The sequence below is a fragment of the Burkholderia sp. E168m15 genome (assembly GCF_016586105.1).
GTDB lineage: Bacteria > Pseudomonadota > Gammaproteobacteria > Burkholderiales > Burkholderiaceae > Burkholderia > Burkholderia orbicola.
In genome coordinates this window covers 112,173-163,207 of record NZ_BCPO01000079.1, presented here as the reverse complement: position 1 = coordinate 163,207, position 51,035 = coordinate 112,173, and the positions used below count along the sequence as shown (strand labels likewise).

Annotated in this window: 45 protein-coding genes and 1 pseudogene; 36 read left to right on the top strand and 10 right to left on the bottom strand. The window is 67.4% G+C overall.

Features of this window, described 5'->3' with window-relative positions; translation table 11 throughout:
- The first annotated feature begins 486 nt into the window (after nt 1–486).
- From JMF86_RS13725 to JMF86_RS13685, 8 genes and pseudogenes are all read left to right on the top strand, one after another.
- Nucleotides 487–771: a phosphopantetheine-binding protein gene (locus JMF86_RS13725; protein WP_011546210.1), complete on the top strand. Its 285-nt coding sequence runs from the start codon at nt 487–489 to the stop codon at nt 769–771.
- A gap of 69 nt (nt 772–840) precedes the next feature.
- Nucleotides 841–1,557 (top strand): 3-oxoacyl-ACP reductase FabG, encoded by a 717-nt coding sequence (gene fabG, locus JMF86_RS13720; protein WP_011546209.1) that lies wholly within the window; start codon nt 841–843, stop codon nt 1,555–1,557.
- Between the two features lie 88 nt (nt 1,558–1,645).
- A complete protein-coding gene (locus tag JMF86_RS13715; RefSeq protein ID WP_050768800.1) occupies nt 1,646–2,899 on the top strand; it encodes an endoribonuclease L-PSP in 1,254 nt (417 codons plus the stop codon).
- Nucleotides 2,900–3,024: 125 nt separating this feature from the next.
- On the top strand, nt 3,025–3,807 hold the full coding sequence (locus tag JMF86_RS13710) for a glycosyltransferase family 2 protein (protein WP_011694400.1): 783 nt from the start codon (nt 3,025–3,027) through the stop codon (nt 3,805–3,807).
- Between the two features lie 203 nt (nt 3,808–4,010).
- Nucleotides 4,011–4,772 carry a M48 family metalloprotease gene (locus tag JMF86_RS13705; protein WP_011694399.1) on the top strand — a complete coding sequence of 254 codons (762 nt, stop codon included), beginning with the start codon at nt 4,011–4,013 and terminating at the stop codon, nt 4,770–4,772.
- Between the two features lie 113 nt (nt 4,773–4,885).
- A pseudogene (locus JMF86_RS35380) lies at nt 4,886–5,194 on the top strand (FadR/GntR family transcriptional regulator); the annotation flags it as partial.
- Nucleotides 5,195–5,440: 246 nt separating this feature from the next.
- Complete coding sequence (locus JMF86_RS13690; RefSeq protein WP_011546204.1) at nt 5,441–7,063, top strand: phospholipase D family protein; 1,623 nt, start codon at nt 5,441–5,443, stop codon at nt 7,061–7,063.
- Between the two features lie 253 nt (nt 7,064–7,316).
- On the top strand, nt 7,317–8,090 hold the full coding sequence (locus JMF86_RS13685; protein ID WP_011546203.1) for a class II aldolase/adducin family protein: 774 nt from the start codon (nt 7,317–7,319) through the stop codon (nt 8,088–8,090).
- A gap of 31 nt (nt 8,091–8,121) precedes the next feature.
- On the opposite strand, the gene JMF86_RS13680 is transcribed toward JMF86_RS13685, so the two are convergent.
- Nucleotides 8,122–9,123, bottom strand: a complete 1,002-nt coding sequence (locus JMF86_RS13680) for a hypothetical protein (RefSeq protein ID WP_011546202.1) — start codon at nt 9,121–9,123, stop codon at nt 8,122–8,124.
- A 497-nt stretch (nt 9,124–9,620) separates the two neighbouring features.
- On the opposite strand from JMF86_RS13680, the gene JMF86_RS13675 reads away from it, so the two are divergent.
- Both JMF86_RS13675 and JMF86_RS13670 read left to right on the top strand, forming a co-directional pair.
- On the top strand, nt 9,621–10,055 hold the full coding sequence (locus JMF86_RS13675; protein WP_006477821.1) for a CHRD domain-containing protein: 435 nt from the start codon (nt 9,621–9,623) through the stop codon (nt 10,053–10,055).
- Between the two features lie 89 nt (nt 10,056–10,144).
- Nucleotides 10,145–11,107 (top strand): alpha/beta hydrolase, encoded by a 963-nt coding sequence (locus tag JMF86_RS13670; RefSeq protein WP_011546201.1) that lies wholly within the window; start codon nt 10,145–10,147, stop codon nt 11,105–11,107.
- On the opposite strand, the gene JMF86_RS13665 is transcribed toward JMF86_RS13670, so the two are convergent.
- Entirely contained in the window at nt 11,077–11,919 is an 843-nt protein-coding gene (locus tag JMF86_RS13665) for an EcsC family protein (RefSeq protein WP_011546200.1), read from the bottom strand. The genes JMF86_RS13670 and JMF86_RS13665 overlap by 31 nt on opposite strands.
- Nucleotides 11,920–12,026: 107 nt before the next feature.
- Between JMF86_RS13665 and JMF86_RS13660 the strand changes: the two genes are divergently transcribed.
- Together JMF86_RS13660 and JMF86_RS13655 are read left to right on the top strand one after the other, a co-directional pair.
- Complete coding sequence (locus tag JMF86_RS13660; RefSeq protein ID WP_011546199.1) at nt 12,027–13,622, top strand: MDR family MFS transporter; 1,596 nt, start codon at nt 12,027–12,029, stop codon at nt 13,620–13,622.
- 54 nt (nt 13,623–13,676) lie between these two features.
- Nucleotides 13,677–14,123: a MarR family winged helix-turn-helix transcriptional regulator gene (locus tag JMF86_RS13655; protein WP_011546198.1), complete on the top strand. Its 447-nt coding sequence runs from the start codon at nt 13,677–13,679 to the stop codon at nt 14,121–14,123.
- 68 nt (nt 14,124–14,191) lie between these two features.
- Here JMF86_RS13655 and JMF86_RS13650 read toward each other — a convergent pair whose 3' ends face one another.
- Both JMF86_RS13650 and JMF86_RS13645 read right to left on the bottom strand, forming a co-directional pair.
- Nucleotides 14,192–14,773, bottom strand: coding sequence for a DJ-1/PfpI family protein (locus JMF86_RS13650; protein WP_006477826.1), 582 nt, complete (start codon nt 14,771–14,773; stop codon nt 14,192–14,194).
- Nucleotides 14,774–14,930: 157 nt separating this feature from the next.
- On the bottom strand, nt 14,931–16,211 hold the full coding sequence (locus JMF86_RS13645) for an amino acid deaminase (protein WP_011546197.1): 1,281 nt from the start codon (nt 16,209–16,211) through the stop codon (nt 14,931–14,933).
- A 119-nt stretch (nt 16,212–16,330) separates the two neighbouring features.
- Here JMF86_RS13645 and JMF86_RS13640 point away from each other — a divergent pair, with 119 nt between their 5' ends.
- From JMF86_RS13640 to JMF86_RS13625, 4 genes are all read left to right on the top strand, one after another.
- Complete coding sequence (locus JMF86_RS13640; RefSeq protein ID WP_011546196.1) at nt 16,331–17,269, top strand: MurR/RpiR family transcriptional regulator; 939 nt, start codon at nt 16,331–16,333, stop codon at nt 17,267–17,269.
- A gap of 2 nt (nt 17,270–17,271) precedes the next feature.
- Nucleotides 17,272–18,753, top strand: a complete 1,482-nt coding sequence (locus JMF86_RS13635) for an amidohydrolase family protein (RefSeq protein WP_011546195.1) — start codon at nt 17,272–17,274, stop codon at nt 18,751–18,753.
- Between the two features lie 78 nt (nt 18,754–18,831).
- On the top strand, nt 18,832–19,218 hold the full coding sequence (locus JMF86_RS13630) for a RidA family protein (RefSeq protein WP_006477830.1): 387 nt from the start codon (nt 18,832–18,834) through the stop codon (nt 19,216–19,218).
- Between the two features lie 172 nt (nt 19,219–19,390).
- Nucleotides 19,391–19,810 carry a VOC family protein gene (locus tag JMF86_RS13625; RefSeq protein WP_011546194.1) on the top strand — a complete coding sequence of 140 codons (420 nt, stop codon included), beginning with the start codon at nt 19,391–19,393 and terminating at the stop codon, nt 19,808–19,810.
- Between the two features lie 51 nt (nt 19,811–19,861).
- Here JMF86_RS13625 and queF read toward each other — a convergent pair whose 3' ends face one another.
- Both queF and ilvA read right to left on the bottom strand, forming a co-directional pair.
- Complete coding sequence (gene queF, locus JMF86_RS13620; protein WP_011546193.1) at nt 19,862–20,692, bottom strand: NADPH-dependent 7-cyano-7-deazaguanine reductase QueF; 831 nt, start codon at nt 20,690–20,692, stop codon at nt 19,862–19,864.
- A 12-nt stretch (nt 20,693–20,704) separates the two neighbouring features.
- A complete protein-coding gene (gene ilvA, locus JMF86_RS13615) occupies nt 20,705–22,228 on the bottom strand; it encodes a threonine ammonia-lyase, biosynthetic (RefSeq protein WP_011694396.1) in 1,524 nt (507 codons plus the stop codon).
- A 598-nt stretch (nt 22,229–22,826) separates the two neighbouring features.
- On the opposite strand from ilvA, the gene JMF86_RS13610 reads away from it, so the two are divergent.
- The 18 genes from JMF86_RS13610 (at nt 22,827) to JMF86_RS13525 (ending at nt 44,907) form a co-directional block, all read left to right on the top strand.
- Nucleotides 22,827–26,852: a DUF3683 domain-containing protein gene (locus JMF86_RS13610; protein WP_006477834.1), complete on the top strand. Its 4,026-nt coding sequence runs from the start codon at nt 22,827–22,829 to the stop codon at nt 26,850–26,852.
- A gap of 84 nt (nt 26,853–26,936) precedes the next feature.
- Nucleotides 26,937–27,380 carry an HIT family protein gene (locus JMF86_RS13605; protein ID WP_011546191.1) on the top strand — a complete coding sequence of 148 codons (444 nt, stop codon included), beginning with the start codon at nt 26,937–26,939 and terminating at the stop codon, nt 27,378–27,380.
- Nucleotides 27,377–27,790 (top strand): gamma-butyrobetaine hydroxylase-like domain-containing protein, encoded by a 414-nt coding sequence (locus JMF86_RS13600; protein ID WP_011546190.1) that lies wholly within the window; start codon nt 27,377–27,379, stop codon nt 27,788–27,790. Before JMF86_RS13605 ends, JMF86_RS13600 begins: the two co-directional genes overlap by 4 nt.
- 52 nt (nt 27,791–27,842) lie before the next feature.
- Nucleotides 27,843–28,574, top strand: coding sequence for a bifunctional demethylmenaquinone methyltransferase/2-methoxy-6-polyprenyl-1,4-benzoquinol methylase UbiE (gene ubiE / locus JMF86_RS13595; RefSeq protein WP_011546189.1), 732 nt, complete (start codon nt 27,843–27,845; stop codon nt 28,572–28,574).
- A gap of 41 nt (nt 28,575–28,615) precedes the next feature.
- On the top strand, nt 28,616–29,647 hold the full coding sequence (locus JMF86_RS13590; RefSeq protein ID WP_011546188.1) for a Tim44 domain-containing protein: 1,032 nt from the start codon (nt 28,616–28,618) through the stop codon (nt 29,645–29,647).
- A gap of 164 nt (nt 29,648–29,811) precedes the next feature.
- Nucleotides 29,812–30,438, top strand: a complete 627-nt coding sequence (locus JMF86_RS13585) for an SCP2 domain-containing protein (protein ID WP_011546187.1) — start codon at nt 29,812–29,814, stop codon at nt 30,436–30,438.
- A gap of 12 nt (nt 30,439–30,450) precedes the next feature.
- Complete coding sequence (ubiB, locus tag JMF86_RS13580; protein WP_006487907.1) at nt 30,451–32,028, top strand: ubiquinone biosynthesis regulatory protein kinase UbiB; 1,578 nt, start codon at nt 30,451–30,453, stop codon at nt 32,026–32,028.
- 17 nt (nt 32,029–32,045) lie between these two features.
- Entirely contained in the window at nt 32,046–32,672 is a 627-nt protein-coding gene (locus JMF86_RS13575) for an SAM-dependent methyltransferase (protein WP_011546186.1), read from the top strand.
- Between the two features lie 95 nt (nt 32,673–32,767).
- Nucleotides 32,768–33,121 (top strand): FmdB family zinc ribbon protein, encoded by a 354-nt coding sequence (locus JMF86_RS13570; RefSeq protein ID WP_011546185.1) that lies wholly within the window; start codon nt 32,768–32,770, stop codon nt 33,119–33,121.
- A 61-nt stretch (nt 33,122–33,182) separates the two neighbouring features.
- The gene (locus JMF86_RS13565) at nt 33,183–33,833 is read left to right on the top strand and encodes a DUF502 domain-containing protein (RefSeq protein WP_006477842.1); all 651 of its coding nucleotides are present in this window, start codon (nt 33,183–33,185) and stop codon (nt 33,831–33,833) included.
- A gap of 67 nt (nt 33,834–33,900) precedes the next feature.
- Entirely contained in the window at nt 33,901–35,703 is a 1,803-nt protein-coding gene (gene aspS / locus JMF86_RS13560) for an aspartate--tRNA ligase (protein ID WP_011546184.1), read from the top strand.
- Between the two features lie 158 nt (nt 35,704–35,861).
- The gene (gene nudB, locus JMF86_RS13555; RefSeq protein WP_011546183.1) at nt 35,862–36,356 is read left to right on the top strand and encodes a dihydroneopterin triphosphate diphosphatase; all 495 of its coding nucleotides are present in this window, start codon (nt 35,862–35,864) and stop codon (nt 36,354–36,356) included.
- Nucleotides 36,353–37,627 (top strand): cardiolipin synthase ClsB, encoded by a 1,275-nt coding sequence (gene clsB, locus JMF86_RS13550; protein WP_011546182.1) that lies wholly within the window; start codon nt 36,353–36,355, stop codon nt 37,625–37,627. Before nudB ends, clsB begins: the two co-directional genes overlap by 4 nt.
- A 199-nt stretch (nt 37,628–37,826) precedes the next feature.
- A complete protein-coding gene (locus JMF86_RS13545) occupies nt 37,827–38,426 on the top strand; it encodes a TetR/AcrR family transcriptional regulator (protein ID WP_006477846.1) in 600 nt (199 codons plus the stop codon).
- Nucleotides 38,427–38,484: 58 nt separating this feature from the next.
- Entirely contained in the window at nt 38,485–40,272 is a 1,788-nt protein-coding gene (locus tag JMF86_RS13540) for an acyl-CoA dehydrogenase C-terminal domain-containing protein (protein WP_006485746.1), read from the top strand.
- Between the two features lie 118 nt (nt 40,273–40,390).
- On the top strand, nt 40,391–42,826 hold the full coding sequence (locus tag JMF86_RS13535; protein WP_011694395.1) for a 3-hydroxyacyl-CoA dehydrogenase/enoyl-CoA hydratase family protein: 2,436 nt from the start codon (nt 40,391–40,393) through the stop codon (nt 42,824–42,826).
- Nucleotides 42,827–42,848: 22 nt separating this feature from the next.
- Nucleotides 42,849–44,048 carry an acetyl-CoA C-acyltransferase gene (locus JMF86_RS13530; RefSeq protein WP_006477849.1) on the top strand — a complete coding sequence of 400 codons (1,200 nt, stop codon included), beginning with the start codon at nt 42,849–42,851 and terminating at the stop codon, nt 44,046–44,048.
- Nucleotides 44,049–44,139: 91 nt separating this feature from the next.
- A complete protein-coding gene (locus tag JMF86_RS13525; protein ID WP_011694394.1) occupies nt 44,140–44,907 on the top strand; it encodes an enoyl-CoA hydratase in 768 nt (255 codons plus the stop codon).
- Between the two features lie 51 nt (nt 44,908–44,958).
- Here the strand turns inward: JMF86_RS13525 and fdhD are convergent, their stop codons facing one another.
- Nucleotides 44,959–45,813, bottom strand: coding sequence for a formate dehydrogenase accessory sulfurtransferase FdhD (fdhD, locus tag JMF86_RS13520; protein ID WP_011546179.1), 855 nt, complete (start codon nt 45,811–45,813; stop codon nt 44,959–44,961).
- A 114-nt stretch (nt 45,814–45,927) separates the two neighbouring features.
- Between fdhD and JMF86_RS13515 the strand changes: the two genes are divergently transcribed.
- Nucleotides 45,928–46,410: a nitrate reductase associated protein gene (locus tag JMF86_RS13515; protein WP_011546178.1), complete on the top strand. Its 483-nt coding sequence runs from the start codon at nt 45,928–45,930 to the stop codon at nt 46,408–46,410.
- A 54-nt stretch (nt 46,411–46,464) separates the two neighbouring features.
- Here JMF86_RS13515 and JMF86_RS13510 read toward each other — a convergent pair whose 3' ends face one another.
- Nucleotides 46,465–46,860 carry an acyl-CoA thioesterase gene (locus tag JMF86_RS13510; RefSeq protein ID WP_027809384.1) on the bottom strand — a complete coding sequence of 132 codons (396 nt, stop codon included), beginning with the start codon at nt 46,858–46,860 and terminating at the stop codon, nt 46,465–46,467.
- A gap of 175 nt (nt 46,861–47,035) precedes the next feature.
- Between JMF86_RS13510 and JMF86_RS13505 the strand changes: the two genes are divergently transcribed.
- On the top strand, nt 47,036–48,907 hold the full coding sequence (locus JMF86_RS13505) for an ABC transporter ATP-binding protein/permease (protein WP_011546176.1): 1,872 nt from the start codon (nt 47,036–47,038) through the stop codon (nt 48,905–48,907).
- A 220-nt stretch (nt 48,908–49,127) separates the two neighbouring features.
- Here JMF86_RS13505 and murU read toward each other — a convergent pair whose 3' ends face one another.
- Together murU and JMF86_RS13495 are read right to left on the bottom strand one after the other, a co-directional pair.
- Nucleotides 49,128–49,850, bottom strand: coding sequence for an N-acetylmuramate alpha-1-phosphate uridylyltransferase MurU (murU, locus tag JMF86_RS13500; RefSeq protein ID WP_011546175.1), 723 nt, complete (start codon nt 49,848–49,850; stop codon nt 49,128–49,130).
- Between the two features lie 22 nt (nt 49,851–49,872).
- Nucleotides 49,873–50,922: an aminoglycoside phosphotransferase family protein gene (locus JMF86_RS13495; protein WP_011546174.1), complete on the bottom strand. Its 1,050-nt coding sequence runs from the start codon at nt 50,920–50,922 to the stop codon at nt 49,873–49,875.
- Nucleotides 50,923–51,035 lie beyond the last annotated feature (113 nt).

The window sequence follows — 51,035 nt, the reverse complement described above, 5'->3', positions numbered from 1 at the left end:
GGGCGGGCGAACCGGAACGGAGCGCAAGGGCGGATACGGCATGACTGGAGACATCGGGCGGATCGTGGCCGGACACGATGGTCGGGCCGTCAAACATCATATGAATGGCGGCCGGGACGCGGTCCGGGCCGGTGGTCGGGCACGCACATTTTAGGGCGGCGGCAGTGCGGTTCGGGGACGTCGCGACCGGGTTTTGTAACCGATTGTATGGCGCCGGCCGAACGGTTTCGCGGGGTCGGTCCATTTCCATCCGAAGCGGCTCAAGCGTCTCGTGCCTTCGCGTCCGAAACGGGCTGTCGCGGCGGCTCGCCAGTCTTGTAACCATTCGCGGTATACGCCCCGATACCCTTCGTCTAGAATCCGCGTAACTTTTACAAACAATCCCCCAACGACGCAGGCGGGGAAGCCGGCAGAGGCCGGAGGGACGGAGATTTGCACGCGCCGGGCGTGCACGACGGTTGCCGTTTCCGGGCGCCTCCCGCTGCCATGGGCCGCCTGCACGCACGCATGATGAACGCACTGGAACAAGAGCTCGCCACGCTGATCATCGGCGAACTGAATCTCGAAGACGTCCCGCTCGACACAGTGACGGCCGACACCCCGCTGTATGGCGAAGGGTTCGGGCTCGACTCCATCGACATCCTGGAAATCGCGCTGCTGATTTCGAAGAAATACGGCTTCGAACTGCGCTCGGACAATCCGGACAACCAGACAATCTTTGCGACGCTCGGTGCGCTGGCTGCCTACGTCGCCGCGCATCGCACGAAGTGACGGCGGCGCTCGGCGGACGATGCGCGGCGGCAGCGATCGAGGGGAACACGCGATGAACGGAGCAAGGCGATGCGGGCGCTCGTGACGGGCGGCAGCGGCGCACTCGGGCAGGCGATTTGCACGGCGCTCGCGCAGGCCGGCCATGAAGTGTGGGTGCATGCGAACCGCCATCTCGAGCAGGCGCAGGCCGTCGCGCAACGGATCGTCGCGGCCGGCGGCGCCGCGCACGCGATCGCGTTCGACGTGACCGACGCCGATGCGACGCTCGCCGCGCTGAAGCCGTTCATCGACGAGACGCCGGTGCAGATCCTCGTCAACAACGCGGGCATTCACGACGACGCGCCGATGGCCGGCATGTCGCGCCAGCAATGGCACAGCGTGATCGACGTGACGCTCAACGGCTTTTTCAACGTCACGCAGCCGCTGCTGCTGCCGATGATCCGCACGCGGCGCGGGCGGATCGTCAACATCGCGTCGGTGGCCGGCGTGACCGGCAATCGCGGGCAGGCCAATTACGCGGCCGCGAAGGCGGGGCTGATCGGCGCGACGAAGTCGCTGTCGCTGGAGCTCGCGTCGCGCGGCATCACCGTGAACGCGGTGGCGCCCGGCATCATCGCGTCGCCGATGGCCGACCAGGCGTTTCCCGCGGAACGCATCAAGCAGCTCGTGCCCGCGCAGCGCGCGGGCCGGCCCGACGAAGTCGCGGCGATGGTCGCGTATCTGGTATCCGACGCCGCGGCCTATGTGACGGGGCAGGTGTTGTCCGTCAACGGCGGGCTCGCATGACGAAGCGCGCCGCATTCGCCTGACGTAACGCAACGCGGCGCAGGGCCGCGTGGTCGCGCGGCCTGCGCCGCATAGTGAGGAAATCGAAGTGTCCGTGCATCCAGTCGACGCCGAACGGCGCCCGTGTTCGATGTTGCCCGCCGCCGCGCCTGCGGCCGCGCCGTTCGCGCACGGCGGCGACCGCGCGTTGCGGCTCGTCCAGATGAGCGATGCGCGGCTCGTCGCGCTGCTGCACGATGCGCGCGGCCGAGGCGACGGACTCGATCGCGTGTTTCCCGGCGCGCTGGGTGCGGTGTGCATCGGCGCGGCGGGAACCCCGGACGCGTCGCGCGCGGCGGCCATGGCGCGGATGCTGACCGATGCCGCGCCCGGCCTGCCGGTCGCGCCGGTGCAGATGGCGCTGCTCGGCGCCGAAGTCGCACCGGGCGAGGCCGTCTGCGAACTGTGGCAGTGCGATGCGCACGACCTGCGCGGCGAACGGCGCGGTCCACTGCATTACCGCTACAGTGAAGCGGCGGGGCTCGTGTTCGGCAGCCTCGTCGTGCACGAGACGGACGCGGCTTACGACGCGTCGCGCGACGGCGGCACGCCGCTCGAACGCGCGACGTTCGATGCGTACCGCGCGCTGTTCGACCTGCTCGATACGCTCGGCATGCCGCATCCGCTGCGGATCTGGAACACCGTGCCGGCGATCAATGCGGTGCAGTTCGGCGTCGAGCGCTATCGTCAATTCAATATCGGCCGTCAGCGCGCATTCGACGCGTGCCGCCGCGCATTGACGGGCGGCGTGCCGGCCGCGTGCGCACTCGGCTCGGTCGAGGCGGTCGCGGGCGATGCGTCGCCGGCCGCGCCGCTCGCGATTCATTTCCTCGCGAGCCGCACGCCGGCCGACTCGATCGAGAATCCGCGCCAGGTCAGCGCGTATCACTATCCGGCGCAGTACGGCCCGCGTGCGCCGACGTTCGCGCGCGCCGCCGCGTGGGCCGACGGTGAAGCGAAGCCGGTGCTGTTCGTCTCGGGCACCGCGAGCATCGTCGGGCACCGCACCGTGCATCGCGGCGACGTCGTCGCGCAGACGCGCGAGACGGTCGCGAACCTCGCGGCCGTGCTCGAGCAGGCCGCGCGGCAGGGGCACGGGCCGTTCTCGCTCGCGGACCTCGGCTACCGCGTCTACGTGCGCGACGCAGGCGACACCGCGGCGCTGGCCGCGATCGGCCGCGTGCTGCGCGAGGCCGCCGGTCCTCACGTGCGGCCGCTGTTCGTTCATGCGGACGTGTGTCGCGACGACCTGCTGGTCGAGATCGAGGCCAGCGCCGGTCATGCGATGGAGTGGCTGTCATGAAGCGCGAGAGCCTCACGATCCGGCAACCGGTCCGGCCCGCGGCCGGTGTCGACGAAGCGTGCCGGCGTTCGTCGGCGAGTCATACACTTTTGTCAGGATCTCCGTCTTCGTCATCGGCTGTTCCCATGTCCAAGCTGCACGCGTCGTCCACCCATCTCGTCCTGATTCCGAGCTACAACCCGGGCGCCAAGGTCGACACGACCGTGCGCAATGCCCGTGCGCAGTGGAACCCGGTGTGGGTCGTCGTCGACGGCAGCACCGACGGCAGCGCCGAACGGCTGCAGGCGATGGCCGAGCGCGATCCCGGCCTGCGCGTGATCGTGCTGCCGGAGAATCGCGGCAAGGGCGCCGCGGTGCTCGCGGGGCTCGACGCGGCGGCCGCGAGCGGCTTCACGCACGTACTGACGATGGATTCCGACGGCCAGCATCCGGCCGACCTGATTCCCGCCTTCATGGCGGCATCGCAGGCCGCGCCCGACGCGATGGTGCTCGGCGTGCCGAAGTTCGACGCGAGCGCGCCGCAGTTGCGCGTGCAGGGGCGCCGGTTGTCGAACGCGTGGGCCGACCTCGAGACGCTGTGGGCCGGGATCGGCGATTCGCTGTACGGTTTTCGCGTCTATCCGGTCGCGCCGCTGACGGCGATCATGCGGCGCCAGCCGTGGATGCGCGGCTTCGACTTCGATCCCGAAGCGGCCGTGCGGCTGTGCTGGGCCGGTGTGCGCCCGATCCGCATCGACGCGCCGGTGCGCTATTTCGGCCGGCACGAAGGCGGTGTGTCGCACTTTCACTACGGCCGCGACAACGCACTGCTCGCGTGGATGCACCTGCGCCTGTTCACCGGCTTCGCGATGCGGCTGCCGATGCTGGTCGCACGCCGCCTGACGCGTCGCCGCGACCAGACGGCCTGAGCGACGGCCCGCCCGCTTTCCTTCCCGGCCGGCGCGCCGGCCGCGGCGATTGCCCCGCTTTTCGTCGCCAATCCGGGGCCGGATCGCCACGTCATGTCAATCCACTGAGTAATGAACGTGTCATCCGATGTAAACATCTGGTAATTTTCTGCCGGATTATGCAAAATCGCCGCTCCCAAATACAACTATCGAGGGATTCCGGGATGCAACTCAAGAAAGCGGTGGCGGCGTGTGGCGTGGCGTTTCTGTTGAGCGCGTGCGGCGGGGTGCAGAGCCTTGACGCGAACAGCCTGACGTCGGCGGGGACCAACCTGTACAAGGCAGCGACGCTGTCGGACAGCGACATCGCCGCGCTGTCGAACGAATCGTGCAAGTCGAGCGACGCCGAATCGAAGATCGCGCCGGCCAACAGCGCCTACGCGAAGCGCCTGACGAAGGTGATGAAGGGCTTCGGCGACATGACGCTGAACGGCCAGAAGATCAACTACAAGGTCTACGTGACCAAGGACGTCAACGCGTGGGCGATGGGCAACGGCTGCGTGCGCGTGTACAGCGGCCTGATGGACATGATGAACGACGACGAGCTGCGCGGCGTGATCGGCCATGAAATGGGCCACGTCGCACTCGGCCACTCGAAGAAGGCAATGCAGACGGCATACGCGGTGAGCGCGGCGCGCAGCGCGGCCGGCGCGGCATCGCCGGGCGTGGCGGCGCTGTCGAGCTCGCAGCTCGGCGACATCACCGAGAAGTTCATCAACGCGCAGTTCTCGCAGTCGCAGGAAAGCGCGGCCGACGACTACTCGTTCGACCTGATGAAGCAGAAGGGCATGAGCCAGAAGGGCCTCGTCACCGGCTTCCAGAAGCTCGCGCAGATGGACGGCGGCCAGAGCTCGATGATGAGCTCGCACCCGTCGTCGGCGAGCCGCGCGCAGCACATCCAGGATCGCATCGCGAAGGGCAGCTGATCCCGCGGCCGATCGCCGGCCGTCAGCGCCGGCGATCGGCAAGCGACATGAAGCAACCCACGCTCGCTCGGGCGTGGGTTTTTTGTTTTTTCGGCATGCACGTCGCCCCTTACCAGCTCGAAACCGCGCACGCGAAGGACGACGCGGCCGTCGAAGCCGCGACCCACGCGAAGCTGCACGAGGCGATCGCGTTGGCGTCGGACAACACGATGTTCCTGCATCTACATACGAGCGTGATCGGCATGCTGCGCGAGCACATCTCCATCGACGTGACCGGATGACGATGGAGGACGAGCAGGCATCCGAGTTGCTGTCATTGCAGCACACGGGGCGTGTACGAGGCGATTTGCGCGCACCGGCCCGAAGAGGCGCGCACCGCGATGCAGACGCATATCGGCTGCGTGCGCAGCCATTTCGAACGGGAGCGGCGCACCGTGAGATTGGTTGGATCTGCGCTGGTGCCCGCAGGAGCGGCGACCGGTCGCGCATCACGCATCACGCATCACGAACCGCCGTGCATGACGCACGTGGCGGCGGTGCGGCGCGGCATGCGGGGGCCGCTCGATTGACCCGCTCGTCGGGCGCCCACTAGAATCGTCCGGAACCGCCTGTCAGCCGCGCGCCGCGGCCATGATGTGCCCATTGATCCGACTGTCGAGGAAGCTTCCGTGCTCACATCCTTGATCCGGCGCGCGCCGGCCGCGCTGTCGTGGCGCGCCGCATGCCGCCAGGCCCGCGCGCTGGTCGTCTGCGCGCTGCTGCCGCTCGCCGCATGCGCGACGCATCCGCCCGCCACCTCGCTCGATCGCCCCGTCTCCCATGCGTTGTCGGCGGAAACCGCCACGCCGCTGCGCGATGCGCTGGCCGCGCCGGAAGCCGCGCATCCCGGGCAGTCGGGCTTCCGGCTGCTGGCCGACGGCGCCACCGCATTGCAGATGCGCATCGCGCTTGCGCGTGCGGCGACGAAGACGCTCGACATGCAGTACTACATCGCGACCGAGGACACGACCGGCAAGCTGCTGCTGGGCGCGGCGCTGTACGCGGCCGATCGCGGCGTGCGCGTGCGGATGCTGGTCGACGACCTGAACTTCCACGATATCGACCGCGTGATGGCCGCGCTGAATACGCACCAGAACATCGAGATCCGCGTGTTCAACCCGTTCGGCGCGTCGCAGCGCGGCATGATGGAGCGCACGGCCAACTTCTTCACGCGGATCGACAGCTTCACGCGCCGGATGCACAACAAGGCGATGATCGCGGATAACCAGCTCGCGATCGTCGGCGGCCGCAATCTCGGCGACGAATACTTCAGTGCGAGCCCGACGCTGCAGTTCCGCGATCTCGACGTGCTGGCGGCCGGCCCCGTGACGAGCGACATCTCGAAGAGCTTCGACGACTACTGGGCGAGCGCGAGCAGCTACCCGTTGCGCGTGCTGAATCATCAGACGTTCGATCCGAAGGATCTCGACGCGATGCGCGACGAGCTGCGCGATCACTGGCGCAAGAACGCCGATCCGTACAACGCGAAACCGCTGAACGCGACGCCGCTCGCCCGGCAGATCGCGCGCGACGAACTCGAACTCGTGTGGGCACCGGCCGAATTCAAGGTCGATGCGCCGGACAAGGTCGCGCGGCCGACCGGCACGTACGTGAGCCCGCCGATGCAGCGCCTGGCCGAGCTGACGCGCGGCGCGCAGAAGGAATTCCTGGCGTTTTCGCCGTACTTCGTGCCGCACGACGCCGGCGTGAAGATCCTCGGCGACACGGTCGCGCGCGGCGTGCGCGTCGCGATCGTGACGAACTCGCTCGCGGCGACCGACGCGGTCGCGGTGCAGTCGGGCTATGCGCCGTATCGCGTGCCGCTGCTGCAGCGCGGCGTCGAGCTGTACGAATTCAAGTCGCAGCCGGACCAGCAGCCCGCGCGGCTGTTCGGTTCGCGCTCGCGTGCGAGCCTGCATGCGAAGGCGTACGTGATCGACCGGCAAATCCTCGTGATCGGCTCGCTGAACCTCGACCCGCGCTCCGCGCACCTGAACACCGAGCTCGCGCTCGTGATCCACAGCCCGGTGCTCGCGCAGCAGGCCGCGGCGATCTTCGCGCGCGTGACGCAGCCGGACGAAAGCTACCGCGTCACGCTCGCGAAGCGGACCGACGGCGGTCCGCCCGCGCTCGAATGGACGGGCACCGAAGGCGGTCAGACCGCCACCTATCACGTCGACCCGCATGCGGGGCTGCTGCGCAACGTGATGACGGGCATCTTCACGCTGCTGCCGGTCGACGACCAGCTGTAAGGGCACGAACGGCTCCGGCAAAACCCGCGATACCGGTGCGCGGGGAAAGGTGATATGGTTGTGCGCGCAACTATAAGCGAATCGAGAAGAGGCGCTGCCGAGCTGCTCGCACAATGCGGGCCGGAACGGCGCCGACCGACGCGCCGCCACACGTGCGTGATACGCACCTCGCACCGCGCCCGGCGCCTGCACACGATGGACGATGCGCACCGCCATTCGCCCGGGGCCGCGCGCCCCGCAACCGGGGTTCCCCATGCAACGTGTACCGAACCAGCCGTTCACGCGTCCCGCGCGCTTCTCCGAAGCCGAATGGCAGGCGCGGGTGCAGCTCGCGGCCGCCTACCGCATCTTCGATCATCTCGGCTGGACCGAGCTGATCTACAACCATATTTCGCTGCGCGTGCCGGGCGAGGACGGACATTTCCTGATCAACCCGTTCGGGCTCCATTACCGCGAGGTGTGCGCGTCGAATCTCGTGAAGATCGACATCGACGGCAACGTGATCGGCCACTCCGACTGGCCGATCAATCCGGCCGGTTTCACGTTCCACGGCGCGATCCATGCGGCGCTGCCCGATGCGCACTGCGTGATGCACGTGCACACGACGCCGACGATGGCCGTGTGCTGTTCGCGCGACGGGCTGTCGTTCTCGAATTTCTATTCGGCGCAGCTGTACGGGAAGATCGCGTATCACGACTTCGAAGGCATCACCGTGCATCTCGAGGAAGGTCGGCGCATCGTCGAGAGCGCGGGCGGGCGGCCCGTGCTGCTGCTGCGCAACCACGGCCCCGTGACGATCGGCGCGACGCTCGCGCAGACGTTTTCGCTGATGTGGCTGCTCAACCGCGCGTGCGAGGTGCAGATCGCGACGCATGCGATCGGCGCGGCGCTGCCGATTGCGCCGCCCGTGCTCGAAGCGTGCGTGCGCGATTCGCTGAATTTCGATCCGAAGCATGGCGCGGGACAGGACGCGTTCGACGCGCTGCAGCGTATCGTCGACCGGATCGATCCGGGCTACCGCGCGTGACGCGGGCGGCGCGCCCGATGAGTGCGCCCGACTAGAACCGGTAGCCGACACCGGCCTGGATCACATCGGTATCGCGGTCGTAGCGCGTGACCACGCGGTTCCACGTGATACGTGTGAGCCAGCGGTCGGAAATCCGGTAACTGGCCGAGATCGACACGATGCCGGAGAGGCGGCCGTCACCCGGCCCCGGCTGGCCGTCGCGGTTGCGCTGGTTGACGGTGAAGTACGCGCCGGCGCCGGCCGACAGCGTGACCTTGTCGTTCAGGAACGCGCGCGTGAGCCACAGCTGGGACGCGATGCCGTTGCGGCGGACCGCCTGCTTCGCGCCTTCGTACATCCACGTCGCGGTCCAGTCGATCGAACGCGTGAGGCCGCGCCGGTATTCGAGGCTGCCGCCGAGCGTCGACGGCGACGAGCGGCTGTTCAGAATCGTCTCGCCGAGCATCGCGGTGACTTCGTTGTGCGTGACCTTGCGGGTGCGCGGCAGCGCGGTGTCGCGCGGGCCCGGCGTGTCGGGCGCATCGAGCTGGTAGCCGACACCGAACATCACCGATGTCGTGTCGGGCCCGCTGAACACGTGCGCGCGGTTGACCTGAAGCTGCGCGATCCAGCGGTGCGACGTGTAGTACGCGGCGCGCACGCTCATCAGTACGCCCCAGCCATGCGTATTCGAATACCCGCGGCCTTCGGCGGCCGGCACCGTGTCGAAGTAGCGATACGGGCCCGCGCCGGCCGACAGCACCAGGCGGCGGTTCTCGAGCGGCACGCGGCCCCAGAACTGCACCGCCTGGCCGTCGCGGTGGTGATTCGGAATATGCCCTTCGTTGTACCACGTGAAGCCGAGCGCGGTATGCGGGCTCAAGCCTTCCTGGTAATCGAACGCCCACGAATACGTGCGTTGCCCGCCGCCCCACAGCGGGCCGGTGAACAGCGAGAACTCCTGCGCGTCGGCGGGCGCGCCGTAAAGGGCGGCGACGGAGCAGAGACCCGCCAGCAGCGGACGGACACGGACGGGGCGGGTCGGGCAGGGCATCGGGGGACGGGCCGGCACGGTTCACTTTCCAGTCACGACAACACGCGAGCATTTTCCTGCGCAGGAAAACACGTGTCGACCCGGGTTGGCGCAATAACGTATTACACGTATCGCGACAACATGCGGGTACGCTGGCTCGTCCTGGTGACTGGCGGGACGCGCGTCGGTCGCGTGGTGTACGCGAAGAGAAATGCTTCGTGCTGCTTGGTAATGGAGAGAACGGAAAAGCGGAATCCGCGTGCGGCATGCCGCGTGTCGTTCGGGACACGCAAAAAAACGCGGCCGGGGCGGCCGCGTGAATACTCGCAGACTCCTTCGGACGAAGGAAACAAGCAACTGTGAAACGAAGTGTAGCGAAAGGCCGCGCACGGATTCAGAGGCCATGCTGCAAAGGTCTCTTCCAGGTTCCGGCAGTCTGCCGGACCGGGCGCCGATCGACTACCATCAGGGATGACGCCGCCGCTCGCGCGGCGTACCACGTCGTACAAGGAGAATCCATGCTCAAGCTGCGTTTGCTCCAGGTCGCGTTATTGGCGGGCGTGCTGGCCGCCGGCAGCGCCGCCGCCGAAACGGTGCGCCTGTCCGCCAGTCTGCAGCCGTCGAGCGAAGTGCCGCCGACGGCGACCAAGGGCTCCGGCACCGTCGCCGCCACCTACGACACGGCCACCCACATGCTGCAGTGGACGGTCACTTACGAACACCTCTCGGGCCCGGCCACCGCCGCGCATTTCCACGGGCCCGCGCCGGTCGGCCAGAACGCCGGCGTGCAGGTGCCGATTCCGAAGGACGAACTGGCGAGTCCGATCAAGGGTTCGAAGGCGCTCACCGACGAGCAGGTCACCGACCTGATGGGCGGCAAGTGGTACTTCAACATCCATACGAAGGAGCACCCGTCCGGCGAGATCCGCGGCCAGGTGATGCCGGCGAACTGAGCGCCGGCGTTTGATGTAGAGGCACCTGTCGAGCGACGCGGGAACGTTTGAACGTACCATCGTCACACTGTGATGACGGAGTGCGTCCGATGAGTTGGCAAAGCAAGTTCGCCTGCTGGCTGCTGCGCTGGCAGTTTCGTCCGGAGACCACGCGCGAGGTGCTCGACCCCGCGCGTGCCCGGCGCTTTACCGACCTGCGGATGTTCGTGCCGCGCCGCCCGCCGTCGGGCTACCGGCTGCGGCAGTGCTATGGCGCTGGCGATGCGCCGCTGCGCGGCGAATGGCTCGAACGCACCGATGCGGCCGCGGGGCGCGGGCCGGGCCGCACGCTGCTGTATTTCCACGGCGGCGGTTACTACTTCTGTTCGACGAAAACCCATCGGCCGCTGGTGTTCGGGCTGACGAAGCGCGCGGGCGTGCGTTCGTTCTCGCTCGACTACCGGCTCGCGCCCGAAAACCGCTTCCCGGCCGCGCTCGACGATGCGCTCGCCGCGTACCGGCAACTGCTGGCGCTCGGCACGCCGCCCGAGTCGATCGTGTTCGGCGGCGATTCGGCGGGCGGCGGCCTCGCGCTCGCGACGCTCGTCGCGCTGCGTGATCGCGGCGAGCCGCTGCCGGCCGGCGCGATCCTGTTCTCGCCGTGGACGGACCTGGCCGGCACCGGCGGCACGATGCGCAGCAACGACGGCGTCGACCCGATGTTCGCGGCCGCGGCGCTGCCGAAGGCGGCGAAGCTGTATCTCGGCGACGCGCCGGCGACGCATCCGTACGCGTCGCCGTTCTACGCCGATTTCACGGGCCTGCCGCCGCTGTATATCCAGGTCGGCAGCACCGAGGTGCTGCTCGACGATTCGCGCCGCGTCGCCGAGAAGGCAAAGGCGGCCGGCGTTCAGGTTGAAATTGAGGTGTGGCCCGACATGCCGCACGTGTGGCAACTGTACGCGCCGATGGTGCCGGAAGCGCGCGACGCGCTCGACCGCGCGGCCGCGTTCCTGCGCCGCGTCGCGGTCGAACGTGCGGTTCAGCGCGCGGGCGAGGCGTCGATGGCCTGATAGGCGGCCTGGACGGCCACCGAGCCGTACTTGCGTTCGAGCCGGCGCACGGTGAAGTGGCCGTGCGCCATCTGCTGGAAGTGGTCGATGAACAGCGTGTTGACGGTCGCGCCGAGCACGGCGCCGATCGCCGGGATCGACTTCGCGGCCATCTGCTCGGTCACCTGCACCGAGAAGCGCGACGCCACCGTCTGCACGAGCTTGAAGACAGCCGCCGAGCTGTGCGCGGCGATGCCTTTCGCGGTGATGTCCGACGACGCCTTCGAGATCGCCTGCGCGAGCGCGCCGCGCAGCACGAAATAGCCGAGATCGGCGTCTTCCTCCTGCTTGTCCGGGTTGCCGCCCATGCCCAGCACGGCCAGGCATTGCAGCTGCGTATCGACCGACGTCAGGTCCTCGCCCTCGCTGCGCGCGATGTCGCACACCGAGCGGAAGATCAGCGTGGTCGTGACCGGCAGCTCGACCGGCAGCGCGAGAAAGCCGAACGCGCCGCCCGCCGCGCCGGTCGTCGCGACCGCGAGCTTGTGCAGCAGGTTGCTGGGCTTTTCAGGCTCGGCGTCCGGCGCCTGTGGCTTGCCGAGCGTGCGCAGCGCGATGTTCAGGCACTTGCGCAGCGCGAGCTGCGTCGCGTCGTTGATCTTGCCGGTCGCGAAGTCCGGCAGCCGCGCGATCATTTTCTCGACCGGCGCGCCGAGCACGCCCGTCAGCTTCATCGTCAGCGACGGGCTTTCCAGCACCTGCTTCGCGCGCCGCAGCGCGTCCCGATCCTCCGGCGAAAGCGCCGTCGCAGGGGTGATTGAAATCGGTTCCATCTTTCTCCTTGGCCTGAACAGGCCCTGAACCTATCGTCAGCCTAGATTACTCCGGCATGCTAGAATTTTGAGATTATTTGACCCGGCAAAAGTTGCATCGACAAAAAATGGCCGTTCATACCGCCGCCCACCATTCGAGCGGGCAAGTCCTGCCGTTCCGCGAATCGCTGCTCGCGATGATCGGGATCTCGTTCGTCACCATGCTGGTCGCGCTGGACCAGACGGTCGTCGGCACCGCGCTGCCGACCATCGTCGCCGAACTCCGCGGCTTCGACCTGTACGCGTGGGTCGCGACCTCGTACCTGCTCAGTTCCGTGATCACGGTGCCGATCTTCGGCCGGCTCGGCGACTATTACGGCCGCAAGCCGTTCGTGATCGCGTCGATCGTCGTGTTTACCGGCGCGTCGGTGCTGTGCGGGATGGCCAACGACATGCTGTATCTCGTGCTCGCGCGCGGGCTGCAGGGAATCGGCGGCGGGATGCTGGTCGGCACCGCGTTCGCGTGCATTCCCGATCTGTTTCCCGATTCCGTCGTGCGGCTGCGCTGGCAGGTGCTGATGAGCTCGGCGTTCGGTATCGCGAACGCGGTCGGCCCGTCGCTCGGCGGCGTGCTGACCCAGTCGTTCGGCTGGCGCTCGGTGTTCTATGTGAACCTGCCGATCGGCATCCTGTCGCTGTTCTTCGTGTGGCGCTACCTGCCGCACCTGCGCCACGTCGAGCACGACCGCAAGATGCGGCTCGACTGGCCGGGCGCGCTGTTGATCGCGCTGTCGCTCGGTGCGCTGCAACTGTTCGTCGAATGGCTGCCGAAGTACGGCGTCGCGAGCTGGGCGTCGCTGCTGCTCGTCGTCGCGGTCGCGGCGGGCATCGGCCTGTGGCACTGGGAAAAGCGCTGCGCGCAGCCGATTCTGCCGTTCGACATGTTCGGCAACCGCGCGCTGTCGGCCCTCTTCGTGCTCGCGATCCTCGCCGGTTTCTCGATGTTCTCGCTCCTGTTCTACGCGCCGTTGCTGTTCCAGGGCGGCTTCGGGATGTCGCCGAGAGAGGCCGGGCTCGTGATCACGCCGCTCGTCGTGTTCATCACGATCGGCAGCATCATGAACGGCCGCGTCGTCACGCGCATTCGCCATCCGAACACGATGCTGCACGTCGGCTTCGTGCTGTTCGCCATCGCGTGCGCGGGCGTCGTCGTGTCGACCCACACGACGCCGACCTGGATGCTGATGGCGCTGATGGTCGCGGGCGGCATCGGGCTCGGCTTCGTGCTGCCGAACCTCACCGTGTTCGCGCAGCAGACGGCCGGCCGCGAGCATCTCGGCATCGCCACGGCGCTGTTGCAGTCGCTGCGGATGGTCGGCGGGATGCTCGGCACCGCGCTCACCGGCACGCTCGTCAACCAGATGTATTCGGGCGGCGTGCGCGACGCGCTGTCGGGCGACCACGCGATGCAGTGGCACGCGCGGCTCGCCGATCCGCAGATCCTGATCGATCGCGCGGCGCAGGGCGGTCTCGTCGCGGAGTTGACGCGTGCCGGGCATAATGGCGCGCTGCTGCTGGAAGCGGCCCGCGAATCGCTGGTCGGCGCGATTCACCTGGGTGTCGCGATGGCGGCCGTCGTCGCCGTGGTGTCGGTGTGGCAGTGCCGTCGCGTGCCGCCGATCGCGCTGCGGCGCAAGATCGAACCGCACGTCGCGGCCGATTGACCGATCGGGCGAGCGATTCGACGACTCAACGATTCACCGGAACGAAATCAGCGCATGGAAGAACAGGACCGCGTCGCGATCTTGCAGCAATTCGGACGCACGTATCGCGCCTTCATGACCGCGTTCGAAGCGCACGTCGGGCAGCCGATGCCGCGCTGGCGCATCATGGTCGCGCTGCACACGATGGACGGTCATGCGTCGCAGAAGAAGCTCGTCGAAGTGCTGCGCATCGATCCGGGCGCGCTCACGCGCCAGTTGAAGTCGCTCGACGCGCTCGGCTGGATCGAGCGTGCATCGGACGCGCGCGACAACCGCGTGACCAACGTCACGCTGACGGACGCCGGCCGCGCGGCGTTCGACGCGTGCCTGCCGCGCCGCAAGGCGTTTCTCGAACAGACGATGGCGCAGTTGCCGGACGACGTGCTGAATGCGCTGTCGGGCGCGCTCGCGATGCTGGAATCGCGGATCGCGGACGTCGGGTCGACGCCAGCCGCGCGTTGACGTGCGGAGCCGGGCGGCACGTCAGCGCCGCCGGCCATCGCTTCGTTTCATTCCGAGTGGGTGCAGGTTTACAGCTCGATGCGCGTGCCGAGCAGCGCGAGGAACTGCGCGAGCCAGGCCGGATGCGCGGGCCACGCGGGCGCGGTGACGAACGGCGCGTCGGTCACGGCCGCGTCGACCGGGATGTCCGCGTATTCGCCGCCCGCGAGCTTCACCTCCGGCGCACAGGCCGGGTAGGCCGAAATGCGCTTGCCGCGGATCACGTCGGCGGCCGCGAGCAGTTGCGCCGCGTGGCAGATCGCCGCGATCGGCTTGCCGGCTTCGGCGAACTCGCGCACGAGCGAAATCACCTTCGGATCGAGTCGCAGATATTCGGGCGCACGGCCGCCCGCGATCGCGAGCGCGTCGTAGCGCGCCGCATCGACGTCGTCGAACGCCGCGTTCAGCGTGAAATTGTGGCCGGGCTTCTCGGTGTAGGTCTGGTCGCCCTCGAAATCGTGGATCGCGGTCTTGATCTTGTCGCCCGCGCGCTTGCCGGGGCAGACTGCATCGACGTGGTGGCCGACGGCCTGCAGCGCCTGGAACGGCACCATCGTTTCGTAGTCTTCGGCGAAATCGCCGGTCAGGAACAGGATCTTCTTCGCGGCCATGGCTTTCTCCAGTGAAGCAGCGTTGAAGGCCCGGTCGCGCCGTGCATGACGGCCGCGACGGGCCCCGAGGACGAAAGCGCAGTGTACTCCGGCAGATTGAAGCGCGCGTGACGGCCGCCCCGCGCGAGCGGCAGGGCGGCGCCGCGCGCGGCGGGCGTCAGAAGAAGGTTTCGACGACTTCCGTCACGCGGAACTGCGGATCGAGCACGAGCACCTGGCGCCACTTGTCGAACGTCAGGCACGGGTGCGAGATGTCGAACGCGACCATGTCGCCGACCTTCACGTCCGCGCCCGGCGGGATCTGCAGGTATGCGTGCTGGTCCATCATCCCGGTGACGGCCCAGCCTTCGGCGGCGGCGACGTTGCGCGGCGCGGTGTCGCGGCCCGGGCGGAAGTGGCGCGCCGGCTCGGGCAGGCCCGCGTCGAACGCCGCGTCGCGCTTGCCGAGCGCGACGATCGCACGGTCGGCTTCCGGCACCGACTGCACGTACGCCCACAGCTGCAGCGCCGGCAGCAGCCCTTCGCCCATCGAGCGGGCGATCGGGTTGCGCGCGAACACGTCGGTCTGCGCCTTCTTGTAGATGCCGACGTCGTGCGTCAGGTAGCAGCCCGGACGTAGCACGACTTCCGCGAAGCCCGCGTCGGACGCCTTCCTGAATTCTTCCGCGACCACGTCGTACCACGCCGAACCGGCGCCGGACAGGATCGCCGGCGTGCGCGCGAAGCGGCCGGCTTCGGCCAGCTCGCGCGTGAGCGCGACCGCCTGCTGCAGGAACGCGCGGATCTCGCCTTCCTCCTTCAGCACGCCTTCATAGAGCTCGATGCCGGCCAGCTTCAGCGTGTCCGGATAGCGCGCGATCGCGGCCAGCACGGCCTCGCGCTGCGCGGCATCGCGCACGCCCGCGCGACCGCCCGGCACGCCGAGCTCGATCAGCACGTTCAGCGATTTCTTCGCGGCGCCGAAGAAGCGGCCGAGCTGGTCGACGCTCTCCGCGGAATCGACGAGACAGAAGAATTCGAAATCGGGATCGGACAGCAGCCCCGCGATGATCGTCATGTTCTGGCGGCCGACCAGCTGGTTCGCGAGCAGCACGCGGCGCACGCCGCCGTGATACGCGGCCTGCGTCTGGTGTGCGGTCGCGAGCGTGATGCCCCACGCGCCGGCGTCGAGCTGGCGGCGGAACAGTTGCGGCGCCATCGTCGTCTTGCCGTGCGGCGCGAACTTGACACCGTATTTCTGCACGAACGCCTGCATCCAGTTCAGGTTGTGCTCGACGCGATCCTCGTAAAGCACGGCGGCCGGCAGGCTGACGTCTTCCGCGAGCAGATTCCATTCGAGCCGGCTCGCGTCGCCGAGCGGCACGCTCGCGCTCGGCAGATTGCCCAGGCCCTTGCCGAACGGATCGATCGTCGCTTCCTGATAGTTTGTAACTTTCATGTCATCCCGCTCCATCATCACTATGCATTGCACTGAAGTTGACATGCAGATGGTACAGAAAGTAGCATCGGCGCGGTGATGTTATTTAATAACATCCCGCTTCACACCCTTTTCCGCCGATGAATACGTCCGCTTCCCCGTCCGCTCCGCCTGCCGCCGAGCCGCATCCGGCTCAGGCCGCCCCGCCGGTCCTCGACATCGTCGCGCGGATCGCCGAATGCGCGCCCGAGCTGCGCGAAGCCGAGCGCAAGGTTGCCGCGTTCATCCTCGCCGATCTGGCGCGCGCCGCGCATGCGAGCATCGGCGCGCTCGCGCGCGACGCGGAGGTCAGCGTCGCGACGGTCACGCGTTTCGCGAAGGCCGTCGGCTGCCGCGACGTGCGCGAACTGAAGGTGCTCGTCGCGCAGGCGGCGGCCGTCGGTCAGCGTTTCCTGGTGCCGTCCGACGACGCGCCGGCCGACGACGCGAGCCCCGCATCGATGGTCTACGACGAGATTCGCGTGGCGCTCGCGCACAACCACCAGTTGCTGCGCAACACGTCGTTCGACGCGGCGGCCGACCTGCTCGCCGGCGCGAAGATGACGTACGTGTACGGGCAGGGCGGCGGTTCGACCGCGCTGGCCGACGAGCTGCGCTTCCGGCTCGTGCGTTTCGGCCGGCCGGTCGCGAGCTACCAGGACAGCCTGCTGCAACGGATGGTGGCCGCGACGCTGTCGGGCGACACCGTCGTCGTCGCGTTGTCGGTGAGCGGGCGCGTGCCCGAGCTGCTCGAGAGCTGCCGGCTCGCGAAGCGCTACGGCGCGAAGCTGATCGCGATCACCGCGCCGGCGTCGCCGCTCGCGAAGCTTGCCGACCACCTGATCCCGGTCGTCGCGTTCGAAACCGATTTCATTTACAAGCCGTCGACCTCGCGCTACGCGATGATGATGGCGATCGACGTGCTCGTCACCGGCGTCGCGCTGCGGCTCGGCGATGCGGGCCGTGAATCGCTGCGCCGCATCAAACACGCGCTCGATGCGCACCGCGGCGGCGGAGACCGTCAACCGGTAGGAGACTGACCATGCATTCGCATCCCGAAGCGGCCGATACGCTGATCGTCGGCGCGCAGTTGTACGACGGCACTGGCGCGCCGCCCGTCACGCGCGACGTCGCGATCCGCAACGGCCTGATCGCGGCGATCGGCAATCTGTCGAACTGGCTCGCGGAGCACGTCGTCGACGCGAACGGCCGGGCGCTCGCGCCGGGCTTCGTCGACGTGCACACGCACGACGACACGCACGTGATCCGTGCGCCGGAGATGATCCCGAAGATCTCGCAGGGCGTGACGACCGTGATCGTCGGCAACTGCGGAATCAGCGCATCGCCGGTGACGCTCGCCGGCGACCCGCCCGATCCGATGAACCTGCTCGGCGAGCGCGGCGCGTTCCAGTACCCGAGCTTCGCCGCTTACGTCGCGGCCGTCAACGACGCGCGCCCGGCCGTGAACGTCGCGGCGCTCGTCGGCCATACGGCGCTGCGCAACAACCAGATGGACCGCCTCGACCGCGCGGCGACCGACGGCGAGATCGCCGGCATGCGCGCGCAGCTCGAGGAGGCGCTCGCGAACGGCGCGCTCGGCTTGTCGTCGGGCCTTGCGTACGGCTCCGCGTTCGCGGCGCCGCCCGAGGAAGTGATGGCGCTCGCCGAGCCGCTCGCCCAATCCGGTGCGCTGTACACCACGCACATGCGTACCGAGTTCGACGCGATCCTCGACGCGATGGACGAGGCTTACCGCGTCGGCCGCCACGCGCAGGTGCCGGTCGTGATCTCGCACCTGAAGTGCGCGGGCCCGTCGAACTGGGGGCGCAGCACCGAGGTGCTCGCGTCGCTCGACGGCGCGCGACGTTACCAGCCGGTCGGCTGCGACTGCTATCCGTACAGCCGCAGTTCGTCGACGCTCGACCTGAAGCAGGTGACGGGCGACATCGACATCACGATCACGTGGTCGGAGCCGCACCCGGAAGTCGCGGGCAAGCTGTTGAAGGCGATCGCGGCCGACTGGGGCGTGAGCGAGCAGGAAGCCGCGCAGCGCATTCGCCCCGCGGGCGCCGTGTACCACAACATGTCCGAGGACGACGTGCGCCGGATCCTGTCGCATCCGGCGACGATGGTCGGCTCCGACGGCCTGCCGAACGATCCGCTGCCGCACCCGCGGCTGTGGGGCGCGTTCCCGCGCGTGCTCGGCCATTACGTGCGCGACACCAACCTGTTGCCGCTCGAGGAGGCGATCCGCAAGATGACGTCGCTGTCCGCGCGTCGCTATGGCATCCCGAAGCGAGGCGAAGTGCATGTCGGTTACCACGCGGATCTCGTGCTGTTCGATCCGGCGAGCGTGATCGACGCCGCGACGTTCGAGAAGCCGCAACAGCCCGCGCACGGGATCGACGCGGTGTGGGTGAACGGCGTGCTGACATACGAAAACGGCCAGCCGACCGGCGAGCGCGCCGGCGGTTTCGTCGCGCGCGGCGAGCGCGTGCCGGCGAGTGCCGATGCGGCGTTCTGAACGCGGCAGGTGTTCCGATCTTCCGCGCGTGCCCAAGCCGGCGCGCGCATCCGTAACCGAAATGTGAGGAGTGAAACGATGAAGCGATATGGCGTAGGCGAAGCGAAGGGCACGGGCGGCCAGGTGATGCCGTTTGCACGGGCGGTCGAGGCCGACGGCTGGCTGTACGTGTCGGGCCAGACGCCGATGGTAAACGGCGAGGTCGTCGAAGGCGGGATCGTCACGCAGTCGAAGCAGACGATCGAGAACGTGATCGCGATCCTGAAGGAAGCCGGCTACGGACTCGAGCACGTCGTGCGCTGCGGCGTGTGGCTCGATGACGCGCGCGATTTCGCGTCGTTCAACAAGGTGTTCGTGTCGTACTTCGGCGAGCATCCGCCGGCACGCGCGTGCGTGCAGTCGAGCATGGTCATCGACTGCAAGGTCGAGGTCGATTGCATCGCGTACAAGCCGCCGGTGAAGTAACGCGCCGCGGCGAGTCGATACGCGCAACGGGCCCGGTGTGAACTGCACCGGGCCCGTTTTGTCATTTTCCGGGTGCGGTCCGACGGACTCGAGGCCGTCACGCGGCTGCAACCGTTGCAACGCATTCAGCCCGTTGGTGTAACGTGCTGTCCGAACGACTGAAAGGACATGTATGGAATGGGCTGCACTGGTGCCGGAGCTGATCTGCTCGGACCTTGCCGGAAGCGTGCGCTTCTATCGGGACGTGCTGGGTTTCCGGATTCGCTTCGAGCGTCCGGAAGACGGATTCGCGTACCTCGAGCTCGGAGGGGTTCAACTGATGCTCGAGCAGCAGAGCCCGGAAAGCTGGCTGACGGGCGCGATGGAGCCGCCGTTCGGGCGGGGAATCAACCTGCAGATCGAGGTCGATGCGATCGGCCCGATTCATGACCGGATCGTCGCCGCAGGCGTGGCGCTGTTCGCCGCCCCCCGAACCTCCTGGTATCGGCAGGACGACATCGAACACGGCCAGATCGAGATGCTGGTGCAAGACCCCGACGGCTACCTGCTGCGCCTGGTGGAAATTCTCCCGGAGCGCCCGGTGCAAGGATGAACCGGGCCGTCCGCCGCCCGGAAGGGGCGGGCGAACGGTCGCCGGCGAGTTTCACTGCCGCGCGGTCCGCGCGTTGTCCGGCATCGGCTGGTTGTAATTCGTGCGGAACGGGTTGATGTCGAGCCCGCCGCGGCGCGTGTAGCGCGCGTACACCGCGAGCTTCACCGGTTTGCACGCATGCAGGATGTCGAGGAAGATTCGCTCGACGCACTGCTCGTGAAAGCCCGTGTGATTGCGGAACGAGATGATGTAGCGCAGCAGGCCCGCGTGGTCGATCTGCGGCCCGACGTAGTGGATCTGCACACTGCCCCAGTCGGGCTGGCCCGTGACCGGGCAGTTCGAGCGCAGCAGGTCGGACACGAGCGTCTCCTCGACCGGCGCTTCGTTCTCGCCGTCGGCCGCCGACAGCAGCGACGGATCGGGTTCGTACACGTCGGTGTCGAGGTCGAGCCGGTCGAGCGACAGCCCGTCGAGCTCGTCCATCTCCAGCTTGGCGAAATCGTGCGGCGACACCAGCTGGACCGACACGCTCGCGCCGCACGCGGCCGACACGTCGCGCTTCAGCACGTCGCGCACCGCATCGACCGAGTCGAACTTCGACTGCGCGAACGAGCCGAGATACAGCTTGAACGACTTCGATTCGACGATGTTCGGCGATTCGGCCGGCACGTAGAACGTCGCGATCGCGACCTGCGGCTTGCCGCGCGCATTGAGCCACGACAGCTCGTACGCGTTCCAGATGTCGGTGCCGAAGAACGGCAGCGCCGACGTGATGCCGAGCTGCTCGCGTGCGCCGGCGCGCGGGATCGGGAACAGCAGCGACGCGTCGTACTGCGCCGCGTAGACGGTGGCCTTGCCGAGCGGGGAATGTTCGGGATTCATTGCACGAAGCCTTTACGACAGGAAGAGGCGGTAAGCCGGGTTGGCGCTCTCTTCGACATACGGGTAGCCGAGTGCCGCGAGGAAGCGTTCGAATTCGGCGCGATCGGCCTGCGGCACCTGCAGCCCGACGAGGATCGAGCTGTAGTCCGCGCCCTGGTTGCGGTAGTGGAACAGGCTGATGTTCCAGTCCGGCGCCATCGACGACAGGAACTTCATCAGCGCGCCCGGCCGTTCCGGGAATTCGAAGCGGAACAGGCGCTCGTCGAGCGCGAGCGGCGAGCGGCCGCCGACCATGTAGCGGATGTGTTCCTTCGACAGCTCGTCGTGCGTCAGGTCGACGCTCTTGAAGCCGTGCGACTCGAAGTTCGCGGCGATCTCCGCCGATTCGCCGCGGCGCTTGATCTGCACGCCGACGAAGATGTGCGCGGACTTCTCGTCGGCGATCCGGTAGTTGAACTCGGTGACGTTGCGATCGCCGACGAGCGAGCAGAAGCGCTTGAAGCTGCCGCGTTCCTCGGGAATCGTGACCGCGAACACGGCTTCGCGCGCTTCGCCGACCTCGGCGCGCTCGGCGACGAAGCGCATCCGGTCGAAATTCATGTTCGCGCCGGACGTGACCGCGACGAGCGTCTGGTTCTCGATGCCTTCGCGTTCCGCATACAGCTTCGCACCCGCGACCGCGAGCGCGCCGGACGGCTCGAGCACGCTGCGCGTGTCCTGGAACACGTCCTTGATCGCCGCGCACAGTGCGTCGGTGTTGACGGTCACGACGCCGTCCAGGAATTCGCGGCACAGCCGGAAGGTTTCCTCGCCGACGAGCTTTACCGCGGTGCCGTCCGCGAACAGGCCGACTTCGCTCAGCTCGATGCGCTCGCCCGCGTCCAGCGACTGCGCCATCGCGCACGAATCCTCGGCCTGCACGCCGATCACCTTGATCTCCGGGCGCACCGCCTTCACGTACGCGGCGACGCCGGACGCGAGTCCGCCGCCGCCGATCGGCACGAAGACCGCGTGGATCGGGCCCTGGTGCTGGCGCAGGATTTCCATCGCGATCGTGCCCTGGCCGGCGATCACGTACGGATCGTCGAACGGGTGGACGAACGTGAGGTCGCGCTCCTGCTGGACCTTGACCGCGTGCGCGTACGCATCGCTGTACGATTCGCCCGCCTGGATCACCTCGACGCTCGGGCCGCCGTGCGCGCGCACCGCGTCGACCTTCACCTGCGGCGTCGTGACCGGTACGACGATCACGGCCTTGACGCCCATCCGGGCCGCCGAGAACGCAACGCCCTGCGCGTGGTTGCCGGCCGACGCGGTAATCACGCCGCGCGCGAGCGCGTCCACCGGAATGTGCGCCATCTTGTTGTATGCGCCGCGCAGCTTGAACGAGAACACCGGCTGGTTGTCCTCGCGCTTCAGGTAAACGGCGTTGCGCAGCCGGGCCGACAGGTTGCGGGCCGGTTCGAGTTCCGTCTCGATCGCGACGTCGTAGACGCGCGCGGTGAGGATTTTCTTCAGGTAATCGTGGGATGCCATGGGCGCTCGCGGGCAGTGCGGATGCAGACGGTAAAGGGTCAATGATAGCGCCAAGGGTCCGCCCGCACGCAAGCGGCATGCCGGGCGGGCGGCTGTGAGCGCTCGCGTGCGCGGGCGGACAGGGCATTCGCGCCGCCGGGCGTCGCCTTTTACCGGCGCACTTTACCGGTTTAACCGCATGGTTACCGACCGGACGGACGGCGAATGATCACATGAAATCGCGCCGAGCCCCGCCCGGCGCGGCTCGCGGCGATAGCCCCACGACCTGTCCGGCGTGTCACGGGCGGCCCGATCATGGGTTAGAATTCCGTTTTGAATCAAGGATTCGGAAGATGCAGAGGCACCCTCGGATCGCACCGTTGAAGCCGACGCCGCGCGCAGCCAGCCCCGCGGCCGAACGGCATGCGCGCCGCGCGCGATCGTGCTGATGATTCCGAGTGCCGCCAGGCCCTGTCGCCGGCCAGGAGGGGCGAGTCGCCCGCTCCGGCCCCATGAAGGACAGCCGCGCGCCTGGTAACAGAACAGATTTCCCCAAGATTGCGCCTACGCGCTTGCCGACGCCCGTGCACGGTGTATCGGCCCTCCGAGTCGTCCGAACATGAACGCACCACAAGTTTTCGATCCGCATGGCGCGGCCGCCGCCGTCGCCGCCGACCCCGCGCCCCGCTTGCGCGAGATTCCCTACAACTACACGTCCTTCTCGGATCGCGAGATCGTGATCCGCCTGCTCGGCGAAGAGGCGTGGTCGGTGCTCGACGAACTGCGTGCCGAGCGCCGCACGGGCCGCTCGGCACGGATGCTGTACGAAGTGCTCGGTGACATCTGGGTCGTGCGTCGCAACCCGTATCTGCAAGACGACCTGCTCGACAACCCGAAGCGCCGCGCGCTGCTGATCGAGGCGCTGAACCACCGACTGACAGAGATCGGCAAGCGCCGCAGCGCGGATCTCACCGAGCACCGCGACGACGCGGGCCGCGAGCGCGCGTCGCGCGTCGAGATGCTCGAAACCGCCGCGCAGCGCGCGGTCAACGAGTTCGCGGACGAATTCGACAAGATGGCCGACCTGCGCCGCCGCGCGACCAAGGCGCTCGGCCGCTGCACGCAGAAGGACAACATCCGCTTCGACGGGCTGTCGCGCGTGTCGCACGTGACCGACGCGACCGACTGGCGCGTCGAATACCCGTTCGTCGTGCTGACGCCCGACACCGAAGCCGAGATCGCCGGCCTGATCAAGGCGTGCTTCGAGCTCGGCCTGACCGTGATCCCGCGCGGCGGCGGCACCGGCTACACGGGCGGCGCGGTGCCGCTCACGCCGTTTTCCGCGGTGATCAACACCGAAAAGCTCGAACAGCTCGGCGCGGTCGAACTGACCGAGCTGCCGGGCGTCGCGCACAAGGTGCCGACGATCTTCTCCGGCGCAGGCGTCGTCACGCGCCGCGTGACCGAGGCGGCGGAAGCGGCCGGCTACGTGTTCGCGGTCGATCCGACCTCGCTCGACGCATCGTGCATCGGCGGTAACGTCGCGATGAACGCGGGCGGCAAGAAGGCCGTGCTGTGGGGCACCGCGCTCGACAACCTGGCCTGGTGGCGGATGGTCGACCCGGACGGCAACTGGCTCGAAGTGACGCGCCACGAGCACAACCAGGGCAAGATCCACGACATCGCGGTCGCGCGCTTCGAGCTGAAGTGGTTCGACGGCGCGTATGCGCCGGGCGAGAAGCTGCTGCGCACCGAGATGCTCGAGATCGAAGGCCGCCGGTTCCGCAAGGAAGGGCTCGGCAAGGACGTGACCGACAAGTTCCTCGCCGGCCTGCCGGGCGTGCAGAAGGAAGGCTGCGACGGGCTCATCACGTCTGCGCGCTGGGTGCTGCACAAGATGCCCGCGCACACGCGCACCGTCTGCCTCGAATTCTTCGGCCAGGCGCGCGAGGCGATCCCGAGCATCGTCGAGATCAAGGACTACCTGTTCGAGACGTCGAAGCAGGGCGGCGCGATCCTCGCGGGCCTCGAGCACCTCGACGAGCGCTACCTGCGCGCGGTCGGCTACGCGACCAAGAGCAAGCGCAATGCGTTTCCGAAGATGGTGCTGATCGGCGACATCGTCGGCGATGACGCCGACGCGGTCGCACAGGCGACGTCCGAAGTGATCCGGATGGCGAACGGCAAGAGCGGCGAAGGCTTCGTCGCGGTCAGCGCGGAGGCGCGCAAGCGCTTCTGGCTCGACCGCAGTCGCACGGCCGCGATCGCGAAGCACACGAACGCGTTCAAGATCAACGAGGACGTCGTCATCCCGCTGAACCGGATGGGCGAGTACACCGACGGCATCGAGCGGATCAACATCGAGCTGTCGCTGAAGAACAAGCTGCAACTGGTGGACGCGCTCGAAGCGTTCTTCCGCGGCGGCAACCTGCCGCTCGGCAAGACCGACGACGCGAACGAGATCCCGAGCGCGGAACTGCTGGAAGACCGTGTGCAGCAGGCGCTGGAGCTGCTCAAGCGCGTGCGCGCGCGCTGGGAATTCGTGCGCGACCGGCTCGACCAGCCGCTGCGCGAGGCGCAGCACTACCTGGTGCAGCTCGGCTACGAGGCGCTCGCCGAGAAGTTCGCGGATCGCGCGGACGAGCAGCCGGGCGCGACCGTGTTCCACATCACGCAGGACCGCACGGTCCGCATCTCGTGGAAGCAGGAGATCCGCGCGGAACTGCGCGCGATCTTCAACGGCGGCGCGTTCAAGCAGATCCTCGACGAGGCGCAGGCGATCCACAAGCGCGTGCTGCGCGGCCGCGTGTTCGTCGCGCTGCACATGCACGCGGGCGACGGCAACGTCCACACCAACATCCCGGTCAACTCCGACAACTACGAGATGCTGCAGGACGCGCACGCGTCGGTCGCCCGCATCATGACGCTCGCGCGCTCGCTCGACGGCGTGATTTCCGGCGAACACGGGATCGGCATCACGAAGCTCGAATTCCTGACCGACGACGAGATCGCCGAATTCCGCGCGTACAAGCAGCGCGTCGACCCGAACGGGCGCTTCAACAAGGGCAAGCTGCTCGACGGCGCCGATCTGCGCAACGCGTACACGCCCAGCTTCGGGCTGATGGGTTACGAGTCGCTGATCATGCAGCAGTCCGACATCGGCGCGATCGCCGATTCGGTGAAGGACTGCCTGCGCTGCGGCAAGTGCAAGCCGGTGTGCGCGACCCACGTGCCGCGCGCGAACCTGCTGTACAGCCCGCGCAACAAGATTCTCGCGACGTCGCTCTTGGTCGAGGCGTTCCTGTACGAAGAGCAGACGCGCCGCGGCGTGTCGATCAAGCACTGGGACGAATTCAACGACGTGGCCGACCACTGCACGGTGTGCCACAAGTGCGCGACGCCATGCCCGGTGAAGATCGACTTCGGCGACGTCACGATGAACATGCGCAACCTGTTGCGCAAGATGGGCAAGAAGAAATTCAACGCCGGCAATGCGGCGGGCATGTTCTTCCTGAACGCGACCAATCCGCAGACGATCAACCTCGCGCGCGGCGTGATGATGGGCGTCGGCTACAAGGTGCAGCGCTTCGCGAACGACATGCTGAAGAAGGTCGTGACGAAGCAGACGCAGCACCCGCCCGCGACGACCGGCAAGCCGCCGGCGGTCGAGCAGGTGATCCACTTCGTCAACAAGAAGATGCCGGGCAACCTGCCGAAGAAGACGGCGCGCGCGCTGCTGGACATCGAGGACAACAAGATCGTGCCGATCATCCGCAACCCGAAGTCGACGACCGTCGATTCGGAAGCGGTGTTCTACTTCCCGGGCTGCGGCTCCGAGCGGCTGTTCTCGCAGGTCGGGCTGGCCACGCAGGCGATGCTTTGGGAAGCGGGCGTGCAGACGGTGCTGCCGCCGGGCTACCTGTGCTGCGGCTATCCGCAGCGCGGCTCGGGCCAGTACGACAAGGCCGAGAAGATCGTCACGGACAACCGCGTGCTGTTCCACCGTGTCGCGAATACGCTGAACTACCTCGACATCAAGACGGTGGTCGTGTCGTGCGGCACCTGCTACGACCAGCTCGCGGGCTACGAATTCGACAAGATCTTCCCGGGCTGCCGGATCATCGACATCCACGAGTTCCTGCTCGAGAAGGGGATGAAGCTCGATGGCGTGACGGGCACGCGCTACATGTATCACGACCCGTGCCACACGCCGATCAAGACGATCGACCCGGTGAAGCTGGTCAACGAGCTGATGGGTTCGGAGAAGGACGGCTACAAGATCGAGAAGAACGATCGCTGCTGCGGCGAATCGGGCACGCTGGCGGTCACGCGGCCGGACATCTCCACGCAGGTCCGCTTCCGCAAGGAAGAGGAGATCCGCAAGGGCGCCGCGAAGCTGCGCGCGATTCCCGTGGTGGCGGGCGATGCGCCGGCGCCGGCCGCCGCGGCCGCGAACGGCCCGGACGTGAAGATCCTGACGAGCTGCCCGTCGTGCCTGCAGGGCCTGTCGCGCTACAGCGAGGATGCGAACCTCGAAGCCGACTACATCGTGGTCGAAATCGCGCGCCAGGTGCTCGGCGAGAACTGGATGGCCGATTATGTCGCACGGGCGAACCATGGCGGGATCGAGCGCGTGCTGGTCTAATGCGGGCATGACGACCGCCCGACCGGGCCGGGAATGAGCGGGCGCCGGCATGCCATGCCGGCGCCTGTCCACATGGGAGCGACGATGGAATGCGTGTTTTGCCGTGAAGACGGCGGCGAGGTGCTCTGGCAGGACGATGCGCTGCGCGTCGTGCTCGCCACGGGCGAGCACGACTACCCGGGCTTCTGCCGGGTGATCTGGGGCGCGCACGTGGCCGAGTTCTCCGATCTCGGCGAGCCCGAGCGGGCACATCTGATGCGCGTGGTCTACGCGGTCGAGCGGGCCGTGCGCCGCGTGATGCAGCCGAACAAGGTGAATCTCGCGAGCCTCGGCAACATGGTGCCGCACGTGCACTGGCACGTGATTCCGCGTTTTTCCAACGATGCCCATTTTCCGCAGCCCGTGTGGGCGCCGCGCCAGCGCAGCGTGTCCGAGGCGCTGCTGCGCTCGCGCGCGGCGCAGGCCTCGCTGCTGCACAATGCGGTGCGCGAGGAAATTCAACGCATGACCGATTCGAGGCAAGCATGAGCGGTTTGACTTCCACGACGCCGATTCCGTCCGGCGTCGTCGTGCACGCGGTGTCGCGCGTGCTCGAATTGCAGTATCCGAACGGCGAGAGTTACCGGATTCCGTTCGAGCTGATGCGCGTCTATTCGCCGTCGGCCGAGGTGCGCGGCCACGGGCCCGGCCAGGAGACGTTGCAGACCGGCAAGCGCGAAGTGACGATCACCGCGCTCGAGGGCGTCGGCAACTATGCGCTGCAGCCGACATTCTCCGACGGCCATTCGACCGGCATCTACTCGTGGGACCTGCTGTACGAGCTGGCGACGCAGCAGGACGCGCTGTGGCGCGACTATTTCGACAAACTGAAGGCGGCGGGCGTCGAGCGCGACGCGCCGATGCAGGCGGCCAGCGCGCCGCACGGCCACTGCCACTGAAATCGACGGCGCCCGCTCGGCGCCGTCTTGCCATTTACTGAGGATCAACGCGATGAGCAAAACCCACTTCGGCTTCGAGAGCGTCGAGGAAAACGAAAAAGCGAAGAAAGTGGCGGGCGTGTTTCATTCGGTCGCGAGCAACTACGATCTGATGAACGACCTGATGTCGGCGGGCATGCACCGCGCGTGGAAGGCGTTCACGATCGCGCAGGCGAACGTGCGCCCCGGCTTCAAGGTGCTCGACATCGCGGCCGGCACCGGCGACCTGACCAAGTCGTTCGCGAAGGCGGCCGGGCCGACGGGCGAGGTCTGGCATACCGACATCAACGAATCGATGCTGCGCGTCGGCCGCGACCGGCTGCTCGACAAGGGCATCGTGACGCCGTCGCTGTTGTGCGACGCCGAGAAAATTCCTTTTCCGGACAACTACTTCGACGTGGTCACGGTCGCGTTCGGGCTGCGCAACATGACGCACAAGGATGCCGCGCTCGCCGAGATGCGCCGCGTGACGAAGCCCGGCGGCCGCGTGATGGTGCTGGAATTCTCGAAAGTCTGGGATCCGCTGAAAAAGGCGTACGATCTGTATTCTTTCAAAGTATTGCCGTGGCTTGGCGACAAGTTCGCGAAAGATGCTGAAAGTTATCGGTATCTTGCTGAATCTATCCGGATGCACCCCGATCAGGACACGCTGAAGACGATGATGGAACAAGCAGGCCTCGACGCCGTCAAATATTACAATTTGTCAGGTGGCGTGGTAGCTTTACACCTAGGGACCAAGTACTAAGGGGTTCTTTCCCTACATTCGTCTTACATTCGGAGAAGCTGATGTCTGAATCGCGTTCGTTGTTCAACCGTAGCAAACCGTCGAAGCCGTGGGCTCGACGGGTCGGCACGCTGCTGATGGTCGGCCTGCTCACGGCCGGCACGTTCGCATCGCTCGACGCCGAAGCCCGGCGCATGGGCGGCGGGCGCAGCATCGGTCGCCAGAATTCCACCGTCACGCAGCGCCAGGCCACGCCGCCCGCGCAGCAGCCGATGCAGCAGGCCGCGCCGTCGCAGGCCCAGCGTGCGAACCCGGCTGCGCCCACGCCGGCCGCGCAGCCCAACCGCTCGCGCTGGCTCGGGCCGATCGCCGGCCTCGCGGCCGGTCTCGGCATCGCGGCGCTGCTGTCGCACTTCGGTCTCGGCGGCGCATTCGCGAGCATGATGGCGAACGTCATCGTGATCGCGTTGCTCGCGATGGTCGGCATCTGGCTGATCCGCAAGTTCATGAACCGCCGTCGCCCGCAGGAGCCGGCGTATTCGGTCGGCGGCGCGGCTTCGTCGTCGGGCGGCTACTCGCAAAGCCCGTCGTTCCAGCAGGGCAACACCGGCAGCAACTACGCGGGCAGCGGCAGCAGCTATGCGAACGAAGCACAGGGCGTATTCGGCGGCGGTGCAGCGGCCGCCGGCGCAGCCGCGGCGGCCGCGGCGCCGCTGCAGGTGCCGGCCGGTTTCGACACCGAAGCGTTCCTGCGCAGCGCGAAAGTCTATTTCGTGCGCCTGCAGGCGGCGTGGGACCAGGGCAACCTGGCCGACATCCGCGAGTTCACGACGCCCGAAATGTTCGCCGAGATCAAGATCGACCTCGATTCGCGCGGCAACGACGCGAACCAGACCGACGTCGTGCAGCTCGACGCGGAACTGGTCGCGATCGAGGATCGCGGCATCGAGCAGTCGGCGAGCGTGCGCTTCCACGGCCTGATCCGCGAAGCGGCGAATACGTCGGCCGCGCCGTTCGACGAGGTGTGGAACCTGTCGAAGTCGGGCAGTCAGGGCTGGCTGCTCGCGGGTATCCAGCAGATCAACACGCACTGAGCGTGGCCGGCGGCCCGCGCCGCCGGGCACCCGGGCGACGGCCGCCGCACTGCGACCGCTTGCCGCCCGGGTGTACGGTCAGGCACGGTCTGCCGCCGATCCGACGTTACAATAGAAACCCGCGTGGGCGCCCGGCCTGCGCGGGTTTTTTCTTTCCCAGCCCGATGACCTTTGCCGCCAAGCCTTTTGCTGCTGCCGTCAATCACCTGCTCGCGCGCGAATCGTGGGCGCGCGACCGCCTGATTCCCTATGCGGGCAAGACTGCCCGGATCGACGTGCCTCCCGTCACGCTCACGCTGCTGGTGCAGCCCGACGGCTATCTGTCGGCCGTCGACGCGCATGATGCACAACAGGTCGACGTGTCGATCGCGCTTGCCGGCGACACGGTCGCCGCGTTCCTGCAGGGCGGCCAGGCGGCCGTGATGAAGCACGTGAAGATCGAAGGCGACGCGGAATTCGCGACGCAGATCGCGAAGCTGGCCGAGCATCTGCGCTGGGAACCGGAAGAAGATCTCGCGAAGCTGGTCGGTGACGCGGCGGCGTACCGGATCGCGACGGTCGTGCGCGACGCCGGCGCGCGCGCGCGCCGCACCGGCCGCAATGTGCTCGATTCCGTCGCCGAATACTGGCTCGACGAGAACCCGCAGGTCGTCCGGCGCGCGTCGCTCGGCGGCTTCGACGCCGAACTGGCGCGCGCACGCGATGCGCTCGCGCGGGTCGAAAAGCGGGTCGAGCGACTCGAACAAAAAATCGGCGCGCGCGCAGGCTCCGGCCCGCGCGGCGCGCACTGAGGGCCGCAGGGCATGCGCATTTTCCGTTTCATCAAGATTGTCTACACCGTCATCCGCTTTGGCCTCGACGAAGTGATGCTGTCCCGGATCGACGACCGGCGCGTGAAGCTGCTGTTGCGGATCACGACGATCGGCCGCCGCTTCTCCGATCCGCCCGCCGTGCGGTTGCGTCACGCGCTCGAAAGCCTCGGCCCGATCTTCGTGAAGTTCGGCCAGGTGCTGTCGACGCGCCGCGACCTGCTGTCGGTCGATTTCGCGAACGAACTCGCGAAGCTGCAGGACCAGGTGCCGCCGTTCGATTCGGCCGTCGCGATCGCGATCATCGAGAAGTCGCTCGGCGCGCCGGTCGACGAGCTGTTCGACGAATTCGAGCGCGAGCCGATCGCGAGCGCGTCGATCGCGCAGGTGCACTTCGCGAAGCTGAAGCAGGGCGTGCACGCGGGCAAGGCCGTCGCCGTCAAGGTGCTGCGGCCGAACATGCTGCCGGTGATCGATTCCGACCTCGCGCTGATGCGCGACATCGCGACGTGGACCGAGCGCATGTGGGCCGACGGCCGGCGCCTGAAGCCGCGCGAGGTCGTCGCCGAATTCGACAAGTACCTGCACGACGAGCTCGACCTGATGCGCGAGGCCGCGAACGGCAGCCAGCTGCGCCGCAACTTCGCGGGCCTCGACCTGCTGCTCGTACCCGAGATGTTCTGGGATTTCTCGACGTCGCAGGTGCTCGTGATGGAGCGCATGACCGGCGTGCCGATCAGCCAGGTCGAGACGCTGCGTTCGGCCGGCGTCGACATCAAGAAGCTCGCGCGCGAAGGCGTCGAGATCTTCTTCACGCAGGTGTTCCGCGACGGCTTTTTCCATGCGGACATGCACCCGGGCAACATTCAGGTGAGCCTCGACCCGAACACGTTCGGCCGTTATATCGCGCTCGATTTCGGGATCGTCGGCGCACTGTCCGATTTCGACAAGAATTACCTCGCGCAGAACTTCCTCGCGTTCTTCAAGCGCGACTATCACCGTGTCGCGACGCTCCACCTCGAATCGGGCTGGGTGCCGCCCGAGACGCGCGTCGAGGAGCTCGAAAGCGCGATCCGCGCGGTGTGCGAGCCGTATTTCGATCGCGCGCTGAAGGACATCTCGCTCGGCCAGGTGCTGATGCGCCTGTTCTCGACGTCGCGCCGCTTCAACGTCGAGATCCAGCCGCAGCTCGTGCTGCTGCAGAAGACGATGCTGAACGTCGAAGGGCTCGGCCGCTCGCTCGACCCCGAGCTCGATCTGTGGAAGACCGCGAAGCCGTATCTCGAGCGCTGGATGACCGAGCAGATCGGCCTGCGCGGCTGGTACGAGCGGTTCAAGGTCGAGGCGCCGCAGTGGAGCAAGACGCTGCCGCAACTGCCGCGCCTGATCCACCATGCACTGGCCGCGCGCCACGACGCGCCGCGCGCCGCGAGCGAGGAGCTGATGCGTCAGGTCCTCGTCGAGCAGAAGCGGACAAACCGGCTGCTGCAGGCGTTGCTGATCTTCGGTCTGGCCGTCGGCGTCGGGGCGCTCGTCGCGCGCGTGCTGCTCGCGCTCGCGTACGGTGCTTGATCGAAAGGAGCGCGGCGATGTCCGATCCGAAGCAACCGGCCGCACCGTCGGCCGCCGATTTCGCGACGCGCGACCCCGGTAGCGCATCGTTCTGGGACGAGCGTTTCGCACGCGGCGTGACGCCGTGGGAATTCGGCGGCGTGCCGGACGGCTTTCGCGTGTTCGCGCAGCGGCGCGAGCCGTGCGCGGTGCTGATTCCCGGCTGCGGCAGTGCGCAGGAGGCCGGCTGGCTCGCGCAGGCCGGCTGGCCGGTGCGGGCGATCGATTTCGCCGCGCAGGCGGTCGCTGCGGCGAAGGCGCAGCTCGGCGCGCATGCGGACGTCGTCGAACAGGCCGATTTTTTCCAGTACCGGCCGCCGTTCGACGTGCAGTGGGTGTACGAGCGCGCGTTCCTGTGCGCGTTGCCGCCGGGCCTGCGCGCCGGCTATGCGGCGCGGATGGCCGAGCTGCTGCCCACGGGCGGATTGCTGGCCGGCTATTTCTTCGTGGTGGCCAAACCGAAGGGGCCGCCGTTCGGGATCGAGCGGGCGGAACTCGATGCGCTGCTCGCGCCGCACTTCGAGCTGCTCGAGGATTTGCCCGTGACCGATTCGCTGGCCGTGTTCGACGGGCACGAGCGCTGGCTCACGTGGCGCCGTCGCTGATGCGCGGGCGTCGCGGCCATTGCCGGAACGCGCCGGGGTTTCGGCTATAATTCAAGGTTTTGCAAGCCGTTTCCAGTTTCTGCGGGAAAAATATCATGCCGATCTACGCCTATCGATGCGAAGCGTGCGGTTTCGCGAAGGACGTGCTCCAGAAGATGAGCGACGCGCCGCTGACGCAATGTCCTGAATGCGGGAAGGATGCTTTTCGCAAACAGGTGACCGCCGCCGGTTTCCAGCTGAAGGGCTCGGGGTGGTATGTCACCGATTTCCGCGGCGGCTCGGGCGGCGCCAGCGCACCGGCGACGGCGTCGGGCGACGCGGCGCCGGCAGCACCCGCGGCGGAAGCCGCACCCGCCGCGGCCGCGCCGGCTGCGGCGAGCAGTTCGGGCAGCACCACGACGACGAGCGCCGCGCCGGCTCCGGCCGCGACGCCCGCCGCCGGCAGTTGACCGTCGCGGCCCGGCCGGGTCGCGACCCACTCGCGCCGCAGGCGCGGTTCATTGACGGCAGATGATGAAAAAGACGACCCTGAAAACGGTGTTCCTGACCGGCTTGCTGGTTCTCGTCCCGCTCGCGATCACGCTGTGGGTGCTCGGCCTCATCATCGGCACGATGGACCAGACGCTGCTCCTGCTGCCCGAATCGTGGCAGCCCGAGCGGATGCTCGGCTTCCACCTGCCGGGGATCGGCGCGGTGCTGACGCTCGCGTTCATCTTCGTCGTCGGGCTGGCCACGCAGAACTTCATCGGCCAGAAGCTCGTCACGTGGTGGAACGCGGTGGTACGCCACATCCCGGTCGTCGGGCCGATCTACACGAGCGTCAAGCAGGTATCGGACACGCTGCTGTCGAGCAGCGGCAACGCGTTCCGCAAGGCGCTGCTGATCGAATACCCGCGCCGCGGCTCGTATACGATCGCGTTTCTGACCGGCACGCCCGGCGGCGACGTGGTCAACCATCTGACGGAAGAGTACGTGAGCGTGTACGTGCCCACGACGCCGAACCCGACGTCGGGTTTCTTCCTGATGCTGCCGAAGAGCGAAGTCATCGAACTCGACATGTCGGTCGATGCCGCGCTCAAGTACATCGTCTCGATGGGCGTCGTGGCGCCTTCGGCGCCTGCTCCGGCGCCCGCCCGCCGTCCCGTCGAGCCGCCGCTGTAAGTAAAGAATCATCGCCCGGGCCGCGCGTTGCGGCGCCCGTTGATCAAACCGAACGAAAGCAAACATCATGTCGATGCGTACTGAATACTGCGGTCTCGTGACCGAACACCTGCTGGGCCAAACCGTGTCGCTGTGCGGCTGGGTGCAGCGCCGCCGCGATCACGGCGGTGTGATCTTCATCGACCTGCGCGATCGTGAAGGCCTCGTGCAGGTGGTGTGCGACCCGGATCGCGCGGAGATGTTCGCGACCGCCGAAGGCGTGCGCAACGAGTTCTGCGTGCAGATCAAGGGCCTCGTGCGCAACCGTCCGGACGGCACGGTCAACGCCGGCCTGAAGAGCGGCAGGATCGAAGTGCTGTGCCACGAACTGAACGTGCTGAACGCGTCGGTCACGCCGCCGTTCCAGCTCGACGACGACAACCTGTCGGAAACGACGCGTCTCACGCACCGCGTGCTCGACCTGCGTCGCCCGCAGATGCAGCACAACCTGCGCCTGCGCTACCGCGTCGCGATCGAGGCGCGCAAGTACCTCGACGAGCAGGGCTTCATCGACATCGAGACGCCGATGCTGACGAAGAGCACGCCGGAAGGCGCGCGCGACTACCTCGTGCCGTCGCGCGTGAACGCCGGCCAGTTCTTCGCGCTACCGCAGTCGCCGCAGCTGTTCAAGCAGCTGCTGATGGTCGCGAACTTCGACCGTTACTACCAGATCACCAAGTGCTTCCGCGACGAGGATCTCCGCGCGGACCGTCAGCCGGAATTCACGCAGATCGACTGCGAGACGTCGTTCCTCGGCGAGCAGGAAATCCGTGACCTGTTCGAGGACATGATCCGTCACATCTTCAAGACGACGATCGACGTCGAGCTCGACGCGAAATTCCCGGTGATGCCGTACTCGGAAGCGATGGCGCGTTTCGGTTCGGACAAGCCGGACCTGCGCGTGCAGCTCGAATTCACCGAGCTGACCGACGCGATGAAGGACGTCGACTTCAAGGTGTTCAGCACGCCGGCCAACGCGAAGGACGGCCGGGTCGCGGCGCTGCGCGTGCCGAAGGGCGGCGAGCTGTCGCGCGGCGACATCGACGGCTACACGGAATTCGTGCGGATCTACGGCGCGAAGGGCCTCGCGTGGATCAAGGTCAACGAGAAGGCGAAGGGCCGCGACGGCCTGCAAAGCCCGATCGTCAAGAACCTGCACGACGCGTCGATCGCGGCGATCCTCGAGCGCACCGGCGCCGAAGACGGCGACATCATCTTCTTCGCGGCCGACCGCGCGAAGGTCGTCAACGACAGCCTTGGCGCGCTGCGCCTGAAGATCGGCCATTCGGAATTCGGCAAGGCGAACGGTCTGGTCCAGGCCGGCTGGAAGCCGCTGTGGGTCGTCGACTTCCCGATGTTCGAATACGACGACGAAGATGCGCGCTACGTCGCAGCACACCATCCGTTTACGAGCCCGAAGGACGAGCACCTCGAGTATCTCGAGACCGACCCGGGCCGTTGCCTCGCGAAGGCCTACGACATGGTGCTGAACGGCTGGGAAATCGGCGGCGGCTCGGTGCGTATCCACCGCGAGGAAGTGCAGAGCAAGGTGTTCCGCGCGCTGAAGATCGGTGCGGAAGAAGCGCAACTGAAGTTCGGCTTCCTGCTGGACGCGCTGCAGTACGGCGCGCCGCCGCACGGCGGTATCGCATTCGGTCTCGACCGCATCGTCACGATGATGGCCGGTGCCGATTCGATCCGCGACGTGATCGCGTTCCCGAAGACGCAGCGTGCGCAGGATCTGCTCACGCAGGCGCCGAGCCCGGTCGACGAGCGTCAGCTGCGCGAGCTGCACATCCGTCTGCGTCAGCCGGAGCAGCCGAAGGCGTAACGCGCTTTCGCCCCCGGTCGTGTGTGCGGTCACGCACGCACGGCACCCTGAAAAAGGCGCAGTGATGCGCCTTTTTCATTTTTTGCGGTACAGTCGCAGCACTTGCCGCACGTTCGGGCGCAGGCCCGGCGCACGGCCCTGTGCCGCATGAAACAAAGATGACGAAGCCGCCGAAAATCCCCGAATCCGTTCTCGTCGTGATCTACACGCCCGACCTCGATGTGCTCGTGATCAAGCGTGCCGACCAGCCCGATTTCTGGCAATCGGTCACCGGCTCGAAGGACACGCTCGACGAGCCGCTCGCGCTCACCGCCGCGCGTGAAGTGGCCGAGGAAACCGGCATCGCGGTCGGCACGCCGGACGTGCCGGCCAGCGCGCTCGTCGACTGGCATCACCGGATCGAGTACACGATCTATCCGCAATACCTGCATCGCTATGCGCCGGGCGTCACGCGCAACGTCGAGCACTGGTTCGGCCTGTGCGTGCCGCATCGCGTCGACGTGACGCTGTCGCCGCGCGAGCATGTCGACCATGCGTGGCTGCCGTTCCGCGAGGCGGCCGCGCGCTGCTTCTCGCCATCGAACGCCGAGGCGATCCTGCAATTGCCCGCACGCGTGGCCCTCGCGCGTGCGCCGCACGGCTCGTCCGCATGAATGCGGAGACCCGCAAGCGCTTCGCGCAATTGCGGCAGATGTTCCTGCAGGAGCGCGGCTCCGCGTCGCGGCTCGCGTTTACGGCCGGCAACACGGTGCGGCTGTGCGAAACCGGCGGCGAATTCTTCCACGCGCTGATCGAGCGGATCGACGCCGCCCGCGAGCAGGTGATGCTCGAAACCTACATCTTCTGCGACGACGCGGCCGGCCGCCCGGTGTCGGACGCGCTGATCCGCGCGGCGCAGCGCGGCGTGCGCGTGCGGGTGATCACCGACGGCATCGGCACCGCGCGCCTGCCGCTGTTCGACACATGGGGCGAAGCCGGCGTCGAGCACTGCATCTACAATCGCTTCCTGTTCGGCCGCTTCGGCTTCTCGCGCACGCACCGCAAGCTTGCGGTGATCGATCAGACGACCGCGTTCTGCGGCGGCATCAACATCGTCGACGACTACACGCAGGGCAGCGCGACGCTGCCGTTTCCGCGCTGGGATTTCGCGGTCGAGATGGCCGGGCCCGCGGTGTCCGACGTGCGCGCCGCGTTCGAGCTGCAGTGGCACCGGATCCAGTTCGGCCACAAGCCGTATGCGCAGTACGCGGCCGGGCTGCACGGCGGCGAAGCGTTCCCCGACATGTTCCGGCGCTGGATGCGCAGCCATCGATGGATCAAGGCCGGCGCGCTGCGGGTCGTGACGGAGCCGAGCGTCGCGTTCGTCGCGCGCGACAACGTCGTGAACCGCCGCGCGATCGAGAAGGCCTATCTCGCGGCGATCGGCCAGGCGCGCCAGCGCATCCTGCTCGCGAATCCGTATTTCATGCCGGGCCGCAAGCTGCGCCGCGCGCTGACGGGCGCGGCACGGCGCGGCGTCGACGTGCAGGTGCTGATCGGCCGCAAGGAGTTCACGGCGCTCGATACGGCCGTGCCGTTCCTGTATCACTCGCTGTTGCGCGCGGGCGTGCGCGTGGCCGAATACGACAAGACGATCCTGCACGGCAAGGTCGCCGTGATCGACGACAACTGGGCGACGGTCGGCTCGTCGAATCTGGACGCGCTGAGCCTGATGCTGAACAATGAAGCGAACGTCGTGCTGGTGCGCTACGATGCAGTGACGAATCAGTTGCGCGACGCGATCGCCACCGCGTTCGCCGAAGGGCGGGAGATCGACGCCGCGCACTATGCCGCCCGCCCGCGCATCGAACGGCTGCTGAACTGGCTGGCGTACACCACGTACCGCCTCGTGATGAAGGCGCTGACGGTCGGCGGTTACGACTGACGCCGACTAAGTATTCGCTTCAAAAATCTGTCCGCACGTTCGTGCGGAAAAGCCGCTCCGGTCCCGCCGGAATCGCGCAAAATAGCGGCTCGGTTAGACACCGGTTTCTAATAATTTCCTTGTTTCGCGAGCGGCCGCACTCAATAATAGTACGGCCGTTCGATTTTATTCGAACCCCCGAACGGTTACAGAAATAGCTATGCGAAAAGGCGAACAGACGCGTGCCGCGATACTTGAAGCTGCTTTGGACCTTGCCAGCCGTGACGGGCTGGAGGGGCTGACGATCGGCCTGCTGGCCGAGCGCATGCAGATGAGCAAGAGCGGCGTGTTCGCGCACTTCGGATCGCGCGAGGACCTGCAGGTCGAGGTCGTCCGCGAGTACCACCATCGTTTCGAGAACGAGGTGTTCTTTCCGAGCCTGCGCGAGTCGCGCGGTCTGCCGCGTCTTCGGGCGATGCTGGCGCGCTGGATCGAGAAGCGCATCCAGGAGGTGACGACCGGGTGCATCTACATCAGCGGCGCAGTGGAGTACGACGACCGGCCGGACAGCCCCGTGCGCGAGCAGTTGATCGCGAGCGTGACCGCCTGGCGTGCCGCGTTGCTGCGCGCCATTTCGCAGGCGATGGAAGAGGGGCATCTGCGTGCGGATACGGATCCGGAACTGATGCTCTTCGAGTTGTACAGCTTCACGCTCGGCCTGCATCACGACGCACGCTTCCTGCATTCGCCGGACGCCGTGCGCCTCACGTGGGCCGCGCTGGAAAAGACGATTGTTTCGTATCAGAGCGAGAGCCGTTAGCGGCGCGTGACCCGCCCGCCAGGAGCTCGAGCCGTTTTGCCCACCTTTGGAGAGAGTCATGGGACAGTACGCCGCGCCGCTGCGCGACATGCAATTCGTGTTGCACGAGCTTCTGAACGTCGAAGCCGAAGTCAAGCAAATGCCCAAGCATGCGGACCTCGACGCCGACACGATCAACCAGGTCCTCGAGGAAGCGGGCAAGTTCTGCTCCGAGGTACTGTTCCCGCTGAACCAGGTCGGTGACCGCGAAGGCTGCACGTATGAAGGCGACGGCGTCGTGAAGACCCCGACCGGCTTCAAGGAAGCCTACCAGCAGTACGTCGAGGCCGGCTGGCCGGCGCTCGGCTGCGATCCGGACTACGGCGGCCAGGGCCTGCCCGCGTTCGTGAACAACGCACTCTACGAAATGCTGAACTCGGCGAACCAGGCGTGGACGATGTATCCGGGCCTGTCGCACGGCGCGTACGAATGCCTGCACGCGCACGGCGCGCCGGAACTGCAGCAGCAATACCTGCCGAAGCTGGTGTCGGGCGAATGGACGGGCACGATGTGCCTGACCGAGCCGCACTGCGGCACCGACCTCGGCATCCTGCGCACCAAGGCCGAACCGAACGGCGACGGCTCGTACTCGATCAGCGGCACGAAGATCTTCATCTCGAGCGGCGAGCACGACATGTCGAAGAACATCATCCACCTCGTGCTCGCGCGCCTGCCGGACGCGCCGCAAGGCACGAAGGGGATCTCGCTGTTCATCGTGCCGAAGTTCATTCCGGACGCCGCGGGCGAGCCGGGCGAGCGCAACGGCATCAAGTGCGGCTCGATCGAGCACAAGATGGGCATCCACGGCAACTCGACGTGCGTGATGAACCTCGACGGCGCGAAGGGCTGGATGGTCGGCGAGCCGAACAAGGGCTTGAACGCGATGTTCGTGATGATGAATGCCGCACGCCTCGGCGTCGGCATGCAGGGTCTCGGCCTCACGGAAGTCGCATACCAGAACTCGCTGACGTACGCGAAGGAACGCCTGCAGATGCGCTCGCTGACGGGCCCGAAGGCGCCGGACAAGCCGGCCGACCCGATCATCGTGCATCCGGACGTGCGCCGCATGCTGCTCACGCAGAAGGCCTACGCCGAAGGCGCGCGCGCATTCACGTACTGGTCCGCGCTGCAGATCGACAAGGAGCTGTCGCACGCCGACGAAGCGGTGCGCAAGGAAGCGGCCGACCTCGTCGCGCTGCTCACGCCGATCATCAAGGCGTTCCTGACCGACAACGCGTTCGAGTCGACCAACCACGCGATGCAGATCTACGGCGGCCATGGCTTCATCTCCGAGTGGGGCATGGAGCAGTACGTGCGCGACGCGCGGATCAACATGATCTACGAAGGCACGAACTCGATCCAGTCGCTCGACCTGCTGGGCCGCAAGGTGCTCGGCGACATGGGCGCGAAGCTGAAGAAGTTCGGCAAGCTTGTCACCGAATTCGCGGAAGCCGAAGGCGTGAAGCCGGAGATGGCCGAGTTCATCAACCCGCTCGCCGACATCGGTGAAAAGGTGCAGAAGCTGACGATGGAAATCGGCATGAAGGCGATGCAGAACCCGGACGAAGTCGGCGCGGCCGCCGTGCCGTACCTGCGTACCGTCGGCCACCTGGTGTTCTCGTACTTCTGGGCGCGCATGGCGCGCCTCGCCCTCGACAAGGAAGCGTCGGGCGATCCGTTCTACAAGTCGAAGCTCGCCACCGCCCGCTTCTACTTCGCGCGTCTGCTGCCCGAAACGGCATCGACGATCCGTGCCGCGCGCGCCGGTTCGAAGACGCTGATGGAAGTCGACGAATCGCTGTTCTGACGCGAGTCCGGGCGGTGCGCGCCGCGTGCCGCGCCGCCCGAACGCAACGATTCCTGGTACTCACTTCGCCGTGCAGCCCTCACATTCCGCGCTGCACGACACTATCCGGAGACATCCCGTGAGCAATTTCCTGATTCGCAAGGTCGCCGTGCTGGGCGCCGGCGTGATGGGCGCGCAGATCGCCGCGCATCTCGTCAACGCGCGCGTGCCGGTGCTGCTGTTCGACCTGCCGGCCAAGGAAGGCCCGAAAAACGCGATTGCGCTGAAGGCGATCGAAAACCTGAAGAAGCTGTCGCCCGCGCCGTTCGGCGTGAAGGACGATGCGAAGTACCTCGAGGCGGCGAACTACGAAGACGACATCGCGAAGCTCGCCGAATGCGACGTCGTGATCGAAGCGATCGCCGAGCGGATGGACTGGAAACACGACCTGTACAAGAAGGTCGCGCCGCACATCGCGCCGAACGCGATCTTCGCGACCAACACGTCGGGCCTGTCGATCACGAAGCTGTCCGAAGGTTTCTCGGACGAGTTGAAGGCGCGCTTCTGCGGCGTGCACTTCTTCAACCCGCCGCGCTACATGCACCTCGTCGAGCTGATCCCGACCGCGCATACGCGTCCGGAAATCCTCGACCAGCTCGAAACCTTCCTGACGAGCGTCGTCGGCAAGGGCGTCGTGCGCGCGAAGGACACGCCGAACTTCATCGCGAACCGCGTCGGCATCTTCTCGATCCTCGCGGTGATCACCGAGGCCGCGAAGTTCGGCCTGCGCTTCGACGAAGTCGACGATCTGACCGGCAGCCGCCTCGGCCGCGCGAAGTCGGCGACGTTCCGCACCGCGGACGTGGTCGGCCTCGACACGATGGCGCACGTGATCAAGACGATGCAGGACAACCTCGCCGACGATCCGTTCTTCCCGGTCTACCAGACGCCCGCCGTGCTCGCCGAACTGGTGAAGCAGGGCGCGCTCGGCCAGAAGACGGGCGGCGGGTTCTACAAGAAGGAAGGCAAGGCGATCAAGGTACTCGACGCGAAGACGGGCAGCTACGTCGATTCGGGCGCGAAGGCGGACGAAACGGTCGGCCGCATCCTGAAGCGCCCGCCGGCGGAACGCCTGAAGCTGCTGCGCGAGACGGATCATCCGCACGCGCAGTTCCTGTGGTCGATCTTCCGCGACGTGTTCCACTACATCGGCGTGCATCTCGAGTCGATCGCCGACAACGCGCGCGACGTCGACCTCGCGATCCGCTGGGGCTTCGGCTGGAACGAAGGCCCGTTCGAAGGCTGGCAGGCGGCCGGCTGGAAGCAGGTCGCCGAGTGGGTGCAGGAAGACATCGCGGCCGGCAAGGCGCTCGCGAACGTGCCGCTGCCGTCGTGGGTGCTCGAGGGCCCGGTCGCCGAGCAGGGCGGCGTGCACACGGCCGAAGGCTCGTGGGCACCGGCATCGAAGCGCTTCGTGCCGCGTTCGGACCTGGCCGTGTACCGCAAGCAGGTGTTCCGCGCGCCGCTGCTGGGCGAAGCGGGCGCCGATCCGAAGACGTACGGCAAGACGCTGTTCGAAACCGACGCGGTGCGCGCGTGGGTCGACGATCGTGCCGGTGAAGACGACGTCGTGATCGTGTCGTTCAAGTCGAAGATGAACACGATCGGACCGAGCGTGATCGACGGCCTCGTGCAGGCGATCGAGCTCGCGGAGAAGGACTACAAGGGCGTGGTGATCTGGCAGCCGACGTCGCTGAAGCTCGGCACGCCGGGCGGCCCGTTCTCGGCCGGCGCGAACCTCGAGGAGGCGATGCCCGCGTTCATGATGGGCGGCGCGAAGGGCATCGAGCCGTTCGTGAAGAAGTTCCAGGAAGGCATGCTGCGCGTGAAGTACGCGAACGTGCCGGTCGTGGCAGCCGTGTCGGGCATCGCGCTCGGCGGCGGGTGCGAGCTGATGCTGCACAGCGCGAAGCGCGTCGTGCACGTCGAGAGCTACATCGGCCTCGTCGAAGTGGGCGTCGGCCTCGTGCCGGCCGGCGGCGGCCTGAAGGAAGCGGCGCTGCGCGCGGCGGACGCCGCGACGGCCGCGAACGCGACCACCGACATCCTGAAGTTCGTCACGAAGTCGTTCGAGAACGCGGCGATGGCGAAGGTGTCGGCGTCCGCGCACGACGCACGGGCGATGGGCTACGTGAAGCCGTCCGACACGATCGTCTTCAACGTGTTCGAACTGCTCGACACCGCGAAGAAGGAAGCGCGTGCGCTGGCCGACACCGGCTACCGCGCACCGCTGCGCGCGAAGGACGTGCCGGTCGCGGGCCGTTCGGCGATCGCGACGATCAAGGCATCGCTCGTCAACATGCGTGACGGCCGCTTCATCAGCGACCACGACTACCTGATCGCGAGCCGCATCGCCGAAGCCGTGTGCGGCGGCGACGTCGAAGCCGGCAGCCTCGTCGACGAAGAATGGCTGCTCGCGCTGGAGCGCCGCGCGTTCGTCGAGCTGCTCGGTACGCAGAAGACGCAGGAACGGATCATGGGCATGTTGCAGACCGGCAAGCCGGTGCGTAACTGAGCGAGCAGACAAGGAGTCTGAAATGAGCAAACAACTGCAAGACGCATACATCGTCGCCGCCAGCCGCACGCCGATCGGCAAGGCCCCGCGCGGTGTCTTCAAGAACACGCGCCCCGACGAGCTGCTGGTTCACGCGATCAAGTCGGCCGTCGCGCAGGTGCCCGGTCTCGACACGAAGGTGATCGAGGACGCGATCATCGGCTGCGCGATTCCGGAAGCCGAGCAGGGCCTGAACGTCGCGCGCATGGGCGCGCTGCTCGCCGGGCTGCCGCAGACGGTCGGCGGCGTGACGGTCAACCGCTTCTGCGCGTCGGGCATCACCGCGCTCGCGATGGCGGCCGACCGCATCCGTGTGGGCGAATCGGACGCGATCTTCGCGGGCGGCTGCGAATCGATGAGCATGGTGCCGATGATGGGCAACAAGCCGTCGATGTCGCCGCACATCTTCGATCGCAGCGAAGACTTCGGCATCGCGTACGGGATGGGCCTGACGGCCGAGCGCGTCGCCGAACAGTGGAAGGTGAGCCGCGACGACCAGGACGCGTTCTCGGTCGAGTCGCACCGCAAGGCGCTCGCCGCGCAGCAGGCCGGCGAGTTCGGCGACGAAATCGCTGCGTACACGATCACCGAGCGGTTCCCGAACCTCGCGACCGGTGAGGTCGACGTGAAGACGCGCGAGATCAAGCTCGACGAAGGTCCGCGCGCGGATACGTCGCTCGAAGGTCTCGCGAAGCTGCGCACGGTATTCGCGAACAAGGGCTCGGTCACGGCCGGCAACAGCTCGCAGACGTCGGACGGCGCGGGTGCGCTGCTCGTCGTGTCGGAGAAGGTGCTGAAGGAATTCAACCTGACGCCGCTCGCGCGCTTCGTGAGCTTCGCGGTGCGCGGCGTGCCGCCGGAAATCATGGGGATCGGTCCGAAGGAAGCGATTCCGGCCGCGCTGAAGGCCGCGGGCCTGAAGCAGGACGATCTCGACTGGATCGAGCTGAACGAAGCGTTCGCCGCGCAATCGCTGGCGGTGATGCGCGATCTCGGCCTCGATCCGTCGAAGGTCAACCCGATGGGCGGCGCGATCGCACTGGGCCACCCGCTCGGCGCGACCGGCGCGATCCGCGCGGCGACCGTCGTGCACGGCCTGCGCCGCCGCAACCTGAAGTACGGGATGGTCACGATGTGCGTCGGCACCGGCATGGGTGCGGCGGGCATCATCGAACGCCTGTAAGCGGGACACGACGAGAAGCGACGACGGTGCGCGGGCCACGAGCTCGCGCACCGTTTTTTCATTCCGGTAGAGACAGTTCAAGGAGACGGTTGTGGCCGACATTCAAGTGGAACGCGCCGACGGCGTGATGACGATCACGATCGCGCGCCCGGCGAAGAAGAATGCGCTGACGGCGGCGATGTACCAGACGATGGCCGATGCGCTCGCCGACGCGCAGGAAGACAAGGCGACGCGCGTGATCCTGCTGCGCGGCAGCGACGGCAATTTCAGCGCGGGCAACGATCTCGAGGATTTCCTGAAGGCGCCGCCGCAGGACGATACCGCGTCGGTGTTCCAGTTCCTGGCGCGGATCAGCAGCGCGAGCAAGCCGGTCGTGGCCGCGGTGCCGGGCATCGCGGTCGGCGTCGGCGTGACGATGCTGCTGCACTGCGATCTGGTCTACGCGGCCGACACCGCGACGTTCTCGCTGCCGTTCGCGCAGCTCGGGTTGTGCCCGGAAGCCGCGTCGAGCGCACTGCTGCCGCGGCTGGCCGGCCATCAGGTCGCCGCCGAGAAGCTGCTGCTGGGCGAGGCGTTCGACGCGCTGGAAGCGCACCGGATCGGCATCGTCAACCGCGTGCTGCCGGCAGCCGAACTCGACGCGTTCGCGGCGAAGCAGGCAGCGAAGCTGGCGGCGTTGCCGGCGGCATCGCTGCGGGTGACGAAGGCGCTGCTCAAGGATACGGGCGGCGTGGCGACGCCCGCGCGGATGGCCGAGGAAGCGCGTCATTTCGCGACGATGCTGCGCGCGCCGGAAGCGCGCGAGGCGATGACCGCGTTCTTCGAGAAGCGCAAGCCGGATTTCCGTCAGTTCGACTGACGGACTGAGGCGCGCCGGCGGGAGACCGTCGGCGCACGCGCACGGTCTGGATCAGGCCGTGCCGTAATCGACGTGGCCGGTTTCGCGGCAGAAGCTGACGAGCCGCAAGCCGGCCGCCTTCGCGATTTCGATCGCGAGCGACGACGGCGCGGAGATGGTCGCGACCAGCGGGATGCCGACCCGCGCCGCCTTGCGCACGAGCTCGTAGCTCGCGCGGCTCGACAGGAACACGAAGCCGTCGGTGGTATCGGCGCGCGACAGCACGAGGGAGCCGATCAGCTTGTCGAGCGCGTTGTGGCGGCCGACATCCTCGAATGCCGCGCGAATCGCGCCTGTTGCGTCGCACCACGCGGCCGCATGCAGGCCGCCGGTCAGTTTCGTGAGCGCCTGATGCGCCGGCAGCGCATGCGCGGCGCGCGCCAGCGCGTCGGGCGCGAGGCGCGCGAGAAAGCCGGTATCGGGCACGCGTTCGGGTGCGAGGTCGAGCAGGTCGATGCTCTCGATGCCGCAGACGCCGCAGCCCGTGCGCCCCGCGAGCGCGCGGCGCCGGTCCTTCAGCGCGGCGAACGCCTGCTGGACCACTTCCAGATGGACTTCCGCATGCGGCAGCGGCGCGTCGGCGTGCAGGATCACCTCGATGTCCTTGATGTCGCTGCCGCGCGCGACGATGCCTTCCGAGATCGCGAAGCCGACCGCGAACGCTTCGAGGTCGCACGGCGTACACATCATCACCGCGTGCGAGATGCCGTTGAAGACGAGTGCGACCGGCCATTCCTGGCCGACGAAGTCGTGCGCGGTCTCGACCGCGCCGCCGCGCGTGCGGCTCACGGGCAGCTCGATCGCGCCGCGCGGTTCGTCGCGCAATGCGTCGTGCAGTTCGTCTGATTGGGTCGGATTCACGAGCACTCCCGTTGATTCGAAGCGCGGCCGGCGACGATCGTACCGCCGCCCGCGCGCAGAGGTTCTAAAATACCCCAGGCAAGCCGGCCGCGCCGGCATCCGCCACGTCAGGTAACGACCATGGGACTCAGCGACGCTCCGTTGCTCTTCAACTTCGAACACGATTCGTCGGAAAACTTCACGTACATCCCGATGATCGTGCGTTTCAATCTCGACCGCTTCGGGCTGCGGATTTCGCTCGAACAGTGGCAACTGCTGCCGCTCGAGGACCGCAAGCTGCTCGCGCGCTTTCCGGCCGACGACGACACCGCGATCGAGCCCAATTTCGATCACGCGCTGTTCGAAATGCTGCGCACGCACGCCGATCTGGAGCCGTCATGGTTCCAGCCGGACGAGCAACCGGCCTGGCGCACCGTCGACACGGTGCCGGCGTCGCTCGTGCAGCAAAGCGCGCTGGCCGGGCTGCCGGCGCCGGCGCTCGCGCAGTGGCAGCGGCTTGCGCCATTCCAGCGCTACGTGCTGGTCAAGCTGTCGCGCAAGCCGGCGCTGAATCACGATTTCGTGCCCGCGATGCGGGAGTTCGGGCTGGCCGCCACGCACTGACCGGCCGTATGCCGCGCCGCATGCCGCGCTGCGCTGCGCTGCGGCGCGTGCGCATCAGAGCGGCGGCAGTTGGCGCGGCTTGCGGTCCGACCCGGTCGCGACGTAGGTGAGCGTCGCTTCGGTGACTTTCACGACTTCGCCCATCAGGCGCATGCGCTGTGCGTACACCTCGACGTCGACGGTGATCGACGTATTGCCGGTGCGCATGATGGTGGCGTAGAAGCTCAGCAGATCGCCGACGAATACCGGCTGCTTGAACACGAACGAGTTGACCGCGACCGTCGCGACGCGGCCGTTCGCGCGCTGGCTCGCGGGGATCGAGCCGGCGATGTCGACCTGCGACATGATCCAGCCGCCGAACACGTCGCCGTGGACGTTCGCGTCGTGGGGTTGCGGGACGACGCGCAGCGCGGGCTGCTTCTGCGGGAGTTCGAGGGTCGAATCGGTCATGGCGGGGGCTTTCATCCTGTAATAAATGAGCCGCCGCGCGCAGGCTTGGCCGGCGAGGGCGCCGGCAGCGGCGCGAAGCGGCTTCTGCGACAATACAACGTTCGCAAATTGTACGAGAAAGCGCGCGAGCCGGCCGTCGAGACACGGTTGGAGCCCCGCCGCGGAACCCTTCCCCATGCGCCGATTTCCCGCTTCCGGCGAGCCCGCGCCGGCTTCGACCGGGCCTCGCAACGACTGGCAGACCATCCGGTCGCTGCTGCCGTACCTGACCACCTACAAATGGCGCGTCGCGCTCGCGCTCGGCTGCCTGATCGGTGCGAAGGTCGCGAACCTCGGCGTGCCGGTCGTGATGAAGCGCATCGTCGACCATCTGTCCTACGTGCAGCAGCTCACCGCGCTCGGCCGTGCCGAACAGTCGGCCGGCATCGTGCTCGCGGGCGGCGTCGGGCTGCTGGTGGTCGCGTATGCGCTCGTGCGGCTGTCGACGTCGCTCTTTACCGAGCTGCGCGAGATCCTGTTCTCGAAGGTCACCGAGAGCGCGGTGCGCCAGCTCGCGCTGCAGGTGTTCCGGCATCTGCACGGGCTGTCGCTGCGGTTTCATCTCGAGCGCCAGACGGGCGGCATGTCGCGCGACATCGAGCGCGGCACGCGCGGCATCCAGCAACTGATTTCGTATTCGCTGTACAGCATCCTGCCGACGCTCGTCGAGGTCGGGCTCGTGCTCGGCTTCTTCGTGGTCAAGTACGAGGCTTACTACGCGTACGTGACGTTCGCCGCGCTGGTCACGTACATCGTGTTCACCGTGAAGGTCACCAACTGGCGCACGCACTTCCGCCGCACGATGAACGAGCTCGATTCGCGCGCGAACTCGCGGGCCATCGATTCGCTGATCAACTACGAGACGGTGAAGTACTTCGGCAACGAGGAGTGGGAGGCGCAGCGCTACGACGAGAACCTGAAGCGCTACCGGAAGGCCGCGATCCGCTCGCAGAACTCGCTGTCGGTGCTGAACTTCGGTCAGCAGGCGATCATCGGCACGGGCCTCGTGTTCATCCTGTGGCGGGCGACGCAGGGCGTGCTCGCGGGCAAGCTGACGCTCGGCGATCTCGTGCTGATCAACACGTTCATGCTGCAGCTGTACATTCCGCTGAACTTTCTCGGCGTCGTCTATCGCGAGCTGAAGCAGAGCCTGACCGACATGGACCGGATGTTCGGGCTGCTGTCCGCGCCGAAGGAAGTGGCCGACCGGCCCGATGCGCGGCCGCTCGCGGTGGCCGGCGCGCAGGTGCGCTTCGAGCACGTGAACTTCGCGTACGAGCCGTCGCGGCAGATCCTGCACGACGTGACGTTTACGATCGAGGCCGGCACGACGACGGCGGTGGTCGGCCACAGCGGTTCGGGGAAATCGACGCTGTCGCGGTTGCTGTTCCGCTTCTACGATCTCGACCGCGAGACGGGCGGTGCGATCCGGATAGACGGTCAGGACATCCGCGACGTCACGCAGGAATCGCTGCGCGCATCGATCGGGATCGTGCCGCAGGACACCGTGCTGTTCAACGACTCGATCTACTACAACATCGCGTACGGCCGGCCGACGGCGACCCGCGACGAGGTGGTCGCGGCCGCGCGCGCCGCGCACATCCACGATTTCATCGAAACTTTGCCGAAGGGCTATGACACGCCGGTGGGCGAGCGCGGGCTGAAGCTGTCGGGCGGCGAGAAGCAGCGCGTCGCGATCGCGCGCACGCTATTGAAGGACCCACCGGTGCTGCTGTTCGACGAAGCGACGTCGGCGCTCGATTCTCGCTCGGAACGCGCGATCCAGCACGAACTCGACCAGATCGCGCGGCATCGCACGACGCTCGTGATCGCGCACCGGCTGTCGACGGTCGTGCACGCGCAGCAGATCCTCGTGATGGACCACGGGCGGATCGTCGAACGCGGCACGCACGACGAACTCGTGCGCGCCGACGGGCTGTATGCGCAGATGTGGGCGCTGCAACAGCAGCGCGCGGCGGCGGGTGGGGAAGAGGCCGAGGCCGCGTAACGGTTTGGAGGCGTGCTGCGTGCCGTGGCGCGCGGCGGGAGCGGGCGGTGTGCCGGCTGTCCGACACCCTGCAGCGTGGCGCCGTCACGGCTGGGTGAGCCGGCGGAGCGTTTCCGGCATTCGCTCCGGAACGGTTCGCGGCTGGTGGACCGCGCGCCGTCCCCGGCCTGTCAGCCCATCGGCCGCCACGCCGGGGAACCGGCAGTCAGTCGCGAAACGATCAGCTTGCCGCGGCGCGCAGTCGCGCGTCGAGTTCGCCGAGCTGCGCGGGCGTGCCGACGTTCTCCCAGATGCCTTCGTACAGTTCGCCGCTCGCGTGGCCGGCTTCGATCGCCGCGCGATAGTACGGCGTCAGCGCGCGCCGCGTGCCGGGCGCGAGATCGCGGAACATCCGCGTGTCGTACAGGCCGATGTTGCCGAACGTGAAGCGCGCGGCACCGTCGAGCGCCAGACGACCGTCGTCGCCGAGCGCGAAGTCGCCGGCCGGGTGGAACGGCGGGTTCGGCACCATCACCAGGTGCATCGCCGGCGTGTCGAGCGCGGCCATCCGGGCGGCGCGCGGCGCGAGCGTCCGGTAGTCGAACGCGCAGTACACGTCGCCGCTGACGGCCGCGAACACGGCCGGCTGTCCATCACGCTCGATGAGCGGCAGCGCCTGCGCGATGCCGCCCGCGGTCTCCAGCGCGTCGCCTTCGGCCGAATACGCGAGCCGCACGCCCCAGCGCGAACCGTCGCCGAGCGCCGCCTCGATCTGCTCGCCGAGCCACGCGTGGTTGATCACGATCGTCTCGATGCCCGCCCGCGCGAGCGCCTCGATCTGCCAGACGATCAGCGGCTTGCCGCCGGCTTCGAGCAGCGGTTTCGGGCGGGTGTCGGTCAGCGGACGCATCCGCTCGCCGCGTCCGGCGGCGAAGATCATCGCCGTGGTCAGGGTAGTGCTCATGTTCGACTGGACGTGAGGACGGTCAGAACGTATAGCCGACGTCGGCCGGTGCGTTGCCCTCGAGCTCGTCGAGCAGCTTCGCGAACGGCACGAGCGGGCGATAGCGCAGCGCGACCTTGCGCGCATAGGTCAGGAAGCGCGGCAGGTCGTTCAGGTAGTGCGGCTTGCCGTCGCGGTAGTTGATGCGCGCGAACAGGCCGAGAATCTTGATATGGCGCTGCAGCCCCATCCATTCGAGCTGGCGGTAGAACTCGCCGAAATCCGGATCGACCGGCAGGCCGGCCTTTTTCGCCTTTTCCCAGTAATACGCGAAGCAGTCGAGCTCGAACTCCTCGTCCCAGCTGATGAAGGCGTCGCGCAGCAGCGACACGACGTCGTACGTCAGCGGTCCGTATACGGCGTCCTGGAAGTCGAGCACGCCGGGGTTCGGCTCGCAGACCATCAGGTTGCGCGGCATGAAGTCGCGCAGCATGAAACCCTGCGGCTGCGCGTGCGCGCTCGCGACCAGCAGCGCGAAGGTGCGGTCGAGCGTGCCGCGCATCGCGTCGGTGACCGGCTTGCCGAGGTGGCGGCCGACGAACCATTCGGGCAGCAGCTCCATTTCGCGGCGCAGGAACGCTTCGTCGAACGGCGGCAGCACGTCGGGCTTCGACGTGAGCTGGAAGCGGATCAGCGCATCGAGCGCGGCGCGCATCAGCGGGCGTGCGGCGGTCGGGTCCGCCGGATCGAGCACCGAGATGTACGACGTGCGGCCGAGGTCGGTCACGAGCATGAAGCCCGCGTCGAAATCGTGGGCCAGCACGTCCGGCACGTGGTCGCCGGCCGCGGCGAGCAACTGCGCGACCTGGACGAACTCGCGGCACTTCTCGGGCGGCGGCGCATCGACCGCGATCAGCGTGCCGCCGGGGCTCGCGGCCGACGCGACGCGGAAATAGCGGCGGAAACTGGCGTCCGACGAGGCGGGCGCGAGGGTCGACAGGTCGAGGGCGTAGCGCTCGGCGAGCGGGTGCAGCCACGCGGTGAGCGCGTCGAGGCGGGCGTCGGGCTGGGATGCGGCGGATGGGGGCGTCATGAAACTCGGCGGAGGGGGGAACGTCTTGCCATATAATACCCCACGACTTTTTTGACGCGCCCCGCGTCAGCTTCCGCCGTGCAGGCCCGCCGCCTGTCGCGCCGTCCGCCCGA

Bases quoted from the DNA above. Each gene is read 5' to 3' on its own strand.
- aspS (WP_011546184.1), top strand. From the start codon at position 33,901: ATGTCGATGCGTACTGAATACTGCGGTCTCGTGACCGAACACCTGCTG.
- JMF86_RS13510 (WP_027809384.1), bottom strand. From the start codon at position 46,860: ATGACCGATTCGACCCTCGAACTCCCGCAGAAGCAGCCCGCGCTGCGC.
- JMF86_RS13575 (WP_011546186.1), top strand. From the start codon at position 32,046: ATGTCCGATCCGAAGCAACCGGCCGCACCGTCGGCCGCCGATTTCGCG.
- JMF86_RS13570 (WP_011546185.1), top strand. From the start codon at position 32,768: ATGCCGATCTACGCCTATCGATGCGAAGCGTGCGGTTTCGCGAAGGAC.
- JMF86_RS13505 (WP_011546176.1), top strand. From the start codon at position 47,036: ATGCGCCGATTTCCCGCTTCCGGCGAGCCCGCGCCGGCTTCGACCGGG.
- JMF86_RS13675 (WP_006477821.1), top strand. From the start codon at position 9,621: ATGCTCAAGCTGCGTTTGCTCCAGGTCGCGTTATTGGCGGGCGTGCTG.
- JMF86_RS13655 (WP_011546198.1), top strand. From the start codon at position 13,677: ATGGAAGAACAGGACCGCGTCGCGATCTTGCAGCAATTCGGACGCACG.
- JMF86_RS13670 (WP_011546201.1), top strand. From the start codon at position 10,145: ATGAGTTGGCAAAGCAAGTTCGCCTGCTGGCTGCTGCGCTGGCAGTTT.
- JMF86_RS13585 (WP_011546187.1), top strand. From the start codon at position 29,812: ATGACCTTTGCCGCCAAGCCTTTTGCTGCTGCCGTCAATCACCTGCTC.
- JMF86_RS13610 (WP_006477834.1), top strand. From the start codon at position 22,827: ATGAACGCACCACAAGTTTTCGATCCGCATGGCGCGGCCGCCGCCGTC.
- JMF86_RS13660 (WP_011546199.1), top strand. From the start codon at position 12,027: ATGGCCGTTCATACCGCCGCCCACCATTCGAGCGGGCAAGTCCTGCCG.
- JMF86_RS13680 (WP_011546202.1), bottom strand. From the start codon at position 9,123: ATGCCCTGCCCGACCCGCCCCGTCCGTGTCCGTCCGCTGCTGGCGGGT.
- JMF86_RS13710 (WP_011694400.1), top strand. From the start codon at position 3,025: ATGTCCAAGCTGCACGCGTCGTCCACCCATCTCGTCCTGATTCCGAGC.
- JMF86_RS13625 (WP_011546194.1), top strand. From the start codon at position 19,391: ATGGAATGGGCTGCACTGGTGCCGGAGCTGATCTGCTCGGACCTTGCC.
- ubiB (WP_006487907.1), top strand. From the start codon at position 30,451: ATGCGCATTTTCCGTTTCATCAAGATTGTCTACACCGTCATCCGCTTT.
- JMF86_RS13650 (WP_006477826.1), bottom strand. From the start codon at position 14,773: ATGGCCGCGAAGAAGATCCTGTTCCTGACCGGCGATTTCGCCGAAGAC.
- JMF86_RS13665 (WP_011546200.1), bottom strand. From the start codon at position 11,919: ATGGAACCGATTTCAATCACCCCTGCGACGGCGCTTTCGCCGGAGGAT.
- JMF86_RS13705 (WP_011694399.1), top strand. From the start codon at position 4,011: ATGCAACTCAAGAAAGCGGTGGCGGCGTGTGGCGTGGCGTTTCTGTTG.
- JMF86_RS13725 (WP_011546210.1), top strand. From the start codon at position 487: ATGGGCCGCCTGCACGCACGCATGATGAACGCACTGGAACAAGAGCTC.
- JMF86_RS13685 (WP_011546203.1), top strand. From the start codon at position 7,317: ATGCAACGTGTACCGAACCAGCCGTTCACGCGTCCCGCGCGCTTCTCC.
- JMF86_RS13590 (WP_011546188.1), top strand. From the start codon at position 28,616: ATGTCTGAATCGCGTTCGTTGTTCAACCGTAGCAAACCGTCGAAGCCG.
- nudB (WP_011546183.1), top strand. From the start codon at position 35,862: ATGACGAAGCCGCCGAAAATCCCCGAATCCGTTCTCGTCGTGATCTAC.
- queF (WP_011546193.1), bottom strand. From the start codon at position 20,692: ATGAATCCCGAACATTCCCCGCTCGGCAAGGCCACCGTCTACGCGGCG.
- clsB (WP_011546182.1), top strand. From the start codon at position 36,353: ATGAATGCGGAGACCCGCAAGCGCTTCGCGCAATTGCGGCAGATGTTC.
- ubiE (WP_011546189.1), top strand. From the start codon at position 27,843: ATGAGCAAAACCCACTTCGGCTTCGAGAGCGTCGAGGAAAACGAAAAA.
- JMF86_RS13605 (WP_011546191.1), top strand. From the start codon at position 26,937: ATGGAATGCGTGTTTTGCCGTGAAGACGGCGGCGAGGTGCTCTGGCAG.
- JMF86_RS13635 (WP_011546195.1), top strand. From the start codon at position 17,272: ATGCATTCGCATCCCGAAGCGGCCGATACGCTGATCGTCGGCGCGCAG.
- ilvA (WP_011694396.1), bottom strand. From the start codon at position 22,228: ATGGCATCCCACGATTACCTGAAGAAAATCCTCACCGCGCGCGTCTAC.
- JMF86_RS13515 (WP_011546178.1), top strand. From the start codon at position 45,928: ATGGGACTCAGCGACGCTCCGTTGCTCTTCAACTTCGAACACGATTCG.
- JMF86_RS13530 (WP_006477849.1), top strand. From the start codon at position 42,849: ATGAGCAAACAACTGCAAGACGCATACATCGTCGCCGCCAGCCGCACG.
- JMF86_RS13545 (WP_006477846.1), top strand. From the start codon at position 37,827: ATGCGAAAAGGCGAACAGACGCGTGCCGCGATACTTGAAGCTGCTTTG.
- JMF86_RS13495 (WP_011546174.1), bottom strand. From the start codon at position 50,922: ATGACGCCCCCATCCGCCGCATCCCAGCCCGACGCCCGCCTCGACGCG.
- JMF86_RS13600 (WP_011546190.1), top strand. From the start codon at position 27,377: ATGAGCGGTTTGACTTCCACGACGCCGATTCCGTCCGGCGTCGTCGTG.
- murU (WP_011546175.1), bottom strand. From the start codon at position 49,850: ATGAGCACTACCCTGACCACGGCGATGATCTTCGCCGCCGGACGCGGC.
- fabG (WP_011546209.1), top strand. From the start codon at position 841: ATGCGGGCGCTCGTGACGGGCGGCAGCGGCGCACTCGGGCAGGCGATT.
- JMF86_RS13645 (WP_011546197.1), bottom strand. From the start codon at position 16,211: ATGAAAGTTACAAACTATCAGGAAGCGACGATCGATCCGTTCGGCAAG.
- JMF86_RS13540 (WP_006485746.1), top strand. From the start codon at position 38,485: ATGGGACAGTACGCCGCGCCGCTGCGCGACATGCAATTCGTGTTGCAC.
- JMF86_RS13630 (WP_006477830.1), top strand. From the start codon at position 18,832: ATGAAGCGATATGGCGTAGGCGAAGCGAAGGGCACGGGCGGCCAGGTG.
- JMF86_RS13565 (WP_006477842.1), top strand. From the start codon at position 33,183: ATGATGAAAAAGACGACCCTGAAAACGGTGTTCCTGACCGGCTTGCTG.
- JMF86_RS13640 (WP_011546196.1), top strand. From the start codon at position 16,331: ATGAATACGTCCGCTTCCCCGTCCGCTCCGCCTGCCGCCGAGCCGCAT.